Origin of the sequence: Candidatus Thiothrix phosphatis, from assembly GCF_035668035.1 — a bacterium.
GTDB classification, from domain to species: Bacteria; Pseudomonadota; Gammaproteobacteria; order Thiotrichales; family Thiotrichaceae; genus Thiothrix; species Thiothrix phosphatis.
On record NZ_JAYMYJ010000136.1, the window covers coordinates 1 to 50,705 of the forward strand.

General features: G+C 57.0%; 54 protein-coding genes. 25 read left to right on the forward strand and 29 right to left on the reverse strand.

Going from position 1 to position 50,705, the window contains the following annotated elements:
- Positions 1-186: 186 nt before the first annotated feature.
- Positions 187-819 (forward strand): response regulator, encoded by a 633-nt coding sequence (locus VSS37_RS15865; RefSeq protein WP_324696773.1) that lies wholly within the window; start codon positions 187-189, stop codon positions 817-819.
- A gap of 33 nt (positions 820-852) precedes the next feature.
- Here VSS37_RS15865 and VSS37_RS15870 read toward each other — a convergent pair whose 3' ends face one another.
- From VSS37_RS15870 to nirB, 3 genes are read right to left on the reverse strand one after another with little or no spacing between them, the layout of a single operon-like run.
- Positions 853-3,510 (reverse strand): molybdopterin-dependent oxidoreductase, encoded by a 2,658-nt coding sequence (locus VSS37_RS15870; RefSeq protein ID WP_324696774.1) that lies wholly within the window; start codon positions 3,508-3,510, stop codon positions 853-855.
- A gap of 4 nt (positions 3,511-3,514) precedes the next feature.
- Complete coding sequence (gene nirD, locus VSS37_RS15875; RefSeq protein ID WP_324696776.1) at positions 3,515-3,826, reverse strand: nitrite reductase small subunit NirD; 312 nt, start codon at positions 3,824-3,826, stop codon at positions 3,515-3,517.
- A gap of 30 nt (positions 3,827-3,856) precedes the next feature.
- A complete protein-coding gene (gene nirB / locus VSS37_RS15880) occupies positions 3,857-6,292 on the reverse strand; it encodes a nitrite reductase large subunit NirB (RefSeq protein WP_324696777.1) in 2,436 nt (811 codons plus the stop codon).
- A 422-nt stretch (positions 6,293-6,714) separates the two neighbouring features.
- On the opposite strand from nirB, the gene VSS37_RS15885 reads away from it, so the two are divergent.
- The 4 genes from VSS37_RS15885 to VSS37_RS15900 all read left to right on the forward strand — a co-directional run bounded on the left by VSS37_RS15885 (position 6,715) and on the right by VSS37_RS15900 (position 10,899).
- A complete protein-coding gene (locus tag VSS37_RS15885) occupies positions 6,715-7,002 on the forward strand; it encodes a BrnT family toxin (RefSeq protein WP_324696779.1) in 288 nt (95 codons plus the stop codon).
- On the forward strand, positions 6,999-7,226 hold the full coding sequence (locus VSS37_RS15890) for a CopG family antitoxin (RefSeq protein ID WP_324696781.1): 228 nt from the start codon (positions 6,999-7,001) through the stop codon (positions 7,224-7,226). Before VSS37_RS15885 ends, VSS37_RS15890 begins: the two co-directional genes overlap by 4 nt.
- A 464-nt stretch (positions 7,227-7,690) precedes the next feature.
- Positions 7,691-9,163 (forward strand): MFS transporter, encoded by a 1,473-nt coding sequence (locus VSS37_RS15895; RefSeq protein WP_324696782.1) that lies wholly within the window; start codon positions 7,691-7,693, stop codon positions 9,161-9,163.
- A gap of 14 nt (positions 9,164-9,177) precedes the next feature.
- Positions 9,178-10,899 carry a bifunctional protein-serine/threonine kinase/phosphatase gene (locus VSS37_RS15900; RefSeq protein WP_324696783.1) on the forward strand — a complete coding sequence of 574 codons (1,722 nt, stop codon included), beginning with the start codon at positions 9,178-9,180 and terminating at the stop codon, positions 10,897-10,899.
- Positions 10,900-10,911: 12 nt separating this feature from the next.
- Here the strand turns inward: VSS37_RS15900 and VSS37_RS15905 are convergent, their stop codons facing one another.
- The 10 genes from VSS37_RS15905 to VSS37_RS15950 form a co-directional block, all read right to left on the reverse strand.
- Complete coding sequence (locus VSS37_RS15905) at positions 10,912-12,090, reverse strand: CmpA/NrtA family ABC transporter substrate-binding protein (protein ID WP_324696858.1); 1,179 nt, start codon at positions 12,088-12,090, stop codon at positions 10,912-10,914.
- Positions 12,090-12,674, reverse strand: a complete 585-nt coding sequence (locus tag VSS37_RS15910; RefSeq protein WP_324696785.1) for an ANTAR domain-containing response regulator — start codon at positions 12,672-12,674, stop codon at positions 12,090-12,092. The genes VSS37_RS15905 and VSS37_RS15910 overlap by 1 nt, the downstream gene beginning before the upstream one ends.
- Positions 12,675-12,773: 99 nt before the next feature.
- Positions 12,774-14,033 (reverse strand): 6-phosphofructokinase, encoded by a 1,260-nt coding sequence (locus tag VSS37_RS15915; RefSeq protein ID WP_324696787.1) that lies wholly within the window; start codon positions 14,031-14,033, stop codon positions 12,774-12,776.
- Between the two features lie 44 nt (positions 14,034-14,077).
- Complete coding sequence (locus tag VSS37_RS15920; RefSeq protein WP_324696788.1) at positions 14,078-14,434, reverse strand: hypothetical protein; 357 nt, start codon at positions 14,432-14,434, stop codon at positions 14,078-14,080.
- Positions 14,435-14,455: 21 nt separating this feature from the next.
- Entirely contained in the window at positions 14,456-14,965 is a 510-nt protein-coding gene (locus VSS37_RS15925) for an FKBP-type peptidyl-prolyl cis-trans isomerase (protein WP_324696790.1), read from the reverse strand.
- A gap of 65 nt (positions 14,966-15,030) precedes the next feature.
- On the reverse strand, positions 15,031-15,684 hold the full coding sequence (gene adk / locus VSS37_RS15930) for an adenylate kinase (protein WP_324696792.1): 654 nt from the start codon (positions 15,682-15,684) through the stop codon (positions 15,031-15,033).
- Between the two features lie 114 nt (positions 15,685-15,798).
- Positions 15,799-17,832 carry an adenylyl-sulfate reductase subunit alpha gene (gene aprA, locus VSS37_RS15935; protein WP_324696793.1) on the reverse strand — a complete coding sequence of 678 codons (2,034 nt, stop codon included), beginning with the start codon at positions 17,830-17,832 and terminating at the stop codon, positions 15,799-15,801.
- Between the two features lie 55 nt (positions 17,833-17,887).
- Positions 17,888-18,358, reverse strand: coding sequence for an adenylyl-sulfate reductase subunit beta (gene aprB, locus VSS37_RS15940; RefSeq protein WP_324696795.1), 471 nt, complete (start codon positions 18,356-18,358; stop codon positions 17,888-17,890).
- A gap of 120 nt (positions 18,359-18,478) precedes the next feature.
- Positions 18,479-19,690 (reverse strand): sulfate adenylyltransferase, encoded by a 1,212-nt coding sequence (sat, locus tag VSS37_RS15945; protein ID WP_324696796.1) that lies wholly within the window; start codon positions 19,688-19,690, stop codon positions 18,479-18,481.
- A 293-nt stretch (positions 19,691-19,983) separates the two neighbouring features.
- Complete coding sequence (locus VSS37_RS15950; protein WP_324696798.1) at positions 19,984-20,943, reverse strand: MBL fold metallo-hydrolase; 960 nt, start codon at positions 20,941-20,943, stop codon at positions 19,984-19,986.
- Positions 20,944-21,078: 135 nt separating this feature from the next.
- Here VSS37_RS15950 and VSS37_RS15955 point away from each other — a divergent pair, with 135 nt between their 5' ends.
- From VSS37_RS15955 to VSS37_RS15965, 3 genes are read left to right on the forward strand one after another with little or no spacing between them, the layout of a single operon-like run.
- The gene (locus VSS37_RS15955) at positions 21,079-21,660 is read left to right on the forward strand and encodes a thioredoxin family protein (RefSeq protein ID WP_324696800.1); all 582 of its coding nucleotides are present in this window, start codon (positions 21,079-21,081) and stop codon (positions 21,658-21,660) included.
- Between the two features lie 5 nt (positions 21,661-21,665).
- A complete protein-coding gene (gene trhP, locus VSS37_RS15960; RefSeq protein WP_324696801.1) occupies positions 21,666-23,024 on the forward strand; it encodes a prephenate-dependent tRNA uridine(34) hydroxylase TrhP in 1,359 nt (452 codons plus the stop codon).
- Positions 23,024-23,251, forward strand: a complete 228-nt coding sequence (locus tag VSS37_RS15965; protein ID WP_324696802.1) for a hypothetical protein — start codon at positions 23,024-23,026, stop codon at positions 23,249-23,251. Before trhP ends, VSS37_RS15965 begins: the two co-directional genes overlap by 1 nt.
- Positions 23,252-23,260: 9 nt before the next feature.
- Here VSS37_RS15965 and VSS37_RS15970 read toward each other — a convergent pair whose 3' ends face one another.
- Complete coding sequence (locus tag VSS37_RS15970; RefSeq protein WP_324696803.1) at positions 23,261-23,587, reverse strand: DUF3301 domain-containing protein; 327 nt, start codon at positions 23,585-23,587, stop codon at positions 23,261-23,263.
- A 74-nt stretch (positions 23,588-23,661) separates the two neighbouring features.
- Here VSS37_RS15970 and proC point away from each other — a divergent pair, with 74 nt between their 5' ends.
- From proC to VSS37_RS15985, 3 genes are read left to right on the forward strand one after another with little or no spacing between them, the layout of a single operon-like run.
- A complete protein-coding gene (gene proC, locus VSS37_RS15975) occupies positions 23,662-24,504 on the forward strand; it encodes a pyrroline-5-carboxylate reductase (RefSeq protein WP_324696804.1) in 843 nt (280 codons plus the stop codon).
- A gap of 18 nt (positions 24,505-24,522) precedes the next feature.
- On the forward strand, positions 24,523-25,071 hold the full coding sequence (locus VSS37_RS15980; RefSeq protein WP_324696806.1) for a YggT family protein: 549 nt from the start codon (positions 24,523-24,525) through the stop codon (positions 25,069-25,071).
- Positions 25,072-25,112: 41 nt separating this feature from the next.
- Positions 25,113-25,373, forward strand: a complete 261-nt coding sequence (locus VSS37_RS15985) for a DUF167 family protein (RefSeq protein WP_324696809.1) — start codon at positions 25,113-25,115, stop codon at positions 25,371-25,373.
- Positions 25,374-25,401: 28 nt separating this feature from the next.
- Here VSS37_RS15985 and rbp read toward each other — a convergent pair whose 3' ends face one another.
- Both rbp and gshA read right to left on the reverse strand, forming a co-directional pair.
- Complete coding sequence (rbp, locus tag VSS37_RS15990; protein WP_324696811.1) at positions 25,402-25,779, reverse strand: RNA-binding regulator; 378 nt, start codon at positions 25,777-25,779, stop codon at positions 25,402-25,404.
- A gap of 238 nt (positions 25,780-26,017) precedes the next feature.
- Positions 26,018-27,616, reverse strand: a complete 1,599-nt coding sequence (gene gshA / locus VSS37_RS15995) for a glutamate--cysteine ligase (protein WP_324696813.1) — start codon at positions 27,614-27,616, stop codon at positions 26,018-26,020.
- Positions 27,617-27,786: 170 nt separating this feature from the next.
- On the opposite strand from gshA, the gene nhaD reads away from it, so the two are divergent.
- The gene (gene nhaD / locus VSS37_RS16000) at positions 27,787-29,205 is read left to right on the forward strand and encodes a sodium:proton antiporter NhaD (protein ID WP_324696815.1); all 1,419 of its coding nucleotides are present in this window, start codon (positions 27,787-27,789) and stop codon (positions 29,203-29,205) included.
- 42 nt (positions 29,206-29,247) lie between these two features.
- On the opposite strand, the gene purU is transcribed toward nhaD, so the two are convergent.
- Positions 29,248-30,111: a formyltetrahydrofolate deformylase gene (gene purU / locus VSS37_RS16005; protein WP_324696817.1), complete on the reverse strand. Its 864-nt coding sequence runs from the start codon at positions 30,109-30,111 to the stop codon at positions 29,248-29,250.
- A 157-nt stretch (positions 30,112-30,268) separates the two neighbouring features.
- On the opposite strand from purU, the gene VSS37_RS16010 reads away from it, so the two are divergent.
- From VSS37_RS16010 to VSS37_RS16030, 5 genes are all read left to right on the forward strand, one after another.
- Entirely contained in the window at positions 30,269-31,072 is an 804-nt protein-coding gene (locus VSS37_RS16010) for a TatD family hydrolase (RefSeq protein ID WP_324696819.1), read from the forward strand.
- An 85-nt stretch (positions 31,073-31,157) separates the two neighbouring features.
- The gene (locus VSS37_RS16015; protein ID WP_324696821.1) at positions 31,158-31,445 is read left to right on the forward strand and encodes a hypothetical protein; all 288 of its coding nucleotides are present in this window, start codon (positions 31,158-31,160) and stop codon (positions 31,443-31,445) included.
- A gap of 120 nt (positions 31,446-31,565) precedes the next feature.
- Positions 31,566-32,276 (forward strand): DUF6174 domain-containing protein, encoded by a 711-nt coding sequence (locus tag VSS37_RS16020; protein WP_324696822.1) that lies wholly within the window; start codon positions 31,566-31,568, stop codon positions 32,274-32,276.
- Between the two features lie 116 nt (positions 32,277-32,392).
- A complete protein-coding gene (locus VSS37_RS16025) occupies positions 32,393-33,133 on the forward strand; it encodes a helix-turn-helix domain-containing protein (protein ID WP_324696824.1) in 741 nt (246 codons plus the stop codon).
- Positions 33,130-33,978: a class I SAM-dependent methyltransferase gene (locus VSS37_RS16030; RefSeq protein ID WP_324696826.1), complete on the forward strand. Its 849-nt coding sequence runs from the start codon at positions 33,130-33,132 to the stop codon at positions 33,976-33,978. Before VSS37_RS16025 ends, VSS37_RS16030 begins: the two co-directional genes overlap by 4 nt.
- Here VSS37_RS16030 and rtcR read toward each other — a convergent pair.
- A complete protein-coding gene (gene rtcR / locus VSS37_RS16035; protein WP_324696828.1) occupies positions 33,975-35,573 on the reverse strand; it encodes an RNA repair transcriptional activator RtcR in 1,599 nt (532 codons plus the stop codon). The two genes, VSS37_RS16030 and rtcR, sit on opposite strands and share 4 nt — an antisense overlap.
- Positions 35,574-35,579: 6 nt before the next feature.
- Positions 35,580-36,317, reverse strand: coding sequence for a MipA/OmpV family protein (locus VSS37_RS16040; RefSeq protein WP_324696830.1), 738 nt, complete (start codon positions 36,315-36,317; stop codon positions 35,580-35,582).
- Positions 36,318-36,571: 254 nt separating this feature from the next.
- Between VSS37_RS16040 and VSS37_RS16045 the strand changes: the two genes are divergently transcribed.
- Both VSS37_RS16045 and VSS37_RS16050 read left to right on the forward strand, forming a co-directional pair.
- Positions 36,572-37,795, forward strand: a complete 1,224-nt coding sequence (locus VSS37_RS16045; RefSeq protein ID WP_324696832.1) for an RtcB family protein — start codon at positions 36,572-36,574, stop codon at positions 37,793-37,795.
- A gap of 81 nt (positions 37,796-37,876) precedes the next feature.
- Positions 37,877-38,374 carry a hypothetical protein gene (locus VSS37_RS16050; RefSeq protein ID WP_324696834.1) on the forward strand — a complete coding sequence of 166 codons (498 nt, stop codon included), beginning with the start codon at positions 37,877-37,879 and terminating at the stop codon, positions 38,372-38,374.
- Positions 38,375-38,389: 15 nt separating this feature from the next.
- Here VSS37_RS16050 and VSS37_RS16055 read toward each other — a convergent pair whose 3' ends face one another.
- Positions 38,390-38,515 (reverse strand): hypothetical protein, encoded by a 126-nt coding sequence (locus tag VSS37_RS16055; RefSeq protein WP_324696836.1) that lies wholly within the window; start codon positions 38,513-38,515, stop codon positions 38,390-38,392.
- A gap of 62 nt (positions 38,516-38,577) precedes the next feature.
- Between VSS37_RS16055 and VSS37_RS16060 the strand changes: the two genes are divergently transcribed.
- Entirely contained in the window at positions 38,578-38,844 is a 267-nt protein-coding gene (locus VSS37_RS16060; protein WP_324696838.1) for a type II toxin-antitoxin system RelB/DinJ family antitoxin, read from the forward strand.
- Positions 38,845-38,849: 5 nt separating this feature from the next.
- Positions 38,850-39,290, forward strand: coding sequence for a type II toxin-antitoxin system VapC family toxin (locus tag VSS37_RS16065; RefSeq protein ID WP_324696840.1), 441 nt, complete (start codon positions 38,850-38,852; stop codon positions 39,288-39,290).
- A gap of 41 nt (positions 39,291-39,331) precedes the next feature.
- Here VSS37_RS16065 and VSS37_RS16070 read toward each other — a convergent pair whose 3' ends face one another.
- From VSS37_RS16070 to VSS37_RS16085, 4 genes are all read right to left on the reverse strand, one after another.
- Positions 39,332-39,901, reverse strand: coding sequence for a protoglobin domain-containing protein (locus tag VSS37_RS16070; RefSeq protein WP_324696841.1), 570 nt, complete (start codon positions 39,899-39,901; stop codon positions 39,332-39,334).
- A gap of 11 nt (positions 39,902-39,912) precedes the next feature.
- Complete coding sequence (locus VSS37_RS16075) at positions 39,913-40,443, reverse strand: methylated-DNA--[protein]-cysteine S-methyltransferase (protein WP_324696842.1); 531 nt, start codon at positions 40,441-40,443, stop codon at positions 39,913-39,915.
- A gap of 15 nt (positions 40,444-40,458) precedes the next feature.
- Positions 40,459-41,010, reverse strand: coding sequence for a GTP cyclohydrolase I FolE (gene folE, locus VSS37_RS16080; protein WP_324696844.1), 552 nt, complete (start codon positions 41,008-41,010; stop codon positions 40,459-40,461).
- Between the two features lie 128 nt (positions 41,011-41,138).
- Positions 41,139-41,282 carry a hypothetical protein gene (locus VSS37_RS16085; protein WP_324696845.1) on the reverse strand — a complete coding sequence of 48 codons (144 nt, stop codon included), beginning with the start codon at positions 41,280-41,282 and terminating at the stop codon, positions 41,139-41,141.
- 62 nt (positions 41,283-41,344) lie between these two features.
- On the opposite strand from VSS37_RS16085, the gene VSS37_RS16090 reads away from it, so the two are divergent.
- Complete coding sequence (locus tag VSS37_RS16090) at positions 41,345-41,761, forward strand: MAPEG family protein (protein WP_324696846.1); 417 nt, start codon at positions 41,345-41,347, stop codon at positions 41,759-41,761.
- Between the two features lie 36 nt (positions 41,762-41,797).
- Here VSS37_RS16090 and lgt read toward each other — a convergent pair whose 3' ends face one another.
- Positions 41,798-42,598 carry a prolipoprotein diacylglyceryl transferase gene (gene lgt / locus VSS37_RS16095; RefSeq protein ID WP_324696848.1) on the reverse strand — a complete coding sequence of 267 codons (801 nt, stop codon included), beginning with the start codon at positions 42,596-42,598 and terminating at the stop codon, positions 41,798-41,800.
- Positions 42,599-42,693: 95 nt separating this feature from the next.
- Positions 42,694-43,458: a ComEA family DNA-binding protein gene (locus VSS37_RS16100; RefSeq protein WP_324696849.1), complete on the reverse strand. Its 765-nt coding sequence runs from the start codon at positions 43,456-43,458 to the stop codon at positions 42,694-42,696.
- A gap of 220 nt (positions 43,459-43,678) precedes the next feature.
- On the opposite strand from VSS37_RS16100, the gene VSS37_RS16105 reads away from it, so the two are divergent.
- The gene (locus tag VSS37_RS16105; RefSeq protein WP_324696851.1) at positions 43,679-44,779 is read left to right on the forward strand and encodes an AAA family ATPase; all 1,101 of its coding nucleotides are present in this window, start codon (positions 43,679-43,681) and stop codon (positions 44,777-44,779) included.
- Positions 44,779-45,456 (forward strand): DUF4276 family protein, encoded by a 678-nt coding sequence (locus VSS37_RS16110; protein WP_324696853.1) that lies wholly within the window; start codon positions 44,779-44,781, stop codon positions 45,454-45,456. Before VSS37_RS16105 ends, VSS37_RS16110 begins: the two co-directional genes overlap by 1 nt.
- 8 nt (positions 45,457-45,464) lie before the next feature.
- On the opposite strand, the gene VSS37_RS16115 is transcribed toward VSS37_RS16110, so the two are convergent.
- The 3 genes from VSS37_RS16115 to VSS37_RS16125 all read right to left on the reverse strand — a co-directional run bounded on the left by VSS37_RS16115 (position 45,465) and on the right by VSS37_RS16125 (position 48,333).
- The gene (locus tag VSS37_RS16115; protein WP_324696854.1) at positions 45,465-46,484 is read right to left on the reverse strand and encodes a YeeE/YedE thiosulfate transporter family protein; all 1,020 of its coding nucleotides are present in this window, start codon (positions 46,482-46,484) and stop codon (positions 45,465-45,467) included.
- Between the two features lie 86 nt (positions 46,485-46,570).
- Entirely contained in the window at positions 46,571-47,032 is a 462-nt protein-coding gene (locus tag VSS37_RS16120) for an Lrp/AsnC family transcriptional regulator (RefSeq protein WP_324696855.1), read from the reverse strand.
- A gap of 53 nt (positions 47,033-47,085) precedes the next feature.
- On the reverse strand, positions 47,086-48,333 hold the full coding sequence (locus VSS37_RS16125; protein ID WP_324696856.1) for an ATP-binding protein: 1,248 nt from the start codon (positions 48,331-48,333) through the stop codon (positions 47,086-47,088).
- 174 nt (positions 48,334-48,507) lie between these two features.
- On the opposite strand from VSS37_RS16125, the gene VSS37_RS16130 reads away from it, so the two are divergent.
- On the forward strand, positions 48,508-50,705 hold a 2,198-nt coding region (locus VSS37_RS16130; RefSeq protein ID WP_324696857.1), incomplete at its 3' end, for a tetratricopeptide repeat protein.

Here is a 50,705-nt window from a genome sequence, read left to right on the forward strand (position 1 = left end):
CCCCGGCTCAGGAAGGCATTAGGGCAATGAAGCCCCTTCATTTCGATCCCCACCAGACACAAACCACTTACCCATCTTCATCCACCACAACTGGTTGCGGGCAATTCCTGGATTCGCAGGCAAACATGGATGCAATTTCAGAAGTTTGCGGCATAATCCATTCTAGATGACACAAACTAAACGCCATTGACGTTTAGCGGTAAAATCCATAAAAAAACACCTTGGAGGCTGACGCGATATGACCCTTTTGAGGCGTTCGCCCAATCAGACCGATCGCTGGACCGCAGCCGTGGCGGGCTGGGGCTGGGGCTTTCGGTCGCCAAAGGCCTGCTTGAAATGCACGAAGGGACGATAGCAGCGGCCAGCGCAGGCAACGGGCAAGGCACCGAAATCACCTTCCAATTGCCGTGTGAAGCCGAGTTGCCCGCGCTGACGCAGGCCACAGCCCCCCAGCCAGCCGGAAAACAGGTGCGCATCCTCATTGTCGAGGACAACCTGGACGCCGCCGAGAGCTTGCGCACATTGCTCGAACTGAGCGGTTACGACGTGACCGTCGCCTTTACCGGGTTGAGCGGGGTGGAAGCGGCCAGGACTGTGCGCCCCGACATCGTGCTCTGCGACATCGGCTTGCCGGAAATGGACGGTTTCGCCGTCGCCCGCGCCCTGCGCCACACCCCGGAAACAGCCGCCGCCCGGCTCATCGCCGTCACCGGCTACGCCGCGAATGACGACCGGCAGCAAACCCGTGAGGCCGGTTTTGATGTCCATCTGGTCAAGCCGGTTGACCCCGAAGTGCTCCTGGGGCATCTGGCGGCCTAAGCGCGGAACAGACGGCAATGGCAAACCAGCGGCTTACGCGGGCAGGCAGGTCGCCAGCACCGCGCCCAGTTCCGGCAGGCAAGAACCGCAGTTGGTTCCGGCTTGCAGGCAACGCCCGATGTCCTCCACCGTTGTCAGCCCCTGCTCCGCAATGGCCTTGCGGATGGTCTTTTCCCCAACATTGAAGCAAGCGCAGACAGTGCGCCCCCGGTCTTCCCCCGCCACCGCCGGTTTGCCTGTCAGCAGGCTGGCGCGTTCGGCAGGCGGCAAGGCTTCCTGCACAAACAGGCCCGCCAGCCAGTCACGCGGCGGCAACCATGCGGCGGAAGGGCTGATGAACAGGCAGCTTTCCAGCCGGTCACCGACAAAACGGGCGGCGCGGTACGTGTTGCGTTTGGTGTCCTGGTACTCCGCCCAATTCACATCGCCACCCTGCTGGCAGAGCAACCCACGGGCGAATGTTGCCCAGTCCGCAACCGGGGCACTGCCTGCAAGCTCATAGCGCCAGGCCTGTTCCACCCGTGCGCAAGACCAAAACTCAGCCGCCACCGCCAGCTTGCGCCGTGAAAGCAGGAAGCCATGCCAGCGGGCCGCAAATGGCGCAATCGCCACCGTCGCATGCTTGGCTTCCGGCTGCCCGGAAAGCGGGTCAGTCACCGCCGGGACCAACATGCCGACCCTGGCCGCACTGCCGAACTGGTCGCTCCAGTGCATCGGCACAAACAGGCTGCCGCGCTGCTGGTCACGGCTGGTTTTCACCCGCACCAAAATTTCGCCCAATGCGTTATGGATGCGGGCAATATCGCCTGCCTGCAAGCCCTGGTCACGGGCATCGCATGGGTGGATTTCCACCGTCGGCTCGCTGCTATGCGCCGACAAACGTGCGGAAATGCCGGTGCGGGTCAAGGTATGCCAATGGTCGCGCACCCGCCCGGTGTTCAATACAAACGGGTGTTCAGGGGTGCGGATGGACTGTGGCGGACGCGGTTGCACACTGATGAATTGCGCCTTGCCGGAAGCTGTAAAAAAACGGCCATCGGCAAACAGGCGCGGGGTTCCCTGACCTGCTGCATCCAACGGCCATTGGGTTGGCTCCAGGGCATCGTATTCCGCTATGCCCAAGTTTTGCCATGCGCCGATGTCAAAACAGCGTGTGCCATTATTTTCAAAGGCGGAAAGCGCGGCATGTTCACAGAAGATTTCATGCGCGGACTGGTACGGGAAATATGCGCCGAAGCCCATCGCCCGCGCCACGGCGGTGATGATTTCCCAGTCCTGCCTTGCTTCGCCTGGAACCGGCAGGAAAGGCCGCTGACGGGAAATGGTGCGGTCGGTATTGGTGACCGCGCCATTGCGTTCGCCCCAGGTCAAGGCAGGCAGACGGATGTGCGCCCTATCGACCGTATCGGTATGGCGCACACAGTCTGACACGACCACACACTCACACATCTCTAATGCCTCACGCACCCGGCCCGAATCCGGCAGGCTGACAACCGGGTTGGTCGCCATGATCCAAACCGCTTTGACCTTGCCATCATGGATAGCCTCAAACAGATCCACCGCTTTCAGGCCGGGCTTGCCCGCCATGCGGGGCGCTTGCCAAAAACGTTGCACCAGCTCACGGTGTTGCGGGTTGCCGATTTCCATATGTGCGGCGAGCTGGTTGGCCAAGCCGCCGACTTCGCGCCCGCCCATGGCGTTGGGTTGCCCCGTGAAAGAAAACGGCCCCATGCCCGGCTTGCCGATACGCCCGGTCAGCAGGTGACAATTGATAAGCGCATTGCCTTTATCCACACCGCTGGAAGACTGGTTGACGCCTTGCGAAAAAACCGTCACCACCTTTTCGCAGGTGGCAAACAGGTGGAAAAAGCGCTGCACCGCTTCAATATCGAGATTGCACTGTTCTGCGACGGACTTTGCATCCGGCGCGCTGTTTCTTGCCGCTTCCAGTGCGGCTTTGAGACCCTCGGTGGACTGTGCAACGAATTCCGTCGCAATACGCCCGTCCGCCACCAACCATGCCAGCAAACCGTTGAACAGAATGGCATCCGTCCCCGGCGCAAGCCCCAAATGCAGGTCAGCAAGGTCTGCCGTCTGGGTGCGGCGCGGGTCAATGGTCACGACCTGCAAGGCCGGGTTGGCCTTTTTCGCCTTGACCATGCGCTGGTACAAAACGGGGTGGCACCAAGCGGTATTGCTGCCAACCAGCACAATCAGCTCGGCCTGTTCCAGGTCTTCGTAACTGCACGGCACCAAATCTTCCCCGAACGCCCGCTTGTGCGCCGCCACCGCCGAAGACATGCACAGCCGCGAATTGGTGTCGATATTGGCCGAGCCGATGCAGCCTTTCATCAGTTTGTTGGCAACGTAATAATCTTCGGTCAGCAACTGGCCGGAAACGTAGAAAGCCACCGCATCCGGCCCGTGTTCCGCAATAATGCCCTGGAAACGGCTGGCAACGGTTTGGATAGCGTCATCCCAACTGACGCGCTGCCCGTCGATTTCGGGAAAAAGCAAGCGCTCAGGGTGGTCGAGCGTTTCCGCCAGCGCCGTGCCTTTGGAACACAAACGGCCAAGATTGGCGGGGTGTTCCGGGTCAGGTTTGACGCTGAAACTACCGTTGGCGTCCTGTTGCACCAGTACGCCGCAGCCGACGCCACAGTAGGGGCAGGTGGTTCGGGTTGTTTTCATGAGCTTAATCCAGATTCAGGTAGACCTTTCCTGCTTCCACTTTCGTAGCAAATACATTGGTGCAGCCTTCATCCGGCCCCAGCGCATGGCCGCTGGCAAGGTCAATCTTCCAGTTGTGCAGCGGGCAGGTGACGGTGGAACCGTGCATGATGCCCTGCGACAACGGGCCATTCTTGTGCGGGCAGGCATCGCGGATGGCGTATACCTGATCATCCCGGCCACGGAACACGGCAATATCCATGTCACGGGTTTTAACCACGCGGGAACCCAGCAGCGGGATATTGCTCAACTCAACGACTTCAATCCACTTGGACATAATCTGTTTCTCCAACTCTCTGTGATGGGGTTACGCGATGGTGATCGGGGTGAACTCATTGGCTTCCGCGCCTTCGGCACGTTGCTTCCACGGGTCAACCTGGGCTGGTTGTTGCGAAATCAGGAAGCGTTCGTACAAGGCTTTGCGCTGTTCCGCGTCTTCCATCACCTTCTTGACCTTGTCCAGGCCGACACGCTCGACCCACGGGGCGGTGCGCTCCAGATAGTGCGCGTCTTCGCGGTAGAACTGGCAGAAAGCCGCGCTGTATTCCAGCACCTCTTCCTCGGTTTCCACCTTGCACAGCAAGTCGGTGACGCGCACCTTGATCCCGCCATTGCCGCCGATGTGCAGCTCATAGCCGGAATCCACACACACCACACCGAAATCCTTGATGGTCGCTTCCGCACAGTTACGCGGGCAGCCGGAAACCGCCATCTTGAACTTGTGCGGCATCCACGAGCCCCAGGTCAGCTCTTCCAGCTTCACGCCCAGGCCGGTGGAATCCTGCGTACCGAAACGGCACCAGGAACTGCCAACACAGGTTTTGACGGTACGCAGCGCCTTGCCGTAAGCATGGCCGGACACGAAACCAGCTTCGGTCAAATCCTTCCACATGGCGGGCAGTTGTTCCTTTTTCACGCCGAACATGTCGATACGTTGGCCGCCGGTGACTTTCATTTCCGGCACTTCGTACTTGTCGGCAACATCGGCAATCGCACGCAATTGCTGCGGCGTGCACATGCCGCCGAACATGCGCGGAACGACCGAATAGGTGCCGTCTTTCTGGATATTGCCGTGGGCACGTTCGTTGATGAAACGGGATTGTGCATCGTCCTGGTATTCATTTGGCCAGGCGCACAGCAGGTAGTAGTTGAGCGAGTTACGGCAGCTGGGGCAGCCATCCGGCGTCGTCCATTCGAAGTGGTCGCGCACCGCCTGCATGGTTTTCAGGCCATGCTGAAGGATACCGGCGCGCACCTGGTCGTGAGTGGCATCCGTACATTTGCACAAGGGTTTGCTGGTTGGCGTCTTGTTGTAATCGCCGCCGACAGTATGCGCCAACAGCGATTCGACCAGCCCAGTACAGGAGCCGCAGGAAGCGGAAGCCTTGGTATGGGCACGCACGTCATCCAGCGTGAAAAGCTTTTTTTCGGTGATCGCCTTGACGATGTCGCCCTTGCAGACGCCGTTACAACCGCAAATTTCAGCATCATCCGGCAAGGAAGCCACGCGGGTTTCCGGGTTGTGGCCGGAATCGCCCAGATGCGCCTGCCCGAACAGCAGCGTGTCGCGGAAGGCGGAAATGTCGGTGCCATCCTTCATCAACTGGAAGTACCAACTGCCATCCACAGTGTCGCCGTACAGCACTGCGCCTTTGATCTGGTTGTCCTGCAAGACGATTTTCTTGTAAGTCCCCGCCCCTGCATCCTTGAACACAATGTCTTCGGTCTTGTCATTGCCGATGAAGTCACCAGCGGAGAACAGCTCGATCCCGGTCACTTTCAGCTTGGTGGAAGTCACTGTGCCTTCGTAGCGGGCAATGCCGTATTTCGCCAGATGGTTGGCCGCGACCTTGGCCTGATCGAACAATGGCGCAACCAAGCCGTAAGCAATCCCGCGATGCTGCACGCATTCACCGATGGCGTAGACTTTCGGGTCGGTAATGGTCTGCATGGTGTCGCTGACCACGATGCCGCGCTCGCAGTGCAAACCAGCGGATTTGGCCAGCGCGATATTGGGCTTGATGCCCACGGCCATGACCACCAAATCGGCCTCGATTTCAGTGCCGTTTTTGAAACGCAGGCCGGTGACACGCTCTTCGCCAAGGATTTCGGCAGTGTTATGTTCCATCAGGAATTTCATGCCGCGCTCTTCCAGCGACTTTTGCAGCATTTGTGCGGCTGGCTTGTCGAGCTGGCGCTCCATCAGGATGTCAGGCAGGTGGATGACAGTTACATCCATGCCCTGCTTGATCAGGCCATTGGCAGCCTCCAGCCCCAACAAACCGCCGCCGATGACAGCGGCTTTCTTGTAACGGCGGGAAGCATCCAGCATGGCGTCCACGTCCTTGATGTCGCGGAAACCAGTCACCCCCTGCTTGTCTGCGCCCGGTAATGGCAGGATGAACGGCACGGAACCGGTCGCAATGATCAGGCGATCATACTTGGCAACGGTTCCATCAGCGGCAATCACTTCACGGCGCGCACGGTTGATTTGCTCGACCTTCTTGCCCTTGTGCAAGGTGATGTTGTTTTCCACGTACCAGTTTTCATCGTTGAGCATGATCTGCTCGATGGTCTTTTCGCTGGCGAGTACCGGCGACAGCATGATGCGGTTGTAGTTACCGTAAGGCTCTTCGCCAAACACCGTGATGTTGTAATGATCCGGGGCAAGCTTGAGCACTTCCTCAAGGGTACGTACACCCGCCATCCCGTTGCCGATCAGCACCAAATTTTCTTTCAGCATTTTTGCTTCTCCTGAAAACAAAAAAGCCCTGAATCTCCGGGCCGTTTTCAGGCTTGAGATTCAGGGCTTCGTTACCCGTTGGTTGTCATCACGCGACGGTGCGTGGGGTCGCTGCGGATGGTCGCCGTTGACCGGTGGGCAGCAAGTGAAATTTGCTCTGCAAAACTTGTGCCAATAGCAAATCCCAGCGAAATCGGGCTTTTTCAGGGGAAAACGGCTAAACCCACGCTCCACCTTGGGGAATAAATGCCAATCCTGCATCGCTATAGGGCAAAACGGGAGGAACAGGCAGGCTTCAGGCTCACGTTTGAGTTTTCCATATATGAAAATCATGGATGGGTACTTTTCAACAACCCAAGCTAGAGCGCGCCACACGAAGTTGACCAGCTTGACAAGCCACATCACGTACATACAATGTAACGATGATACGGTTTGAATGGGATACCAAAAAAGCAGCAGTTAACCTAAAAAAGCATGGCATCTCCTTTGAGGAGGCACGATCAGTTTTCTATGATGAATTTGCTGTCCAATTTTACGACGATGGTCATTCAGATAACGAAGATCGATTTTTGATGCTTGGTTTGAGCCGTGAATCCAACATATTGCTTGTTTGCCATTGTGAACGTGATGATGGTCAAACCATCAGAATCATCTCCGCCCGCAAAGCCACCAAGAATGAGCGCAAACTTTACAAAGGTAGCACGTCATGAAAGCAGAATATGATTTATCAAAAATGAAGTCCCGTAAGAATCCTTACGCCCAGAAATTAAAAAAGTCAGTGACTATACGTTTAGGTGAAGATGTCGTTGATTACTTCAAAAACATGGCTGAAGAATCGGGTGTCCCGTATCAGAGCCTGATCAACCTTTATCTACGTGATTGTGTCCGGCAACATCGAAAAATTGATATTTCGTGGATGCCAAACCAAGCTTGAAAAAATCAAAGACCAACTGGCTTACCCCGCAAATAGTGGATCACGCTAAAAAGCAAGGATTCCTTCCAACCGGTCTACCCCACGAATAATGCACTGCACCAAAATAGCGAACAATTACCTATCAAGGTGCATGCCAATTTTTTCGAAAAATCATAACTATCTGTTTTTATTGGATACAAGACATGGCACGATAATTGCCTGAATACCCACAGGCAGTCAACGGCGACTGCCCTTAAAGTGACTCCTCCTACCCTGTGCAGTGCTGCGCAGGATTTTGGGTAAAGATGCCCTGGTTTACTGTTGGTTCCTCTCCTCCCCAACAGTAGCCAGGGCTTTTTTTTTGGCCACAGAAAAGGTTTTTCACCATGTGAAATGTATTTCGGTCGAAACCATGACCAGTCCACAGACGCCAGGATTCCCCTTATTTTTTGTATTTGTTATGTTTTTTTATGAGGTGATGCACTATGAGCAGCAACCCTTCTGAAAAGTTCAACTTACTGGACTTTTCCAAAGCCAATATCCGCACCCTGCATCTGGGGTGGTTCGCGTTCTTCGTCAGCTTCATGGTGTGGTTTGCCCATGCCCCGCTGATGCCCTTTATCCGTGAGTCACTGCAACTGACTGACCTGCAAGCCAAGCTGTTGCTGACCCTGAACATTGCCCTCACCATTCCCGCGCGGATCGTGGTGGGGATGATGGTTGACCGCTTTGGGCCGCGCATCATGTTTGCCGGGATTCTGGTTTTAGGCGGGGTCATCAGCATTTTCTTTGCGATGGCACAGGACTACCAACAACTGGCGTTGACACGCTTGCTGGCGGGCATGGTTGGCGCGGGTTTCGTGGTCGGCATCCGCCTGATCGGGGAATGGTTCCCAGCACGCCAAACCGGCATTGCCCAAGGCATCTACGGCGGCTGGGGCAACTTCGGTTCTGCGGGTTCCGCTTGGTTATTGCCGATTATCGCCACCACCATCGGGGCAGAATTTGGCTGGCGGGCAGCAATTATCATCACCGGCATCATCTCCATTGTTTACGGTTTGATCTACTACTGGCGTGTACGTAATACCCCGAAAGGCTCCACCTACTTCAAACCGAAAAAGACCGGCGCACTGGAAGTCACCAGCGGTTTCGACCTCGTGCTGTACATGATCATGAATATCCCCATGTACGCAGCGTTGGCGATGCTGGCGGGCAAACTGGCCCCTGGCCTGATTTCCGTTGAAGCCGTCAACGTGATTGATGGCATCCTGGCCGCGACTTACCTGTTCCAAGCGTGGAAAATCTGGGAATTGAACAAGCACATCCTGAAAGAGCCCGTGCCAGAACTGCAACGTTATTCATTCGCCCAGGTGGCCATCCTGGACTTGGCGTACATGGTCACCTTCGGCACGGAACTGGCTGTCGTTTCCATGCTGCCCATGTTCTACGTCGACATGTTTGGCCTGGATAAAGTGACGGCGGGCTTGCTGGCGGGTTCTTACGCTTTCATCAATCTGGTGGCGCGCCCCATGGGTGGCCTGATCAGTGACAAGTTTGGGCGCAAGATCACCCTGTTGATCGTGTTCATCGGCATCGGCGCAAGCTTCATGCTGCTGGGGCAGGTCAGCAAGGAATGGTCAGTGCTGATGGTGATCGCGGCGGCCACGCTGGGCGGCATCTTCTCCAAAGCCGGTTCCGGCGCGGTTTACGCCATGGTGCCCTTGATCCAGCGCCGCCTGACCGGGCAGATCGCGGGGATGGCGGGCGCTTACGGCAATGTGGGCGGTGTCGTGTTCCTGACCGTCTTGGCCAGCACCAACCCGCAAATCTTCTTCATGACCATTGGCGGCACGGCATTATTGGTGCTGGCATTCGTTGCCGTATTCCTGCGTGAACCCAGTGGCACCATGACCGAGGTGTTGCCGGATGGCACGGTACAGATGATTGAGCTGAAATAAGCACGGGGATCGCCATGAGCCAGAATCTCGCCATTACCCTCGGACAGCATTCCATTGCCGGAACCAAACCCGACAATGACGACTTCTACGGGGCCATCACACCCCAAGGCAATGCCCTGGACAGCAAGGGCATCGCCGTGGTCATTGCTGACGGGGTAAGCGCGAGCGAAGGCGGCAAGGAAGCCAGCCAAGTGGCGGTCAAACAATTCCTCAGCGATTATTACAGCACACCGGATTCCTGGACGGTCAAGACGGCCATCAATAAGGTGGTGGGCGCGTTGAACCTCTGGCTATGCAGCCAGGGGCAACGCCAGTACGGCGGGACAGGCGGCATGTCAACCACCTTCAGTTGCCTGATCCTCAAGTCGCATACCGCGTATCTTGCGCACGTCGGCGACAGCCGCATCTATCGCTGGCAAGGCGGCAAGCTGGAATGCCTGAGCAAGGATCACCGGGTGCACTTCAGCGGGGAACGCTCCTACCTGACCCGCGCCCTGGGGCTGGACACCAGCCTGGAAATGGATTTCCGTGTGCTGGAATTACAGCAGGATGATGTCTTTATCCTGAGCACCGATGGTGTGCATGACGTATTGCCGGATGCTTATCTCGCTGAATTGCTGCGCCAGCATGGCCATGACCCACAACAGTGCGCCGAACACCTGGTGGAAACCGCCTTGCAGGCAGGCAGCCAGGACAATATCACCTGCCAGGTCGTGCGCATCGGGCAACTGCCTGAAGTCAACCGCGAGGAATTCTACCAACAGCTTGGCAGGCTACCCTTCCCGCCTGACCTGAAGGCCGGGCAAACGCTGGATGGCTACCGGATCCTGCGGGAGTTGAACGCCACTTCGCGCAGCCAGGTTTATCTGGCGGAAGACACCCTGGAAGCCGGAAACAAGGTCGTCATCAAGACCCCCTCGCAGAATTTCAACGATGACCCCGCGTATATTGACCTGTTTTTGCACGAGGAATGGGTTGCCCGCCGTTTGAACTCCCCCCACCTGATCAAATTGCACGACACTGGCCAACGGCAACAGACGTTTCTCTACAGCGTGGTGGAATACGTTGAAGGGCAAACCCTGCGCCAGTGGATGCGGGACAACCCTGACCCCAGCGTCACCCAGGTGCGGGCAACGGTTGACCAGATCGCCCGAGGCCTGCGCGCCATGCACCGGCTGGAAATGATCCACCAGGACTTGAAGCCGGACAATATCCTGATCGACCAGCACAACACCCTGAAAATCATTGATTTTGGCTCCACCCGCATTGCGGGCCTGCTGGAAATCCAGAGCGTGCTGCAACACAACCATATTGTCGGCACCGCCAGTTACTCCGCCCCGGAATATTTCAAGGGAGCACGCGGCACCAACCGTTCGGATATTTTTTCGCTGGGTGTGATCGCCTACGAAATGTTCACCGGCCAGTTGCCGTTTGGGGAAATCGAACCGGAGCGGGCGCACAAAAAGAAATTCCAATATACCTCGGCCTGCCTGCACAACCCCAAAGTGCCGGAATGGGTGGATGCAGCCCTGGAAAAGGCGGCGCACCCTAACCCAAACAAACGCTACGATTTGCTATCCGAATTTGTCGCCGATTTAACCAAGCCAAATGACAGCCTGCTGGCATCCAGGCAAAACCGCCCGTTGCTGGAGCGCAACCCGTTGCTGTTCTGGAAATGGCTGGCGGCGCTGGAAGCAGTGGGCATCCTGCTGTTGGCGTACCAATTGCTCCACTAGCGCGCCCTTTTGCTACCCGCCCCTGAGCTGGGGCAACGCAATATGGTTGCTGCCCATCGCAATCGGCTGGCTGGCTTCATGCAACACCCATGGCGTCGTGCAATCCAGCATGGGGATTTCATCGCCAGTAGGATAAGGGTAGCCCAGCGCATCCGCCGCCTGCCGGTAGAGTTCAGTCCGGTAAACGCTGGCCAGCAAGGCGTTTTCATCGGCGACTGGCTCGGCAAGCTGGCCCGCCGCCAGCATCTGGCGCAGGAAATAGCGCCCATGCGAACGCCAGGGGAAGTTGGCGGCATAACGGGCAAACACATTGAAATCGGGCAGGAAACGCTCCGGCTCATCGGCAGCGTAGCGGTAACGCCCCAGCAGCGGCGCACGGATCAGCTCCAGCGGGACATCCAGATACTGCGGACACGCCAGCATTTCCGCCAGCTTGGCCCGGTTGTGCCGGTCATCCGCCCAGACCGCCGCTTCCAACAGCGCCTTGACCAGCGCCAGATGCAGTTGGGGATTGGCTTCCGCCCAAGCCTGGGTGACGCCCACCACTTTTTCCGGGCCGTTATGCCATAGGCCATAGCTGCTGACGGCGACGCAACCCACACCGCGCTGCACGGCGGCCTGATTCCAGGGTTCGCCCGCACAATAACCGTCAATTTCCCCAGCCGTCAGCGCACTGACCATCTGCGACGGCGGGATCACCCGGACTTCGACATCTTGGCCGATTTCCAGCCCACCATCCTGCAACCAGGCGCGCAACAGATAGTAATGCTGGGAAAAGGGGTAAACGCAGCCCAACACCAGCTTGCGCTGCGGCCCGCGCCCCAGCAGCGCCTTGAGTCCGGTGGCGCGCAGCGGGCTGGTGTGCAGGTATTCGGGAAAGTGGGTGCGCACACCCTGCATCAATGCGCTGGAAAGGGTAATCGCGCTGCCGTTCAGGCCAATGCTGACAGCGGTCTGCATGGGGATGCCCAGGCCGTCGATGCCGAGGGTGGCCGCCAGCGGCATCGGGGCCAGCATGTGGGCGGCATCCAGTTCGCCAAACGCCACCCGGTCGCGGATATTCGCCCACGACACTTCCCGCTGGAGCGTGACGTTCAGGCCGTATTTCTCAAAAAAACCGCGTTCCTGTGCCGCCACCAAGACGGCGCAATCCGTCAGCGGCAGGAAACCGATGCGCAAATCCTGCTTCATCACGGTTTGCCCCCCAACAATGCCATGGCGGCGACGAAGTTGCGGGCAGCCTCGCCGATTTTCATATTGCGGTCCATCGCCATCTTGCGCAGGAGCTGGTACGCCTCCTCCTCCGTCAAATTGCGGTGCTGCATGAGGATGCCCTTGGCCTTGTCCACGTCTTTACGGTCTTGCAGGCGAGTTTTGTAATCTTCCAGCTCATCTTTAAGTTTCTGGTGTTCCTGGAAACGGGCGATGGCGACTTCCAGCACCGACTTCAGGCGTTTGCCAGGCAAGTCATCCACGATGTAGGCGCTGACCCCGGCGCTAATGGCGGCGCGGGTGGTGTCGAGGTCGCTTTGTTCGGCGAAAAACACGATGGGCTTGGGGATTTCCTTGCTGACGGTGCGCAACGACTCCAGGGTGTCGCGGTCAGGGCTCTGCATGTCGATCAGGATAATATCGGGCTGGTGCTGACGCACGGCGGCCAGCAGGTTTTCATCCTGGGCGATACGGACTGTATGGATATAACCCGCCTGATGCAGGGCAATTTCGAGGCTGTCGGAACGTTCCGGGTCGTTGTCGACCAACATGAGCTTGTGCATGGACACCATTCAAGCAAAACCAGATGGCAGTAATATGCAAATCTTGCGCCACAGGCAGGGAAAACTCCCCCTGCCTTGCACAGGGGGAGCGCAGCGGAATTACAGCTCGAACGCGGGCAGTTTTTTCCCAACCAGCTGATGTTTGAGCGTCACGTATTTCGGCATGCCGTTTTCGTATGGCGGATAGTCTTCGCCTTCGATCAACGGTTGCAGATAATCGCGGCAGGCTTCGGTAATGCCGTAGCCGTCTGCGCTGATGTATTCCATCGGCATCATCTTTTCGACATTGGCGATGTCTTTCAGCTCACCGGAACCAATGTGCCACTTGTAAGGCTTGTTGGAGTCGCGGATAACTGCTGGCATAACGGAGTTTTTGCCTTCCAGCGCCAGCTCAACCGCCGCTTTGCCCAAGGCGTAAGCCTGTTCCACGTCGGACTTGGAAGACAGGTGGCGCGCCGCACGTTGCAGGTAGTCAGCCACCGCCCAGTGGAATTTGTAACCCAGCGCATCCTTGATCATGTTGGCGACAACCGGGGCCGCGCCACCCAGTTGCGCATGGCCGAAGGAGTCACGGGTGCCCTGTTCCGCCAGGAATTTGCCGTCAGGATAATGGCAGCCTTCGGAAACGACGATGGAGCAATAGCCGTACTGTTTCACCTTGGCGTCGACTGCCGCCAGGAATTTTTCCTGATTGAACTCCACTTCAGGGAACAGGATCACGACCGGAATATCGTTGTCGGCATCAGCCGCCAGACCGCCTGCGGCGGCAATCCAGCCTGCATGACGGCCCATGACTTCGAGCACGAAAATCTTGGTGGAAGTGGCGCACATGGAAGCCACGTCATAGCTGGCTTCGCGGGTGGAAACCGCGATGTATTTGGCGACGGAACCGAAACCAGGGCAGTTGTCCGTCACCGGCAGGTCATTGTCGACGGTTTTCGGCACATGCACCGCCTGGATCGGGAAACCCATGGCGTCAGACAGTTGGGAAACTTTCAGGCAGGTATCGGCGGAATCGCCACCACCATTGTAGAAGAAGTAACCGATGTCATGCGCCTTGAAAACTTCGATCAGGCGTTCATATTCGCGCTTGTTCTTTTCCAGGCTTTTCATCTTGTAGCGGCAGGAACCAAACGCGCCGGAGGGGGTATGGCGCAGCGCCGCCACATCCGCATCGGAAATCTTGCTGGTGTCGATCAGGTTTTCCAGCAAGGCACCGATGATGCCGTTCTGGCCAGCGTAAACCGTGCCGATTTTGTCTTTGTGCTGGCGCGCGGTTTCGAGCACACCGCAGGCCGAAGCATTGATGACGGCGGTCACGCCGCCGGATTGTGCGTAAAAGGCATTCTTGACGGTCATATCACAAACTCCTCTATGCGATCTCTCATATCTAACGTGTGGATTTAAGCTGTCGGAAAATTCTTTTTGCGCTCGCTCTCATGGTCAGCCTGCAAACGCAGCAGGTAGAGCACGCAGTCACCCAAATCGGCATATTCGTCAATGCCCGTTCCAAAGCGGTCTTTGACGGAATAGAAAAACTGTGAGCGGTAGCGGCTTTCACCGCTCTTGGCGAGGACAAACTGACAATCTTCGTGCTCCCAGTACATTGCGGGGCAGGCAGTCAGCTCGCGGTCAGCAGGGGACAAACGGATTTCGACTTCGACTTCTTCGGCTGTCACTTTGCCCTTGCCCCAACGTTCATCGATGGTCTGCTGGATGATGTGCTTTTCGAGGTCGGTCAGGTCAGGGATTTTGGCCATAATACTTGCTGCTTCTGGTTGTCAGTGCATGGTTGCGCCCGGATCAGCACCCGGAGCCCCAGATGGGATGCCATAACGCATTTCTTCCGCTGTGGCGTCGCGCACCGCCAGCACCTTGACGTGGAACTTCATGGTTTGCCCCGCGAACGGGTGGTTGCCATCCAGCGTGACGGATTCACGGGTGACGCTGGTGATGCGGAATGTCTTGGTGTCGCCGCTTTCATTTTGGAACTGGACTTCCTCACCTACCCGGCGGAAGGGAGGCGGCACATTGTCAGTGGCTTCGGTAAAGATGAGGCTGGGGTCAGATTCACCCCAGGAACCAACGGTTGGCGGGACATCCGCCGCAACCTGATCACCGGCACCGCAACCGACCAACGCCTGTTCCACGCTGTCATACAAACGGTTGTGCATCATGAACACCATGTTGAGCGGAAGGTCCACCTGTTCAACCACCTGGCCACTTTCATCGGTGATGAAGTAGCTGAACTGGACAACCTTGCCTGCACTGATTTTGTTGGGGGAAGCCATTACAATTCCTGTCACTGAATGTGGATGTGGGGCATCGGAGTGAAACCCCGCACCCCACCAAAATCTTAACCCAATGCCGCGAAAATCTGGTCGCGGATTTCATCAACCTTGCCAATGCCCTCGATCCGGATGTAGCGCGGCGCTTTGGCGTCGCCGGAAGCCACCCAGTCAGAGTAGTACTTGATCAGCGGGGCAGTCTGGGAATGGTAAACCTCCAGACGCTTCAAAACGGTTTCTTCCTTGTCATCATCACGCTGGATCAGGTCTTCGCCAGTTTCGTCGTCCTTGCCTGCAACCTTTGGCGGGTTGAACACAACGTGATAAGTGCGGCCCGAAGCCACATGCACGCGACGGCCACTCATGCGGCGCACGATTTCCGCATCATCAACCGCAATTTCCACCACTGCATCAATGTCAACCCCTTGGGTTTTCAGCGCGTCGGCCTGCGCCAATGTGCGGGGGAAACCGTCAAACAGGAAGCCGTTCTTGCAATCGTCTTCCTGAATGCGCTCCTTGACCAAACCGAGAATGATGCCGTCAGAAACCAGCCCGCCCGCATCCATGACTTTTTTGGCCTCAACACCCAGCGGGGTGCCAGCCTTGACAGCCGCGCGGAGCATATCGCCCGTGGAAATTTGCGGAATGCTGTATTTTTCTTTGATGAAACCGGCTTGTGTCCCCTTGCCTGCACCAGGACCACCCAACAGGATGATTTTCATAAAATAACTCCTCCATAAAATTTTTAACTGTGGGCAAAAATCAGGGCATCCTAAGATGCCCTGATCTTGGCCTAGACCGATGTTACGGCCTAGTGCTGTTGTAAGGCAACCCGCTTAGTGGGCGGCAGGCTTAAACAGCTTGGATTTATCAACCAGATCCTTATGGGCGCGTTTGAACACCGTCCAGGTCTTGGTATTTTTGTCGTAAACGGAGTTAACGAAGCAGTGCCAATTTTCTTCATCAACGTAGTTGTGGTCAGTGCGGTAGTAGAAGCCAGGGTAACGTGACTCTTCACGGAACTGGATATGCTTCATGTGGGCTTCCGCCGTCAGGATACGGTGGTAGTTTTCCCACGCACGCAGCAGTTCGTGCAGGTCTTTCGCACGCATCTTCAGCGCATCTTCTTTCAGCATGCCCAGTTTTTCTTCCGCAATGCCCAGCATGATGCCATTGGTGTTGTAGTAAGTGGCAACACCTGCAACATACTCGTCCATGATTTTTTGCAGACGGAACTGCAACATGCGAGGCGTGATGTAGTGCGGGTTCACATCAATCGCGGTGGTGTAGTCCTTGTGCTCCATAAAGGTGCGGACTGGACGGTAGATTTCTTCCACCAGCGAGTCGACGGAAGTGTCCAGCTCAGGTTTCCAGTCCTTGTTGTCGATGACGAACTTGACCATTGACTGAGCCGCCAGACGGCCTTCAGTGTGGGAGCCGGAAGAGAACTTGTGGCCAGATGCGCCCACGCCGTCACCTGCGGTGAACAGGCCCTTGACGGTGGTCATGCCACGGTAACCCCAGTTCCAGCCTTGTGGCAGGTGAGCCGGGATTTTGTCCTTCTCAGGATGCTCTTCAGTGGTTGGCGCGCCAACGTCGTCAGGGCCTGAAGCCCAGATGCCACAGCAACCGGAGTGTGAACCCAGCAGGTAAGGTTCGGTTGGCATCAGCTCAGAGTTTTTCTTCTCTGGCTCAACGTTCTCACCCACCCAGATACCGCATTGGCCGACGCACATGTCGAGGAAGTCTTCCCACGCTTCTGCTTCCAGGTGTTTGACTTCACGAGGAGACAGGGTTTCACGCAGTTTGGCAAGGGCGGTGACGGTATCCATGTAGATAGGCCCGCGACCTTCCTTCATTTCCTTCAGCATCAGGTGGTTACGCAAGCAAGAAGCTGGAACCGCAGCTTGGCCGTATGGAGGGTAGTCATTCAGCAGCTCTTTGTTTTTCTGCATGTAGACTTCGCCGTAAGCATTGGTTGCCTGAGCTTTGAACAGCAGGAACCATGCGCCGACAGGGCCGTAACCGTCTTTGAAACGTGCCGGAACGAAGCGGTTTTCCATCATGGTCAGTTCGGCACCGGCTTCAGCAGCCATGGTGTAGGTGGAGCCTGCGTTCCATACCGGATACCATGCACGGCCTTGGCCTTCACCAACGGAACGTGGACGGAAGATGTTTACGCAACCACCGGCCACCAGCAGGCAAGCCTTGAATTTGTAAACATAAACTTTGTCTTCACGCACGGAGAAGCCAACCGCGCCAGCCACACGGTTTTTGTCATTGGCGTCGTTGACCAGCTTGACGATGAAAACACGTTCCTGGATGTTGTCGGAACCCAGCGCTTTCTTGGCGGCTTCAGCAACGATCCATTTGTAGGATTCGCCGTTGATCATGATCTGCCATTTACCGGAACGGACAGGTTTGCCGCCGTCTTTCAGCAGTTTGCCGCCTTCTTTTGGCCAAGTTGCGCCGTCAACGCGCTCGCCATTGTCCAGTGTTTTCCAAATGGGCAGACCCCATTCTTCGAACAGGTGGACGGAATCGTCAACGTTACGGCCCAGGTCATACGCCAGGTCGTCACGGGTGATGCCCATCAGGTCGTTGGAAACCATGCGGGCGTAGTCCGCTGGGTCTTGCTCGGAACCGATGTAGGTGTTGATCGCGGACAGACCTTGCGCAACCGCGCCAGAACGGTCCATCGCCGCCTTGTCCACCAGCTTGACTTTAATGTCAACGCCAGCTTCTTCTTTCGCCGCCTGAATCCACGGCATGATTTCGTATGCAGCACCGCAAGCCGCCATACCACCGCCGATGAGGAGGATGTCCACTTCTTCCTGGACAACCTCTGGATTACCAAATGTACCTGCCATTTGTCTTTCCTCAATAATCTAAATCGTTAAAAATGAAGCGTTTGTCAAGCAAGCATCACTTGCAGATCAGCTCGTCAGGGTTGCCAGAGCGGTAGCCGCCCATCACTTCGCGGGTCAGCAGCGCCTTGCCCAGATTGGCCAAGGTTGCTTTTGGCTTGCCGCCGTAGCAGTCGATGGAACCTTCCGGCGTGGTGCGGATCGGGAATTTGAAACGCTTCATGGTGCCGTTACGGAATTTGATGGACCACATGATGGAGTCTTGGCCGCGCAGAGGCTGCACAGAACCACCGAGAGGCACGACGTCAGCATAATGGCGCGCTTCGATAGCGTTCTGAGGGCAGATTTTGACGCAGGAATAGCATTCCCAGCACTGGTCTGGCTCCTGGTTGTAGGCGCGCATGGCGTGGCCAGTGGCGGAACCGTCCACATCCAGCTTCATCAGGTCGTGCGGGCAGATGTACATGCAAGCGGTGCGGTCACCACCTTTGCAGCCATCGCATTTGTCAGTACGTACAAACGTAGGCATTGTGTAACTCCTTCAAAACAAGTTGTATTGCTACATTACGGTTACAGAACTCAACCAGCGGCGGTGCGGCCCCTCCCCAGGAACTCACCCTGCCGCCAGAGATCACATTGCCGGACAGCCTTATTTCGCCGAATGCCCGGTCATTTTGATTTCGACCTTTTCGGTCAAGGTGGCGTAGTAAGCCTGCAACACTTTCGCCACCTCCGGACGGCTGAAGGTGGCTGGCAAATCCTCGCCGTCGGTCAGCATCTTGCGCACCTTGGTGCCAGACAACAGCACACGGTCAGCGGCTTCGTGCGGGCAGGTTTTCATGGAGGCCATGCCGCCGCATTTGTTGCACCAAAACGTCCAATCGATTTTCAGCGGCTGGGTTTCCAGCGCATCCGCCGGGATTTCGTCGAAAATATGGTGCGCGTCAAATGGGCCGTAGTAATCGCCGACACCCGCATGGTCACGCCCAACAATCAGGTGCGAACAGCCATAGTTTTGGCGGAACAGCGCATGCAGCAATGCCTCACGCGGCCCTGCATAACGCATGTCAAGCGGGTAACCGGCCTGGATGACCGTGTTTTTGACGAAATAGTTGTCGATCAGCACCTGAATGGCTTCGGAACGGACATCCGCCGGAATGTCGCCTGGTTTCAGCTTGCCCAGCAGGGAATGGACCAGCACGCCGTCGCAGATTTCCACCGCGATTTTGGCCAGATATTCGTGGGAACGGTGCATCGGGTTGCGGGTTTGGAATGCCGCGATGGTTTTCCAGCCGCGCTGATCGAACTCGGCGCGGGTTTCCGCTGGCGTCATGAATTGCTCGCCGTACTCATCCTTGAACGTGCCGGTGGAAAGCACCTTAATCGGGCCTGCCAGATTGACTTCGCCCTGATCCATCACCATCTTGACGCCTGGGTGCTCCAGATCGGTGGTCTTGTAAACCATCATGCACTCGTGCGCCTTGTCGATGGAGTACTTTTCCGTGATCCGCATGGTGGCGAGGACACCACCCTGCTCATCACTGACCAACGCGACACTGTCCCCTTCCTTCAACCCTTCAGCGGCGGCCAGATCAACAGACAACGTGATAGGAATAGGCCAGAACAAACCACTGGTCATTTTCATGCCATCACAAACGCCCGCCCAATCGGCTTTGCCCATAAAGCCCACTAGCGGCGTGAAGCCGCCGATCCCCATCATGATGATGTCGCCAGCTTCGCGGGATGATACTTGGATTTGGGGGAGAGTGGCTGCGCGAGCTTTTTCAGCTTCCAGTGCAGCGCCTTCGAGCAGCAGCGGCTTGAGTTCGCCACCGCCATGTGGTGCTACTAATTTTGACATGGGTGTGCGTGTTCCTGGTCAATAAATTATCATCTAAAGTGACCAAAGCATCACCTATTTAGTGATAGAAAATTTTCATTGGCCACTGACTTGAAATTTAGAACACGAGCACTTTATACACTTTCAGTGCATAAACCAATGCGTTTCTTTCTGTCGTATCATAAGTTAAATTTATTTTAATGAGAGATAAGCACTTATATTTCATGTATATAAGTAAATCTTGATATTCTTAATAGCAGCTCAAATACCAACCTACCCTATTGCTCGGGTATTTGCAATTCACTGAATCTAATTCATGTTTTGGCTTTTGCCCGACGTTGCAACCAGACATCCAAACCCTGTGCGTTCAATTCACCATCAACCGCCAGCAGATCCCGTATATCCCCTTCAGGCAGGGTGCTGCCATGCCCAGCTATCTCTTCAAGCCAGGTATGGAAAATTTGCTTTTTCAAGGTGCCGATGCGCCCTTCTGGTGCATTTTCTTGCTGTATTGCCAAGCGGCTGAGTGAATCGATGCTGGCACGCAATTTTGGCATCAACCCCGCCACATCCGTCACCCGCCCGTAATGCGTGAGCAACATGGCGGATGCCTGCAAGCCTTCCAGTTTGTCAAGGCTGGCATGCCACTGTTCCGGAGAAAACGCCACCGGCGTGGTCGGGGCGAAAATCCATGGCCCATTGGCGGTGTCAAACTCCCGGTAGGCAATGCCGAACGTGTCGCCGGTAAAGCAATGCCTGCTCTTGTGATCGAAAATGCAGCCATGGTGATTGGCGTGCCCAGGCGTGTCGTAAAAGCTGAGGGTGCGCCCATTGAGGTCAATGGCATAACCGTCCGCCGCCACAATCACCCGCTGCTCAGGAACCGGAACCAGTTTGCCATAATCCTGGCGGAACCCTTCCTCCCCGTACACAGCAATGGCCCCCGCCCGCAATCTGGAGGGGTCAATCATGTGTGGCGCACCTTTGGGATGGACAATCAAGGACGCATCCGGGCAACGCGCCATCAGCTCACCCGCGCCACCCGCATGATCCAAATGCACATGGGTAGGGATGACATAGCGCACATCACCGGCTGACAGGCCAAGCTCCGCCAGCACCTCCATCAGCAAGGGGATGGTGTGGAAGGTGCCGGTGTCAATAAAAGCAGCCGCATCCCCTTCCCGCACCAAATAACAGGCCGCCATCTGCGGGCGATACAAATCCGTGTCAATACAGTAAATGCCATTGCCCAAGTCCTGGTAGCGTGCCGCCATGGTTTCCCCTCCTGATAAGTCTGGATGCTGCATTGCAACAGTATACCCCGGAATGAGGATAATTGCCGCGCCTTGGGGCGATTGGCGTATAATCGTGATTCCACAGCAACACAGTCAGATTTCCAGGAGACGCCTATGGCCCGCACACCTTCTACCATGCTGGAACTGGGTACGGACGCCCCCGATTTCGCCCTGCCGGAACCTGCCACTGGCCACATCATTGCCCGCAAGGATTTCGTGGGAAAACCGTTGCTGGTCGCCTTCATCTGCAACCACTGCCCCTATGTGATCCATATTCGTGAAGCATTCGCCCATCTGGCGCAGGAATACCAGCAGCGCGGCGTCGCCGTGGTCGCCATCAACGCCAATGACGCCGCCAGTTACCCGGATGACAGCCCTGAAAACATGGCGGCGGCTGTGCAGGCGCATGGGTATGCCTTCCCTTACCTGTATGATGGGCCGCAAACGACGGCCAAGGCTTATAAAGCCGCCTGTACGCCCGATTTGTTCCTGTTTGACGAACAGCACAAGCTGTTTTACCGTGGCCAGTTTGATGACGCCCGCCCGGGAAACGCCGCGCCGGTGACCGGCCACGACTTGCGGGTGGCGCTTGACCGCCTGTTGGCGCACCAATACCCACCGGCTGACCAAAAAGCGTCGCTTGGCTGCAACATCAAATGGAAAGCTGGCAACGAACCTGATTATTACGGTGCCTGATCACAATGAAACGTCCTGAATTGCTTGCCCCAGCGGGCACCCTCAAAGCCATGCGCCACGCGTTCGCCTACGGTGCGGATGCGGTCTACGCCGGTCAGCCGCGCTATTCCCTGCGGGTGCGCAACAACGAGTTTGACCACGCCAACTTGGCGCTGGGAATCCGCGAAGCGCATGCGCAAGGCAAACAGTTTTACGTGGCGGTCAACATTTCCCCGCACAACAGCAAGCTGCGCACCTTTGTGAAAGACCTTGAGCCGGTGATCGCCATGCAGCCGGATGCGCTGATCATGGCCGACCCCGGCCTGATCATGCTGGTGCGGGAACATTGGCCGGAGATGCCGGTGCACCTTTCCGTGCAGGCCAACACCGTCAACTACGCAACGGTCAAATTCTGGCAAAATATTGGCCTGAGCCGCATCATCCTTTCCCGCGAGCTGTCGCTGGATGAAATCGCCGAAATCCGCCAGCAGTGCCCGGACATGGAGCTGGAAGTGTTTGTGCACGGCGCGCTGTGCATCGCCTATTCCGGGCGCTGCCTGCTCTCCGGCTACTTCAACCACCGCGACCCGAACCAGGGGACTTGCACCAACGCCTGCCGCTGGGAATACAAGACCACCGAGGCGGTGGAGGCAGCGGAAGGCAAATACGTGCCGAAAGAAGCTGTGTTGTCGATGGATGCTTTCAATCAGGCACAAAGCTTCGCCGCCTGCGGCAATCAGGAGCGCCACCCGCTGGCCGACAAGGTGTATTTCCTCGAAGAAACCAACCGCCCCGGCGAGCTGATGCCGGTGTTCGAAGATGAGCACGGCACCTACATCATGAACTCCAGGGATTTGCGCGCCATCGAGCATGTGCAGCGCCTGACCGAAATCGGCGTGGACTGCCTGAAGATCGAAGGCCGCACCAAGTCGCATTATTACGTCGCCCGCACGGCGCAGACCTACAAGCAGGCGATTGACGATGCGCTGGCCGGAAAGCCGTTCGACCCGCAATTGTTGGGCGTGCTGGAAAACCTTGCCAACCGGGGCTACACCGACGGTTTCTACGAACGCCATCACACCCACGAATACCAAAACTACATACAGGGAGCCTCGCAAGGCCACCAGCAACAGTTTGTGGCCGAAGCCATGCGGGTCGACCGCAGTGGTGGCTGGATCGAAGTGGACGTGAAAAACCGTTTCTGCGTAGGCGACCGGCTGGAGTTCGTCCTGCCTGGCGGCAATAACCGCGAACTCGTACTAGACTCGATGCAGACCCTGCAAGGCGACAGCATTGAGGTTGCGCCCGGCAGCGGCCACAAGGTGCGCATCCCACTGCCGCAAGGGGTGGATGCCGATATGATCCTGATCAGCCGGTTTTTGTAATGCTGCATGCTTTGGTGATCCTTGCCGCCATCCTGACCTGGATTGTGACGCAGAACATGATGTACGCCGCCATTGTGCTGGTGGTGGGTTGGGTTACGGCCTCCATCGTGGGGCGTGTTTTGCTGTGGGGATTTTACCTGCTGATTGCGGGCGGCATGATCTTGTATGGTTACGCCTATCTGACGGAACAATCCTTTATGAAACTGCTGTGGCGCATTTTGTTCTGAAACAAGCGCCTAATCATGCTGCTCAATGATGGAGCCGCTATCCGTATCCAGTTGCACCTGTTCCAACATCCGCCCGCGCAGGATCGCCCGGCCATGCCGCCGTTCCACCCCCTGTTGGCTGTATTCAAAACCGTAAATGCGCCGCAGCACCACCTGCCCGTAAGCATTGCGGGCTGGTTTCAGGCTTTCCAGCGCCACCGTTTGGTCCAGGAACTGCACATTGATTTCCCGGCAGGCGCGGATGGCGGCGGCGACCGCCCGTTCACGCGCATTCAGCGAGTCCAGCCAGAACCACACCCCCAGCGCGATTAACCCCAGTAACAGCAGATTTTCCATTCTTGCCCTTGAAAATAGTAGAATGCGCCTATTATTACGGAAACCCGCCAACAGACACAAAACCAAGAGCGTATATGGACACACCGAAAATTGCACAAAAGCCAACCACGATCGCCTTCATCGGGGCTGGCAACATGGCGCGCAGCCTGATCGCTGGCTTGTTGCAGGATCAGGCCAATGTCGCGCTGCGCGTGGCCGACCCTGACCAGTTGCAACTGGACGCCATCCGCCAATACTGGCCCAACGTGCTGGCCACGACTGACAACCTGGAAGCCATGCAAGGCGCAGATGTGGTGGTGCTGGCGGTCAAACCGCAGATCATGCGCGAAGTCGCCGAAAAACTGGCGGAAACCGCCCAGCGCAGCCGTCCGCTGATTGTTTCCATCGCCGCTGGCATCCGTGAACCGGCCCTCAACCGCTGGCTGGGCGGCAATTTGCCGATTGTGCGTTGCATGCCGAACACGCCCGCGCTGGTGCAGACTGGTGCCACCGGCCTGTACGCCAATGCACACACATCCGACCTGCAACGCAGCTTGGCGGAAAGCATCCTGCGCGCTGTCGGCGTCACTTTGTGGTTTGCAGATGAAGACAAACTGGACGCGGTGACCGCCGTTTCCGGCAGCGGCCCGGCCTATTTCTTCCTGATCATGGAAGCGATGCAGGCAGCAGCGGAACAACTGGGGCTGCGGGCCGAAGACGCCCACTTGCTGATCGTGCAAACCGCCTTGGGGGCAGCCCGGCTGGCGCTGGAAAGCAACGACCAACCGGCCGAACTGCGCCGCAAGGTGACATCCAAAGGCGGCACCACCGAAGCAGCGCTGCAAGTGCTGACCGACGGTGGCCTGCATGACTTGTTCGCCAAGGCATTGCAGGCTGCCGACAGCCGCTCGCGTGAACTGGCTGCGGCCAATAGCTAAACAAACAGGGGATATTTCATGCAGGCATTACAGAATGTAGGCGTCTTTTTGGTCGAAACTTTGTTTTCACTGTACATCGGGGCAGTCCTGATCCGGTTTCTGCTGGCTTGGTCACGGGCGAATTTCTATAATCCGCTGTCACAGTTCCTGGTCAAAATCACCAATCCGTTGCTCGCGCCATTGCGGCGGCTGATCCCGGCAATCGGCAAGCTGGACACGGCCGCGATCGTCCTGGCTTTGAGCCTGATGATTATCAAGGTCTTCCTGCTGCTTGGCTTGCAGGGAAGCGGTGCCAATCCCCCGGTAGTGTTGATCTATTCCGTGGTTGAATTGCTGAAGATGGTGATCAACATCTACATCTTCGCGCTGATCATTCAGGCGGTTCTGAGCTGGGTGGGCAATAGCTACGGCAACCCGATGGCGGACATACTCAACAGCCTGACTGACCCGATCCTGCGGCCGATCCGTAACATCGTGCCGACGATCGGCATGATCGACCTCTCGCCAATGGTTGCGATCCTGCTGCTGTATGTCGCACTGATCCTACTCCAGTCTTTTGGACTTTAGGAATCGGCGGAATGGTAGGTTTTTATCACTGGGAAGGGGAAATGCTGCACTTGTTTGTACGGGTGCAGCCTAAAGCCAGCAAGGATGAGCTTGCCGACATCCAAGAAGACCGTATTCGCATCCGTATTACAGCACCACCCGTTGATGGCAAGGCAAACCAGCACTTACTGAAGTTTCTGGCAAAAACCTTTGGGGTGGCGAAATCAAACGTGCAAATAAAGGCTGGAGAAACCGGGCGGAACAAACATCTTTGCATCAACGCCCCGGTCAATTTGCCGGTAGGAATTATAAGAAACGAGTAACGGATTTTCCGTTACTCGTTTGGCTGAATTAGAATTCGCGTCTGCGGAAACCACCACCATCACGATCACCGCCACGTCCACCGCGGTCGCTACGGAAACCGCCATCACGGTCACCACCACGCGGTTTGAACCCACCACGGTCGCCGCTGCCGCGTGGACGGTCTTCGCGTGGTTTAGCTTCGTTAACTTTGATGTTACGGCCCTGAACTGCTTGTTCATTCAGGCCATTAATAGCTGCTGTGGCTTCAGCGGCATTAGGCATATCAACAAAACCGAAGCCCTTGGATTGCCCCGTCATTTTGTCTTTGATCATGCTGACACTGGACACGTCGCCATAAGCGCCGAACAGTTCACGCAGTTCATTTTCGGTAATTTTATAGGGCAGGTTGCCAACGTAAATATTCACTGTTTGTCATCTCATAAAAATCGTGCGCTGTTTGGGAATTTACGTTGGCAGGTAACCAGTCACACGAATTACCTGATAACGACCGGCCAGGGTGGCCCGATTGGTTATGCACTTTGAAACCTGCAAGTCGAGCGTGGTAGCGGTAAGCAAGCGCACGAAACTCTCAAGTATCAGGCAAGTTCTTAGCAGTGTACCCGAGTTTTTTAACGCTGGTAACAAAAATCGGATAATTGTACTGTTAAATTTTTATGTCGCCTAACGTCCCTGCCAGATAGGCTTGCAGGAAGCTGTCAAAATCCATTTCCGGCCCACGTTCCAACGCTTCCTGGCGAGCCAGGGATTGCTCGGCAAGGCGCTGAAATTCAAGATTTAATTCTGGCGTCAACTGGCGGTGCAGGAAGTAGTCGCGGTGCTCCTGCGACTTGCGGCTTGCAAACGCGAAAAAGCTTTCCTGGCGGTCACGCATAATCTCCAGCATCCGTGCCGAAGGCGTAAGGTCGGGGTTCCAGGCAAGCTGGGCCTGACTGTCAAGGCAATCGGTATAGCAGTCCTCATCATGGACGGCATTCAGCATTTCCGCCACCGGACGCATGGCTTCCAGCAGCTCACGCGCCTTGTCGCGCAGCAACACGCTGTTGCCCAGACAGTCCAAACGTGTTTCCGGGCTGCGCCCATGATGCGCAGTCAGCATCTGATTATGGTTGATGGCGTAAAACTCATCCGCCGTCACCAACGGGCTTTCCTGCAACAGGCAGAAATGCATAAACACTTCCAGGAAAAACAGCTGCCTGCGGCTTATTCCCGCCGGATGGAACGCATTGACGTCAATCGAACGCAATTCCACATAGGCGATGCCACGGCTTTCCAGCGCATCGGTAGGCTTCTCGAAGCCCTCCAATGGCTGCTTGGGGCGCACCGTGCTGTAGTATTCGTTTTCGATTTGCAGGATATTGGCGTTCAACTGACGGTATTCGCCCTCCACCTTGACGCCGATTTCAGCGTATTTCGGGCAAGGCGTGGCGATGGCGTGACGCAGGCTGCGGACATAGGTTTCCAGCGTGTTGTAGCAGACTTTGACGCCAGTCTTGCTTTCCTTGCTGTTGGTGTAGCCGATATTGCCCATACGCAGGGAGGCACCAAACGGCTCGTATAACGTGTACTGGTTGAACTCCTCCATCCCCTCCGGCATCGCCCGGTCGCCCAGGAAACTTTTGCAGATGGCGGGTGAAGAGCCAAACAGATAAATGATCAGCCAACCGTAACGTTGCAGGTTGCGCACCAACGCCATGTATTGGGCGTCACGAAACTCACGCAGGCTGCCGCTGTCGCCTTGCATTTCTTGCCAAGGCCGCCAGAACGCCTCATCGATCGAATAGTTGAAGTGGATGCCAGCGATCACCTGCATGGTCTTGCCGTAACGCCATGCCAGCCCCTGCCGGTAGATGTGTTTCATGCGTCCGGCGTTGGAGTTGCCATACTCGGCGATGCGGATGCTGTCCTCGCCGTTGAGGGCGCAGGGCATGCTGGTTGTCCACAACAGTTCATCGCCCAATTGCTGATAGACGAAGGTTTCGACATTGAGCAGGAAATCCAGCGACTGCGCCGCCCGTTCCTGGGGAGGCGTAATCAGCTCCAGCAACGCCTCGGAATAGTCAGTGGTGATCCACGGGTGGGTCAGGGCGGAACCTAGCGCCTTGGGATGATCCCGCTGCGACAGCTGGCCATTGCTGGCGACCCGCAGGCTTTCTTTTTCCAAGCCGGTGCGGGCATTTTTCAGGTAGGGGTGAAGACGGTTGGTTGCAATAGCGCGCAGACGTTGTTCCAGCAAGCTGTACACGTAAAACTCCTGATTGTTTCGAGGGGGAATTACAGCACAGAAATCCAATAAAACAAATTTCCGGACTTTGTCTGCCTGAAAAGCCTTGCCGGATGTTGTTGTAATGCAACAAGACACGTTAAGATGGGGCCAGTCCATTTTGTTTACATTTTATTAATACGTTTTAAACCATGAAAAACCTCTCCATCCATCCGGCCTTATTGGCAAGGCTGCTATTGGGTTTGTCCGCCCTCCTGTTTCCTTGGCTGGCCCAGGCCAGTGAAACCGCTGCTGAAATCCCCCAACTGACTGGCACAGGGCTGGGCATCACCGCCTTGATCCTATTTGTTTTTGCCTACGCACTGGTGGTTGGCGAAGAACACTTGCACATGCGCAAATCCAAGCCAGTCATGGTGGCGGCAGGCATTATCTGGGTGCTGGTGGCGATCGCCTACGAATCCATCGGGCAGCTCGACCGCGTGGAGGAGATGCTCGACCACAACCTGTTGGAATACGGCAAGCTGCTGCTGTTCCTGCTGGCGGCGATGACCTACATCAACACCCTGGATGAACGCCGCATGTTCGCCGCCTTGCGCGCCTGGCTGGTGTCACGGGGATTTTCGCTGTACTGGATTTTCTGGATCACCGGCCTGCTGTCTTTTTTCATCTCGCCGGTGGCGGACAACCTGACAACTGCCCTGCTGATGGCTGCCGTGCTGGTGGCGGTGGCTTCCGACCGGCCGCAATACGTGGCGATGGGCTGCATCAATATCGTGGTGGCAGCGAATGCGGGCGGGGCGTGGAGCCCGTTCGGCGACATCACCACCCTGATGGTGTGGCAAGCCGGGCTGGTGAAATTCCAGGAATTTTTCGCCCTGTTTATCCCCTCCGTGCTCAACTGGCTGGTGCCCGCGCTGATCATGTCGTTTTTCATTGAAAAGGGCCAGCCGAAGCCATTGAGCCAAGCGGTCAAGATTCGGCAAGGCGGTTTCGTGATCCTGGGGTTGTTCATTGCCACCATTGCAACCGCCGTCATGTTCCACAATTTCCTGCACCTGCCGCCGGTGCTGGGCATGATGACTGGCCTGGGCGTGCTGAAACTGTACGGTTGGTATCTGAAAATTTCCGATGAAGACACCTCCAACAACCTGGATGATGGCCAAGTCGGGCGCTTCAATATTTTCACGCACCTGCAACGGGCGGAATGGGACACGCTGATGTTTTTCTACGGCGTCATCCTGTGCGTCGGCGGCCTCGGCGCATTCGGCTATCTGGCGCTGGCGGCGCAGGCGATGTACATCGACCTGGGCGCAACCTGGGCGAACGTGCTGGTGGGCGTCCTGTCCGCGATTGTCGACAACATTCCGGTCATGTTTGCGGTCATCACCATGCACCCGGACATGTCCCACGGCCAATGGCTGCTGGTCACCATGACCGCAGGGGTCGGCGGCTCGTTGCTGTCAATCGGCTCCGCTGCGGGCGTGGCGCTGATGGGCCAGGCGCGCGGCCTGTACACCTTTTTCTCCCACCTGAAATGGACTTGGGCGGTGGCGCTGGGCTATATCGTGAGCATCTGGGCGCACCTGCTGATCAACGGTTCCCTGATGTAAGCGGGAACCGGCAATAAAAAAGGGGCTTTCCAGCCCCTTTTTTCATTTGAACACCACCGTCTTGTTGCCGTCGACGAACACCCGCCGCTCGATGTGCAGCTTCACCGCCTTCGCCAGCGCGCTGTTCTCCAGGTCACGCCCCAGCGCCGCCAAGTTGTCGGGCAGGAAGGTATGGTCAACCCGTTCCACCGACTGCTCGATGATCGGGCCTTCATCCAGGTCGGAGGTCACGTAATGCGCGGTGGCACCGATCAGCTTCACCCCACGGTCATAAGCCTGATGGTAGGGGCGCGCACCCTTGAAGCCGGGCAGGAAGGAATGGTGGATATTGATGCACATGCCTTCCAGCTTGCGGCAGGTCTCATCCGACAGGATTTGCATGTAACGCGCCAGCACCACCAGCTCCGCCTGGGTTTCGGCCACGATGTCGAGCATGCGCGCCTCCTGCTCCGCCTTATTGCGCTTGTCGACCGGCAAACAGACGAAACGGACACCTTCGCGCTCAACGATGGAACGCAGGTCTGTGTGGTTGGAAATGACCGCCACCAAATCCATATTCAGGTCGCCCTTGTTCTTGCGGTACAGCAGGTCAAGCAGGCAATGGTCGGCCTTGGACACCATCATGATCACGCGGGTCGGGCGTTGCGCGCTGCTGATCCGCCAGCGCATATTGAAGCCGCCCGCGACCGTGGCGAACTGCTGGCGCAGCTCATCGATGGCGGGCGACAACGCCGCGTCCGCCCGGAACATGATGCGGCAGAAAAATTTCTGGGTGATTTCATCATCATACTGCGACATCTCGGCGATATAGCAGCTGGCCCCCGCCAGAAAGCCGGTGATGGCGGCGACAATCCCCGTCCGGGCCGGGCAGGTGACGGTAAGGATATGGTTTTCTTGTTCTTGCATGGAAAAATCTTCACTTCAATGGATAAAGCCTGCGCCATTCTAGTGGGATTTACCGTGCAAATGAAACGGAAAGCCGCCGCAGGCGCATGAAAATTGCTTTTACCAAGCTGGCGGCCGACAATTCGCCCTTTCCGGCATCCAACCACTGACGGCCACCATGAGCAAAAAGCGCGACATCCCGGTATTCGGGCACCCCCTGATCGAAACCCACTGCCACCTGGATTACCTGGAAGGCGCGGCGCTGGAACACGCCCTGCAAGCCGCCCAGGCCGCCAACATCGAACGCATCATCACCATCGCCGTTTCCCCCGACAATCAGGACAAAGTCATGCAACTGGCGCAGCAGCATGAACAGGTCTGGGGCACGCAAGGCGTCCACCCGCACGACGCCGACGCCTATACCGACGCGGTGGAGGTGCTGATCCGCGCCAACGCCCGCCATGAAAAAATCCGCGCCATCGGTGAAATCGGGCTGGATTATTACTACGACCATTCCGACCGGGCGCAACAGCGCGCGGCGTTCGAGCGCCAATTGCAGGTCGCCATCGACCTGGACATGCCGATCGTGGTGCATACCCGCGATGCGGATGCGGACACCCAAGCCATCCTGCGCAATTTCAGCGGGCGGATGCGGCGGCGCGGCGTCATCCACAGCTTCACCTCCGGGCGGGAACTGGCGGAATATTGCCTGGGGGAAGGCTTCCACCTTGGCTTCAACGGCATCAGCACCTTCAACAAGGCGGACAATGTGCGTGAGATCATCGCCCTGACCCCGCCGGAACAAATCCTGTTCGAAACCGACGCCCCCTACCTGACGCCAGTCCCGTACCGGGGGCAGAAAAACGAGCCGAAATACCTGCCCTTCATTGCCGAACAGGTGGCGCGCGTCAAGCAAGTGCCGGTGGAAGAATTGTTGCCGCAAGTCTGGAAAAACAGCATGGAACTGTTTTTCCAGCAATAAGCCGGATTTGCGCCATGCTTTTGCCAGCAAGCGCCGGACACCGTATAGTGGCCGCCAACCTCCCCCCTGCCAGAAGGAAACGGACATGAAAACCATCACCACCCTGACACTTTGCCTCGCCATGCTGGGCGGCTGCTCCTCATCCTCCGACGCCAACCCAAAACTGACCGCCGACAACACAACCACCGTCATCCGCGTCAAAGTCCTCGGCACCAAAATGCAGCCTGACCCGGTGGAAACCCGCATCCGGGAACTGGAAAAGGATGGCAAACTGAAAGTCTGGGGCGTGCGCGAATCCTGGCCGCTGCAATTCGACATTGAAGGCTCCGCCCCGACCATCGCCGAAGTGCAGGCTTTAAACAAAACCCCCTGATTTCCCCGCATTTCCCGAACTTGTCCACGGGCGCAAGGTCTACTGGGATGGACACACCGGCAGGAAAACAGGCATCGCTGGCGTGTCGAATGACTCATAAACATCCCAGGGGACACCATCATGAAACGATTGCTTACCACTGTATTGCTGGCCGCCAGCCTGAGCGCTTGCGCCCTGCCGCCCACCCCCGGCACAACCCCGACGCTGACATTGCAAGACACCCAACTGACCGCCCTGCGCACGCTAATGGGCCTGATGCCCAGCAGCCCGTTCACCGTCAAGGTGTTGGACCAAGACCGCAGCAACACCCTCAGCATCGGCGACATCGCCATCCTCTCCGGTGGCATCACGGCTGGGGAAATCAGCCGCCGCACCCTCAGCGCCAGCGACATCCAGACCATCAACGCCAACCTCAAGCCCGACTACGGCAGCCTCGCCCAGCAACTGCTGGCGGTCGAAACCCAATGGCGGCAAAAACGCCCGAGCCATTACGCCTACACCTTGCAACGCTCCTGCTTCTGCACCCCGGAAGCCCGCAAGCCGCTGGAAATCCGCGTGTTCCGGAACACCGTGCAACAGGCCACCATCCTACCGGACGGCAAGCCGCTGCCCAAAGCCCGCAAGGCCGAAGCGTTGACCATCGACGAGCTGTTTGAGGTCGTCCGCCGCGCCATCAACAACCAGGCCGCCTCCATTGACGTGACCTACGACCCGCTGTACGGCTTCCCCACCACCATTTTCATCGACCAGGACAAAATGATCGCGGATGAGGAAATCAACTACGCCGCCAGCAACTTCAAGATCGCCAGCGGCCTGAAACCCAAACAGTAAGGGCTGTTTCCCGCGCAGGGGCGCAATATCCCGCGTCCCTGCACGTCATTTTCCCCGTTTCCCGCCCGCCCGTATTACAATGCGCGCCTTCACAACAACAATGAAATGCCCGGATCATGCCGCAAACCACTGAATTGCTGACTACCCTGAAAAAGCTGCTCAAGCGCCACAACAAAACCTATGCGGACGTGGCCGCCCGCCTGGAACTGTCGGAAGCCAGCGTCAAGCGCCTGTTTTCCGAACAAAACCTGTCGCTGCAACGGCTGGACGCCATCTGCGGCCTGCTGGAGCTGGAAATCGCCGACCTGGTGCATGAGATGCAGGCGGAACACGCCAAACCGATCAGCGGACTCAGCCACGCACAGGAAAAGGAAATCGCCGACGACCTCAATCTGGTGATGATCACCGTGTGTGTGCTCAACCGCTGGTCATTGCAGGACATCACCCGCCATTACAACTTCAGCGAAACGCAGGTCATCCAGCGCCTTGCCCACCTCGACCGCCTGCACATCATCGAGCTGCAACCCGGCAACCGCATCAAGCTGCTGGTGGCGCCCAACTTCAAGTGGCGCGATGACGGGCCGATCATGCAACTGTTCCGCGCCAAAATCGAAAGCGAATATTTCCGCACCACCTTCACCCGTGACAGCGAGCAACTGATCGTGCTCAACGGCATGCTCAGTGACGCCAGCAACGCCTTGTTCCAACGCAAGATGGCGCAACTGGCCAAGGATTTCGACACCCTGAGCAAAGACGACGCCTGCCTGCCGATTGGCGAACGCAAAGGCTCCACCCTGTTGGTCGCCATCCGCGACTGGGATTATGAACGGCTGTTCGGCGGGCAACGCAAGCTATGAACCGGCGGATTTACAGCCAAGGCTGGGACGGCTACGAACTGATCGACGCAGGCGGTGGCCACAAGCTGGAGCGTTGGGGCGATGTCATCACCATCCGCCCCGACGTGCAGGCCTATTTCCAGCCCGGCCAGCCCGAAGCCGAATGGCTGGCGCGGGCGCACTGGCGTTTCCTCGCAACCGGCAACCAGAGCGGCCAATGGCAGTCCCTGCGGGAAGATGCGCCGGAAAAGTGGCAAATCCGCTGCCGCCACCTGCGCTTCCAGCTTGAACTGACCCGCTTCAAACACCTTGGCCTGTTCCCGGAACAGCGCGCCAACTGGGATTTCATCACCGCCAACCTGCCTGCTGACAGCCGTTTCCTCAACCTGTTCGCCTACACCGGCGCGGCTTCCTGCGCTGCCCGCAGCACCGGGGCGGAAACCCTGCACGTCGATTCGGTCAAGCAACTGATCACCTGGGCGCACGCCAATATGGAATTGAGCGGCCTCACCGACATTCAGTGGGTGCGCGAAGATGCCCTCAAATTCGCCGAGCGCGAACACAAACGCGGCAAGCGCTACGACGGCGTCATTATGGACCCGCCCGCCTGGGGGCTAGGCGCCAAAGGCGAAAAATGGAAGCTGGAAAACAAGCTGGAGGCATTGCTGGCGGCGGCACAGGGGCTGCTGGCGGAAAACGGTTTCCTGATCCTCAACACCTATTCCCCCGCCATCAGCCTGCCGGACATCACCCATTTGGCCCATCGGTATTTTCGCCCGGAACATTGCGAAATCAGCGAGCTATGGATGAAAACCACGACCGGCAAAGAGCTGTACTACGGCAACCTGTTGCGGGCGCGCCGTTAAGCCAATTCGCTGAAGCTCAGGCCGTATTTTTGCAGGTAAACCCGCAGGCGGTGCGAATCGTTGCTGCTGGCGCGCTGGGTGCGGCTGACATTGAACAGTACGCGCCCGGCTTCCGCCAGACTTTTGCTGGCGCGGCACACGCGCACCACCTCCGCCAGTTGCGCCTTGTCGAAATGGTCCATTCCGGCCAGCGTTTCTGCCGCCAGCACTGCCTGCAATAGCTTTTCGGCGCTGGCGGCGGGCGTTTCCTGCTGAAAACCACCCCAGTCGTAACGCAACCGCCCGATTTCCCCCGCGACAATGCCCTCCGTGATGCGCCCGCCGCTGGCCAGCGTCGCCATGCGGGTGATGCTGGAATTGAGGTCGCGGAAATTCGCCCGCCAACTGGCTTCCGCCGAGTACGCAAACGCGAGGTACTGTTCCCGCGCCGCCTTGTTGAAGCTGGCCTTGTGGCCAACCTTGCGGGCGATTTGCTGAAGTTCGTATTCGATATTCGGCTCCAGGTCTTCCAGGCGTCCGCGCAGGCCGGGCAGCTGGTAAGTCCACAGGTTGATGCGCGCCAGCAGGTCTTCGCGGAATTCGCCCACCCGCACCTGCTGGAACAGGTCGCGGTTGGTGCCTGCAATCAACTGGAAATCGCTGCTGGTTTCTTTGTCACTGCCGAAGGGGGTAAACACCTTGTCCTCAATGGCGCGCAACAGCATGGCCTGTTCATCCAGCCCCAGTTCGCCGATTTCATCCAGGAACAGCAAGCCCTTGTCGGCTTCGCGCAGCAGGCCGCTGCGGGCGGTGAGCGCGCCGGTGAACGCGCCTTTCACATGGCCAAACAGCGCCGACATCGCATTGTCGCCGCGCAAGGTGGCGCAGTTGGTCTCCACCAGTTTGCCACTGACCTGCCCGCGCTGTTTTTTCAGCTCGAAAATGCGCTTGGCCAGCCGCGACTTGCCCGCCCCAGTCGGCCCAGTCAGCAGGATAGGCGCGGCGGAGCGGATCGACACCTGTTCCAGTTGCGCAATCAGTGCATTGAACGCAGCGTTGCGAGTTTCGATGCCACCTTTGAGGTAGGCCACGCCTTCCTGCGCCTCACGTTCAAAGCGCGAGGCGATCTGGTCGTAACGCGACAGGTCGAGGTCGATGATCTGGTAGGTTCCCTGCACGCCCTCCCTGCTCGGCGAGGTTTGCAGCAGCTTGCCGGGGATGTAATTCGCCTCGGTGAGCAGGAACAGGCAGATTTGCGCCACATGGGTGCCAGTGGTGATGTGCACGTAGTAGTTGCATTGTTCCGGCTCGAAGCGGTATTGGCGGGTAAAATCCAGCAACTGGCTGTAAACCTCACCGAAATCCCACGGGTTGGCGTAATTGACCACATGCGGCGCCAGGCTCATCCCAGGGCGCAGGTCGCGCATGTCGCGCAGGGTAATGCCCGCCAGTTCCGCTTCATTTTCATGGTGGATCAGCACGAATTCGTCCACCGCAAATTCTGGGTGCATGAGGATGCCCACATTGGGCCGCCAGTGATTCCAGCGGCGTTTCCCCAGACCTTGCTGGTCCAGGCGGGCACCGAGGATGCCGATGACAACGTTACGCTGGCCCATCTGGCCTTAGCGCCACTTGTACGTCAGGCCGACCTGCCCGCCCCAGACCGTGCTGTTTTCCACAATCGGGCTGTCGGTGATCTCGGAGCCGTAGCCGGTGGCGTTCACATCGCCCACCAGCGTCCAACGGGCATCCAACGGCTGCTCCAGCCTGACCCCGGCTTTCAGCGCCAGCGCATCACCCGCCTGATAGGCAGGGCGGCCAGCTTTGGCCTCATCCGCGTCCACGCCGACGTAGTAATCCGTCATGTCAGACGACAGCCACTGCCCTTCCAGATAGGGGCGCGCCGACAAGCTGCCTTGGGCAGGCGCGATGGAATTCAGGGTATAACGCAAATGCGCCTGGGTGCCCTTGTGCGCCGCCACATCCTGGCCGACTTCGGCGTTCACCACCCCGGAAGGCAGCTTCCAAGCCCCACCCAACCGCAGGTTGATGGCGCGGTCAAGGTCGTGCATATCGCGCAGTTGCGGGCTGTCGCCACGTTTGTAATCCCAGTCGTCGACACCTGCGCCGACATAAAACTGCTGGGCGTCGGTTTTGCTGACAGCCAATGTGGCCCCGGCAAGGTCAAACCCGTCCTGGTCGCGCGACAGCACATCAGCGTTGATCCTGGTGTCGCCATCCACAAACGGGGACTGGCTGAAGTTGGCCCCCAGCCCCAGATCAGACGGCAGGAGCGCAGCAAGGTCAGCCAGCGCGGCGCAGGGCACCAATAACAGCAGGAATGGCAATTTGGTTTTCATGGCAGCACCTCATCAAGAGTCAATCATGCCCACAGTGTAGCACAGCCAGGGAACCACATAATTTTATGCCCTATCAATAAGGTTACAGGCATATCCAAATAAATAGCCAAAGGCCGGAACCAGAATCGCCACAACTTCGCCAACAAAAACATTTATTTTTATCTTTCAACATATTAAGTCGTAACAAACGGTATTGGCACAGGCGTTGCTCTAGGATTCCTATCCACAACGGACAATGCAATGAGGAATACACCATGACCATCACCGGCAACTACGAAGTTTTATACGAAGAAGGCCACGCCCCGGTCAAAGCCTGGACACGCGGCGTCACGTTCGACGACAACGCCAAACGTCAGGTGCTGAACATGGCGCAGATGCCCTTCATCCACAAATGGGTGGCGATCATGCCCGACGTGCATCTGGGGAAAGGCGCAACAATCGGCAGCGTGATCCCCACCCTTGGCGCGGTGATCCCGGCGGCGGTCGGGGTCGATCTTGGCTGCGGGATGATGGCGGCGAAAACCACCCTGACCGCTTCCGACCTGCCTGATTCGCTGGAGTTGATGCGTAGCGCGATTGAAAAGGCCGTACCACACGGGATTACCTTTGGTGGACGCGACAAGGGAAGCTGGGGTGAACCGCCCGCTGATGTGCTGGAAAAATGGCTGCACCTGAGCGAAGGCTTCCAGCGCCTGTGTGAAAAGCATCCGTTCCTGAAAAACAGCAACAACCTGACGCAGTTGGGGACGCTGGGAACCGGCAACCATTTCATCGAAGTCTGTCTGGACGAAGATCAAGCTGTGTGGGTGATGCTGCATAGCGGTTCGCGCGGGGTCGGCAACAAGATTGGTTCGCACTTCATCGCACAGGCGAAAAAGGAGATGGAACGCTGGTTCATCCACCTGCCGGACAAGGATCTGGCCTACATCCCGGAAGGCAGCGAGCATTTCCGCGATTATGTCGAAGCCGTGGCATGGGCGCAGGATTTCGCGCAAGCCAACCGCGAAGTGATGATGGCGCGCACCCTGCAAGCGATCCGCGAAGTGCTGCCAAAGCCGTTTTCCGCCGATGTGGAAGCGGTCAACTGCCATCACAACTACATCAGCAAGGAACACCACTACGGGCAGGATGTGTGGGTAACCCGCAAAGGGGCGGTGAGCGCGAAGGCAGGCGAAATGGGCATCATCCCCGGCAGCATGGGGGCGAAATCCTACATCGTGCGCGGGCTGGGCAATGCGGAAAGCTTTTGCAGTTGCAGCCACGGCGCAGGCCGTGTGATGTCACGCTCCGAAGCCAAACGCCGTGTTTCGATGGAAGAACATGCCCGCGCCGTCGCCGGGGTGGAATGCCGTACCGACGAAAGCGTGATCGACGAAACGCCGTCAGCCTACAAACCAATCGAAAAGGTGATGGAGGCGCAGAATGATCTGGTGGAGATTGTGCATACGCTGAAGCAGGTGTTGTGTGTGAAGGGGTAACCCTATTTCCTGAAATCAAGCGTACCTGTATCAAACGAGACAGACCAACAACGTTACTCCATACATACAAGGGAACTTTTTATGACGCTGCACCCAAAACTGAATGAACTGCTCGACGAAATGCTTCCTATCGTCCAGGATTTCCACCGCCAAGGTATGTTTGCACCTCATGCAGCCTTCATTGATGACGAAGGGAATTGCACAGGTAGTGCCTTGACAACTGATGGTTCATGCTCGCTATCTGTATCGCAGGCACTTGATTACTTTGAGAATCGTTTTTCGCAATTGGCAGCCGAAGGTAAAATCCAAGCCTCAGCAATCTTTTATCACTCATCTGGGGTTAAGGTAACAGAAGATTTCGAAGTATCCCATATTGCTGGCAGGTTGTTTGCTCCTGCTGACCACGAAGATGAGTGCCATATATTGGTTGTATTACTTGAACACGCAGCAGGCGATTCTGTGTATTTGCAATGCTCATATACTGGTCAACCGCCCTCAGTTGATTATCAAATGGACTTTTTAATAGAAAAGCCTGCAAAGGTATTTAACTGCTCACCCCCATCTGCCACTCCGGAATGAAGCGCGGCCAAGCTGTCAAGCCGCCCGCTGCTGTGGTAAATGCACATTCATCACAATTTCCGAGTAGGGCGTAAATACCTTGCCCTGCTCGTCGCGCTCAATCGCTAGCCCATCCATATGAACAATGTAGCCGTATGGCAATTGCCAAGTCCTAGCAAATGTATTACATATGAATACATTCATATATTCATAGGGGCAAGATCATGAGCAGAAGCGCCATCATCACCACTCGCGTAGATCCCGAACTGAAAGCCAATGCCGAACAGGTGCTAGCGCAACTCGGCATGACTACTGCCCAGGCAATCACCATGTTCCTGAAACAGATTGAATTGCAGCGTGGCCTACCCTTTACCCCACGTTTGCCCACACAAAATGTCCAAACACACAAACCATTTAAAGTTGAAACATTCAGCCTGGGCAGCGACACCACACCTGATCGGGATGAACTATATACAGAACGTGGTTTGTAAGCAGCATGTACGCACTGGATACCAACCTACTGGTGTACGCACATAATGTCGACGCACCATTCCACGAAGCCGCCAAAGCGTTTATTGAAAAAGTCATGAATGAACGGGATGACGAAGGCAAACTTGCTGTCTGTATTCCCGCGCAGGTTTTGATCGAATTTATAAACGTCATTACCTGGACAAAACTCGAATCGCCTTTGTCATTGCCCGAGGCTTTGCAAATCGTACAACAGTACCTGGATACAGGTGTAACGATCGTGCACCCTCTTCCCAGCCAACTGAATACCTTGCTGGAACTGTTTGCAAACGTACAAACCCGTAAAAAAGTCTTTGATACGGCATTGGCGGCGACATTACGTGACAATGGCATTTCCGGGCTATACACACTCAACGTCAAAGATTTTGTTTGTTTTGAATTTTTGGGTGTTGTGAATCCATTAGCGTAATCGACGAAACGCCGTCCGCCTACAAGCCGATCGAAGCGGTTTTAAGGCTTTTTGCGGTACGCATTGGCCAGATTATCGAACAGCGTCCGGCTCATGCCGGTGATCTTGAGGAAATTTTCCAGCTCCGCCGCCAGCGAGGAAGACTGGTAAGACTCCTGCATCACCAGCAGGGAAAACCCGGTGGCGGCGTTCAACGCCTGGGTGGCCGCAACCAGCTTCCCCTGATCTTCGGCGTACAGTTCGCCAAAGATACGAACCATCTCCGACTGTATAATGACCATTGCCCCTGCCATGAATTCGACCGGAAGCCTGACTTTGACGTGAAGGTCGCCAACATGGTACAGCTTCCGGGTGTATTCCACGCCAAAATCGCTGGTAAGCAACTCGTTGAGCCAAGTGAGATGGGTTTTCTTCAGATTTTCAACTTGGCCTGCCACAAAATCGGCGGTTTTGGGAATCCCTTGCAAGCGCTCATAAAAAATATCCGTCACTTCTTGTAAATGTGGACAGACATCAGGGTGAATGTGATGCAAAACTGTAATTTTGTCATCATCCAGCCCTGCGAACTGCCTTGCGTAAATACATAAGCTTTGAATATCAATATTTTGCATATTTCTTGTCGCTATAGTTTGCATGGTGTGGATAATTTATATTCACCAAAATTTAAGGCCTTTTCGCCAGATTCCAACGCCAACAGAAATTGCTTGCACGCCAAACCGCCCGCATACCCGGCCAGCTTGCCGGACTTGGCGATCACCCGGTGGCAGGGAACCACAATACTGAGCGGATTCAGGCCATTGGCGTGGCCGACCGCCCGCACCGCCTGCGGCTGGCCGAGCAAGGCGGCCTGTTCGGCATAACTGCGGGTTTCGCCGTAAGGAATATCCTGCAAAGCTTGCCACGCGCGGCGTTGGAAGGGGGTGCCATCCATTTGCAGCGGCAAATCAAACACACGGCGTCGCCCGGCAAAGTATTCCTGCAACTGGGCGACGGCTTGGTCGACCAAGGAATTGCCGTCCGCCTCCGCCGCACCCAGGGCCGCATTGATGCGCGCCCAATTGCTGGTGAAGGCGACCGCCCGCAGCGCATGCTCATCAGCTGCGATGTAAAGCTCCCCGCAGGGAAACGGGTGTTGTTGAAAACAGGTTCCCATGCTTGCTGCCTCGTGTCAGGTGGGCCGGATCAGGTGCAGGAATTCTTGCCGGGTGCGCGGATTGTCGCGGAACTCGCCCAACATCATGGAAGAGACCGTCCACGAATGCTGTTTCTGCACGCCACGCATCATCATGCAGAAATGCTGCGCCTCAATCACCACACCCACGCCCGCCGCCCCCGTCACCTGCTGGACAGCCTCGGCAATCTGCTTGGTCAGGTTTTCCTGGATTTGCAGGCGGCGGGCGTACATGTCGGTAATGCGCGCAATCTTCGACAAGCCGAGCACCTTGCCCTGCGGCAGGTAGGCGACGTGCGCCTTGCCGACGAACGGCAGCAGGTGATGCTCGCACAACGAATACAGCTCAATATCCTTGACGATCACCATTTCATCATTGTCGGAAGCAAAAATGGCATCGTTGACAATAGCTTCCAGTGATTGCTGATACCCTTGGGTCAAGAATTCAAACGCCTTGGCCGCCCTTTCCGGAGTCTTTTGCAGGCCGTCGCGGCTTACATCCTCACCGATGCTGGCAATAAGCGCCTGGTAAAGTTTGCTGGTATCCATGAAATCGTGGCTATCCTAGCTGGGTCTGTAGTTATCAGGGAGTGAAGATAAGCCGCCGCCGCCCAACTGGCAAATAGAATATGAAATCATGCGTTTATTGAAAACGTATGGCCTGCGTCCGGCAACCGTCAAACTAGGGTGGTCGGCAGCAACTCCACCGTGCGGCCATCCGGATCGGTCGCCAGCGTTCTTGCTGCGACCGTATCCGTTTGAAAACCCAGCCGGATATTGTCGGCAGCTTCCGGCGCATTCAGCGGATACAACTCGAACATTAGGCATATTTTGCAAACGGGTTTTGCCGCACAATCAACATCCAAAACCCGAGGAGAGAATCATGCGCCAGACACTCATACTATACCCCGCATTCGCCATGGCCCTGCTGACCTTCATTGCCGCCGCCTGGCTGCTGCGTTGCCGGATCAGGGCGGTGCGGGAAGGCCTGACGCCCACTTATTTCCGCCTGAACCACGGCGCAAAGCTGCCTGATTACGTGGTGCAGGCCACCCAGCATTATGACAACCTGTTTGAAATGCCACTGCTGTTTTATGTGGTGGTGACGCTCAGTTACGTGACGCAAGCGGCGGACTGGGCGCTGGTGGCGCTGGCCTGGGCGTATGTCGGCGCGAGAGGCGTGCACACCAGCATCCATCTCCGCTCCAACAAACTGCGCTGGCGGATGTGGACGTTCCTGTCCAGTTACGCCTTGCTGGTGCTGATGTGGGGGTGGCTGTTTATCCGGCTAATGAGGTAAGCGCTGTCAGTCAGATGATCCTGCATGCGAGTGCACTTATTTCCCCAGCGCCTGCCGGGGCGAACGCAGCGCATAGGCAACCAACCCCAGCCCCGCCACAAAAAACGGCACGCTTAACCACTGCCCCACGCTGATGCTGAAGCCCTCTTCATACGCCGCCTGCGGTGTCTTGAAATATTCCAGCACGAACCGGGCGGCGAACACGCTGGCGAAGAAAATCCCCGTCAGCAGGCCATGTGGGGTATTTTTCCCATAACGCCGGTACACCGCCAGCAGGCCGAGGAAAATCAGCAGGTAGGCCGCCGCCTCATACAACTGCACCGGGTGGCGCGGCAGGTCGTCCACCGCCTCGAACACCACGCCCCAGGAGCCATTGGTGGGGTTGCCGACGATTTCCGAATTGAGGAAGTTGGCGCAGCGCACCAGCATGCCGCCCAAGGCGGAAGGGATGGCAATCCGGTCAGTCAGCCACAGCAGCGATGGCAGGGGGTAACGCCGGGCATACAGCCACAACCCCAGCAACAGGCCGACTGCCCCGCCGTGGCTGGCCAGCCCGCCTTCCCAGATTTTCAGGATGTTCAACGGGTGCGTCAGGTAAAATTCCGGGTCGTAAATCAGGCAATGCGCCAGCCGCGCCCCCAAGATCGTGCCGCCCATGATGTAGAACAGCAGGTTGTCCAGATCCAACTGGGTTTGGCCTTCGTCACGGAAAATCCGCTGCACGATCCAATAACCCGCCATGAAGGCCGTGGCGAACAGGAGGCCATACCAGTGCACACTAACACCGCCAACGGATACCAGGATCGGGTCAAACTGCCAGTGAAAAATGGCGGACATGCTTGTTTCCTTGCGTTGAAACCAATAAGGCGGCTGTGCGGGGCAAGCAGCAGTGCCTGCCCCGGTTCCACGCCATCAACCGGCGGGCGGATTGTTTAAAGGGTGGTGCTGTCGCGCAGTTTTTCCAGCAGCTTCTGGCCGACGCCCTTGACCTTGAGCAAGGCGTCCAGGGAGCTGAACGGGCGCGCCGCCACAATGGCTTCCGCCACTTTTTGGGAAACGCCTTTCAACGCGGCGACCTGCTTGAGGCTGGCGGTGTTGAGGTTAAGGGCGGCAGGTTCCGTTTTGGCTTGCGCCGCTTTGCCGCTGCTGGTTTCCTTGGTGTCGGCCACGGCAACAGGGGTGGCTGGTTCCCGTACTTCCGTTGCGCCGTCAAGGCTTGGCACCGCCCCCGCTTCCGGCTCTGGCTGGTTGGCCACTTCGGGATTGCGGCCACCCTGCAACACAACTGGCGTCCACTGCATCACATACGGGTGGTCAAAATTCACGAAATCACGGGTCACGTAACCGGCACCGTCCCATTCCCGCAGCATCAGGCTCAAACGCCAGCTACCCGCAGGCGGCTCCTGGAAGTTCAGGTCGTAACGGCACTGGCTCAAGCTGTGCTGGTCATACAGTTCGCCGATTTGCACGCCCGCCAGCGCGAAGCCCTCAAAATAATCGCCCTGATAGGGCTGTTTGAGCGCCCACAATTCGATGGACAAGGTGCCGCTGACGCCGCCGCCATTGCGGGTGTTGGCAATGGATTCAATCTCGACCACGACGCGGCCTGCGGTTTCGATCCGGTAGCCGCAAGCGCCGTCCAGGTTCAGTTCCGGTTTGGCCGGGTAAATAACAGGTAATGGCTGAAAATTTTGCATGGGAGGTAACTCCTTGAATTTTGGTTGGGCGCTGATTCTAAACTATTTTACCCCTGTGGGGAAAACACCTGCACTGTGATTCGCCCCAGGCAGCCTGTCTGCCGCCTACATCCCCTGCATTTGGAATGCTTGAGTGGGTGGCCAATTGCCCCTTCGCAGGCTAACCGGTAGGTGAAAACGTTGGTGTATACTCAACACAATCCAATCTCAGTGAATCCGCATGAGTATCCAGAACCCGATTAAACAGTTGAGCATTCACGGCTTCAAGTCGATCCGCAGACTGGAAAGATTCCCGCTAACGGATTTGGATGTGCTGATTGGGGCAAATGGTTCCGGCAAAAGTAATTTTGTGTCGTATTTCAAAATGTTGGGTGAACTGGTGGAACAGCGTTTGCAGACTTGGGTACGCAAGCAAGGTGGGGCTGATCGTATCCTGAGCTTTGGCGTGAAAGAAACCGGCAAGTTGGAATCATTTATCGGATTTGGGCGCAATGCCTATCAGTTTGCGTTGGAGCCAACAGTGGATGGCAGCTTTGTTTTTACAGAAGAATCACTCTTTTATGACGGCTCATCCCACATCGACAACTGGAAACAACTTCAGCCAGGGCACAACGAGGCTCGACTCAAGAGTTATACGGGCTTTGGATACCGGGCTGATTATTGCTATAACGCCATTTCCAGTTGGAAAGTTTTCCACTTCCATGACACCAGCGACACTGCGGGCGTAAAGCGCCTATCGCCTGCGCATGACAATGAATACTTGCGGCAGGATGCCTCCAATCTGGCGGCCTTCCTTTATCGTCTACAAGCCGAACACCCGGATGTTTACCAACAAATCCGTAAGACCATCCGGCTGGCTGTTCCATTTTTCGACGACTTTGTGTTGAAGCCACAAAAGTTGCCGACAGAAGAAGAGCAAATCCGCCTGCTCTGGCAACAGCAGGATAGCGATTATGCGCTATGGCCCAGCCAGTTATCCGATGGTTCAATCCGCTTCATGTGCCTGGTGACCGCCTTGCTGCAACCCGAACCACCTTCCACCATCATCATTGATGAACCGGAACTTGGCTTACACCCTTACGCCATCACCTTACTGGGGTCGTTGCTGCGTTCGGCTTCCAAACGTATGCAGGTCATTGTCTCCACCCAATCCGTGCCGTTGGTGAACGAATTCACAATAGACAATCTGGTGATTGTGGAGCGGGAGCAAGGAGCCAGCGTGTTCAAACGGCTAAATGCCCAAGACCTGCAACTATGGCTGGAGGAATACTCAGTTGGCGAACTATGGGAGAAAAACATTCTCGGCGGGAGACCGCGCTAATGATCCGTGTACACGTCATTTGCGAAGGCCAAACCGAAGAAATGTTTGTCAATGAAGTGTTGGCAAAAAGCTTTGCGGCTCAAGAGATCTATCTTATTCCAGCGTTGATTGGCAAACCGGGGCATAAAGGCGGTAATTTTCGCTTTGAACGCTTGCTAACCGATATAAAAGGGCGGCTGCTGAATGATGCGACAGCATATTGCACAACTTTTTTTGATTTTTATGGCTTACCCGCAAATTTTCCTGGCAAGCAAGAAACCAGTCAGTATGCCAATCACACTGATAAAGCCCACTGCATTACCGAGGCGATGAACACACGTTTGCAGGATAACTTAGGGGGTGAAGCCATGCGCCGATTCATCCCTTATGTACAAATGTATGAATTTGAAGGCTTGTTGTTCAGTGACGTCAACCGGTTGGCGCAAGGGTTTAACCAACCAGCATTGGTTGAAGAATTACAGGCTATTCGGGCAGCATTCGGTTCTCCCGAAATGATCAACGACAGCCCGGAGACAGCACCCAGTAAACGTTTATTGTCAATATTTGATCAATACGATAAACCCTTGTATGGCTCACTGGCCGCACTGGAAATCGGCCTGGACAATATCCGGAGAGAATGCCCTCTGTTCAATGCATGGTTGGATAGCATCAGCCTGCTAGCCCCGATTGAAACGTAACAGCAGCCTTAAGAAGACGCTGACCCGGCACGCACCAAGTCGCCCTGGCAATCCACCACCGATACCTGTCTGGAAAAGCGTTTTTTCAGCAAGATGACAACCGCCATCCCCGCCATCATCGCCAGATAAGCGGGCAGCGCATGCGGCGACAACATCGGCATCCCTTCCAGCAGCAAACCCGCATTACCGCCCGGCGTCATGGCAATGCCCACTCCCATGCAGGTTCCCGCCGCCAGATGCAACAGCCATTGCCGGGGGACGCCCAAGCGCCATACCACGCCGCGCCGTTGCAGCGCAGAAAACAACATGCCGCCCAACAAAGCGGCGAACAACAACAACCGCACAAGCGCACCGCCATCCACTGCCGGATGTTCCACCAGTTGATGCAAAGTGCCGGTATACGCCCACCCGCCCCAGATGGAAATCAGCAGCGCATTGCTGACCCCGAACAGGAAAGCGGCGGTGGAGAGACGATACTGGTTTGCCAGCAAGCGCTGCCGCCAGCCAACGCCAGCAGGCCGGGTTGCCCACAAGCGCCACAGCTCATACGCCATCCACGACCAAATGGGCAGCAGCAATAACAAATAGGCATCCTTAAATTGGTAGAGCGCCAGCAACGGCGCGGCAGGTGGGCTGTGCCATTGCGGCAGCAGCAGCCCATGCAGTTCGAATCCGGCCAAAAATCCCAGCAGGGTAAACAGCAACTTGAGTTCCCCGCTAACCAGCCGTGTCAGGGTGGAAAAAGCACACCCATCATTGATCGCCGCCCCCATGCCGAACACCGCCCCACCCGCCAGCGCAGGCAGGGATAAGGCGAACACATGCGGCGCATGCGACGGCACCACCGCCAGCCACGCCAGCGGCACAGCGATCCCCAACGCCCACACCCCGGCTTTGATAAAGCTTTGCAGCATCAGCGAATGGCCGGTTGAAAGGATTTCCGCGACCGCACGCACCCCGCAAATCCCTGCCCGGTGCGCCGCAAACCCCAGCAAGGCCGCCAGCAAAACGGATAGCGCAAGCGTCATGATCCAAGCTCCGTGCAAGAAAAAACCATTGGCGGACACCCCATTGTTACGCAGACACCCTGACTTTGGATGCGCAGGCAAACACCTCACACCGGCAGCGCTGTCTTCTCCACCACCCGGCGCAGCACAAAGCTGGAATGCACCCCGCTTACCCCTTCAATCCGGGTGATCTTTTCCAGCAGCAACGCCTGAAACGCATCCATATCCCGCACCACCACCTTGAGCTGGTAATCGGCTTCCTGGCCGGTGATCAGCAGGCATTCCATCACTTGCGGCAGTTCTGCCACTGCGGCTTCGAACCGGGCGAAACGTTCCGGCGTGTGCCGATCCATGGAAATATGGATCAGCGCCATCAGCGACAAATCCAGCTTTTTCGCATCCAGCAAAGCCCGGTAGCCGCTGATGAAACCCGCTTCCTCCAGCGCCCGCACCCGGCGCAGGCAAGGCGACGGCGACAGGCCAATGCGTTCGGCCAGATCCTGGTTGCTGAGGCGGCCATCTTCTTGCAGTTCCTGCAAAATGCGGCGGTCGTAGCGGTCAAGTTCCATTGGGTTCTCCTGCCCAGGCAGATCATTTCAAAACATTCCGGCAGCAGGTTTGTTCAATGCCACAGCACTGCCAGCGGCATCGCCCACAGCCTTTCACCGAAGGGGACAATTTCGCTCCCCTGATACAACACCACACCACAGCGGAAATCATCCCCCACCTGTTGCTGCAATTCCCGCAAGCCTTTGAAATCGCTGCCCTGCACCTGGCCCGCAGCTTTGACCTCGACACCCGCCAACTGCCCGTTGGGGCGCTCCAGCACAAAATCGACTTCCTTGCCATCACTGGTGCGGAAATGAAACAGGCTGGCGCGGGTATCACTGAAGGACAACTGCTTGATGAGCTCGCTGGCGACAAAGTTTTCCAGCACATGCCCAAACAGGGTGGGGTTTTGCAATGGCAGGTCATGCAAGCGGTAGCCCAGGGTGTGGCACAGCAAATTGCTATCCAGCAGATAAGCCTTGGGGGCTTTGACCAGCCGCTTTTCAATATTGCGGAACCACGGCGGAATGTCGGTGGTGAGGTACATGAATTCCAGCAAGGTGCGGTAACGTTTGCCCGTGACAGCGTTCAGGCCCACGCTGCGGGCAATTTCACTGTCATTCACCAGTTGCCCGGCGCGCGAGGCCATCAGGCGCAACAGGCTGGGCAGCAAGGTGATTTTTTCTACTTCGGCAATCTGGCGCACATCACGTTGCAGCAAGGTGGTGATGTAACTGTCGAACCATAACTCGCGTTGCGCGGCATCCTTGCCCGGCAGTTCCGGGAAAGTCGCAGCGTGGATGGTGGCGAGGGTCGCCTCCACATCAGAGGCCAACGCATGACCAGGGAATTGGTTATTGAACAGGTTGGCAAGAAATACGCCTTCACGTCCATGCACTTCCAAAGCGGACAAGGGGTAGAGACGCAGCAAGGCCATACGCCCAACCAAGGCATCCGCCAGTTTCGGCAGCGCCATGATATTGGCCGAACCTGTCAGCAAGTAGCGCCCGTAGCTGCTGTCGTTGTCTGCGAGGCGCAAATCGTCAATCCGTTTTTTCAGGGCGCGGAAAATCCCCGGCACAAGCTGCACTTCATCAATAATCAGCGGGCGTTCGCGGCGCAGAAAAAAATCCGGGTTGCTGACCGCTGCCGCCATCGCTGTGGGGCTGTCGAAGGTGACGTAATCCGCCGGATAATCCTTTGCTGCCAAGATTTGCGCCAAGGTGCTTTTGCCTGCCTGGCGTGCACCACTGATGAATACGATTGGGCTGCCATTGAGGGCGGTCAGGAGCCTGGGCGTCAGGTGGCGTTCGGTAAACATGTTTGCAAATTTAAAGTCTGATTTTGGATATTCCAAAGTTTAGCATTTGATCGGCAAACCTGAGACCTCGCTATTGGCAGAAGCCCCATGCGGGAGGAACATTTTTCCACACAAAAATGTCTATCCGTTTATACTTTCAACAGGGCAAAAATCTTACCTGGATAAGGGCTTCTTATGTCAACTACACCAAACCCCATCGTGTTTATCAGTTACGCGCATGAAGGCTCCCTTCAGCAGCAGGTCAAGGCATTGGCAGACTGGCTCACCGCGCATCAGGTGCAGGCCATCACCGACCATCCGCACACCAACCGGCCACCGGAAAAGGGCTGGCGTGCCTGGATGCAGCACAATGTGGAAGACGCCGATCTGGTGCTGATCGTCTGTAGTGAGCGTTATAAAAACCTGTTTGAAAAGCGTGAGGTGCCGGATGACGGCGGGCGCGGCGTCAGTTGGGAAAGCGGCATCATTACCGATGACCTGTACAATGCGCGCCTGCGCAACCGGCGATTTTTCCCCATCCTGCCCGATGGCGGCGACCGCCAGCACATTCCAGTGGTGTTGCGCGACTGGGACAACAACCACCGCTTCCCTTCCGGCAATGAGCGCATCCTGTCGCTGATCCGGGATGAAATCCGCATCCCCACCCCCGACGGCCCTTTCCAGCAACGGCTGCCGGGTGAACTGGGCGGCGCTGACGACACCCGGCTGCAAGCCCGTGAAGGCGAAGTCATTGGCCGCGCCAGCGAAGTGGCGGATGTCCTGCATTTCCTGAATTCAACCGCCAGCAGCGCGGCGGTCTGCGGCCATGTCACCGGCAGCGGCGGCATTGGCAAAACCGAAGTCTGTAAAGCCGCGTTGAAAAGCTGGCTATCCCAACACCCCATGCTGCGGGCGTTTTATATTGCGGTGAGTGATACGGCGGATGCCCGTATGCTGTTGTTCCACCTGGGTGATGCGGTGGGGCTGTCGCCTGACACGCTGGCGCAGACCAACACGCTGCAACAGTTACGCCCCCACCTGCCGGGCGGTTTGTATTACCTCGACAACCTTGAACATGTGGCGGAATCCACCGGCGGCATGGCCTTGCTGCGGGAGCTGGCGAGCCTGCCGGGTGTGCGGCTGCTGGCGTCCTCGCGGGTCGCGCTGGATAGCGTGCTGGGGCGAAGCATTGCGGTTGACCGGCTGGACGCCACCAGCGCCAGCGCCTTGTTCGCCAAAACCTGGAATGGCAGGGAAACCCTTGACCCGGCTGAAGTCCGCACCTTTGTTGACAGGGAGCTGGGCGGGCACCCCTTGAGCATCACCCTGATGGCAAGGCTGGGGCGGGCGTATGCCTGGCCGAAGCTACAGGAGCGCTGGCGGCAGGAAGGCACCGCCTTTGTGAAAACCCGCAAAGCCAGCGAACGCCTCGACAGCCTGGAGATTTCCTTCGCCATCACCCGCCAACTGGTGGCGCAGGAAACAGGCGCGCTGGCGTTGTGGCAATTCATCGCGCTGTTCCCGGAAGGCTGCCGGGAAGCGACCCTGGAACAATGGGAAGCCATTAGCGGCTACCCCGACGCCAGACTGAGCTTGTTTGAGCATCACATCCTGCAACAGGACAATGGCTGGATCAGCATGCTACCGCCGGTGGCGCGTTACGCCCTGAGCCACGTTCAGGACAATCCCTCCGGCGATGATGCGACCGCATTTTGCTGGGCCGACACCCGTAAAACGGCCTATCAATATTTTATGCAGATTGCCCTGGATGGGGCGCAAACAGCCAGTTCGGAAAACGCCACCCGCTCCAGGGTGCGCTGCGCAGAAGAAATGTGGGCCATTGCGCGCCTGTTAACGGCTGACAGGCAAAGCGCCACTCCGGACAATGCCTTGCCAAAGCAATTGAATCGTCTGCTGGCCAACACCTACGCATTTAATGTGTTGGCGGGATTGCAAGCGTTAACAACCATGCAGGATTTGCTCCACGACGGCCTTTCAAGCAAAAAACTCGGCGACCTCGAGAGTCGGCTCGGCCAGATCGAGCAGGCGCGCCAACACTACGATCAGGCCATCGAACTCTACCAACAGGAACAGGCGAAGCTCGGGCTCGCCAATGCCCTGAAAGCACTCGGCGACCTCGAGAGTCGGCTCGGCCAGATCGAGCAGGCGCGCCAACACTACGATCAGGCCATCGAACTCTACCAACAGGAACAGGCGAAGCTCGGGCTCGCCAATGCCCTGAAAGCACTCGGCGACCTCGAGAGTCGGCTCGGCCAGATCGAGCAGGCGCGCCAACACTACGATCAGGCCATCGAACTCTACCAACAGGAACAGGCGAAGCTCGGGCTCGCCAATGCCCTGAAAGCACTCGGCGACCTCGAGAGTCGGCTCGG

What these genes read in the sequence shown, in the direction of transcription:
- VSS37_RS15870 (WP_324696774.1), bottom strand. Translation starts at nt 3,510, where the DNA reads ATGAAAACAACCCGAACCACCTGCCCCTACTGTGGCGTCGGCTGCGGC.
- nirD (WP_324696776.1), bottom strand. Translation starts at nt 3,826, where the DNA reads ATGTCCAAGTGGATTGAAGTCGTTGAGTTGAGCAATATCCCGCTGCTG.
- nirB (WP_324696777.1), bottom strand. Translation starts at nt 6,292, where the DNA reads ATGCTGAAAGAAAATTTGGTGCTGATCGGCAACGGGATGGCGGGTGTA.
- VSS37_RS15885 (WP_324696779.1), top strand. Translation starts at nt 6,715, where the DNA reads ATGATACGGTTTGAATGGGATACCAAAAAAGCAGCAGTTAACCTAAAA.
- VSS37_RS15890 (WP_324696781.1), top strand. Translation starts at nt 6,999, where the DNA reads ATGAAAGCAGAATATGATTTATCAAAAATGAAGTCCCGTAAGAATCCT.
- VSS37_RS15895 (WP_324696782.1), top strand. Translation starts at nt 7,691, where the DNA reads ATGAGCAGCAACCCTTCTGAAAAGTTCAACTTACTGGACTTTTCCAAA.
- VSS37_RS15900 (WP_324696783.1), top strand. Translation starts at nt 9,178, where the DNA reads ATGAGCCAGAATCTCGCCATTACCCTCGGACAGCATTCCATTGCCGGA.
- VSS37_RS15905 (WP_324696858.1), bottom strand. Translation starts at nt 12,090, where the DNA reads ATGAAGCAGGATTTGCGCATCGGTTTCCTGCCGCTGACGGATTGCGCC.
- VSS37_RS15910 (WP_324696785.1), bottom strand. Translation starts at nt 12,674, where the DNA reads ATGCACAAGCTCATGTTGGTCGACAACGACCCGGAACGTTCCGACAGC.
- VSS37_RS15915 (WP_324696787.1), bottom strand. Translation starts at nt 14,033, where the DNA reads ATGACCGTCAAGAATGCCTTTTACGCACAATCCGGCGGCGTGACCGCC.
- VSS37_RS15920 (WP_324696788.1), bottom strand. Translation starts at nt 14,434, where the DNA reads ATGGCCAAAATCCCTGACCTGACCGACCTCGAAAAGCACATCATCCAG.
- VSS37_RS15925 (WP_324696790.1), bottom strand. Translation starts at nt 14,965, where the DNA reads ATGGCTTCCCCCAACAAAATCAGTGCAGGCAAGGTTGTCCAGTTCAGC.
- adk (WP_324696792.1), bottom strand. Translation starts at nt 15,684, where the DNA reads ATGAAAATCATCCTGTTGGGTGGTCCTGGTGCAGGCAAGGGGACACAA.
- aprA (WP_324696793.1), bottom strand. Translation starts at nt 17,832, where the DNA reads ATGGCAGGTACATTTGGTAATCCAGAGGTTGTCCAGGAAGAAGTGGAC.
- aprB (WP_324696795.1), bottom strand. Translation starts at nt 18,358, where the DNA reads ATGCCTACGTTTGTACGTACTGACAAATGCGATGGCTGCAAAGGTGGT.
- sat (WP_324696796.1), bottom strand. Translation starts at nt 19,690, where the DNA reads ATGTCAAAATTAGTAGCACCACATGGCGGTGGCGAACTCAAGCCGCTG.
- VSS37_RS15950 (WP_324696798.1), bottom strand. Translation starts at nt 20,943, where the DNA reads ATGGCGGCACGCTACCAGGACTTGGGCAATGGCATTTACTGTATTGAC.
- VSS37_RS15955 (WP_324696800.1), top strand. Translation starts at nt 21,079, where the DNA reads ATGGCCCGCACACCTTCTACCATGCTGGAACTGGGTACGGACGCCCCC.
- trhP (WP_324696801.1), top strand. Translation starts at nt 21,666, where the DNA reads ATGAAACGTCCTGAATTGCTTGCCCCAGCGGGCACCCTCAAAGCCATG.
- VSS37_RS15965 (WP_324696802.1), top strand. Translation starts at nt 23,024, where the DNA reads ATGCTGCATGCTTTGGTGATCCTTGCCGCCATCCTGACCTGGATTGTG.
- VSS37_RS15970 (WP_324696803.1), bottom strand. Translation starts at nt 23,587, where the DNA reads ATGGAAAATCTGCTGTTACTGGGGTTAATCGCGCTGGGGGTGTGGTTC.
- proC (WP_324696804.1), top strand. Translation starts at nt 23,662, where the DNA reads ATGGACACACCGAAAATTGCACAAAAGCCAACCACGATCGCCTTCATC.
- VSS37_RS15980 (WP_324696806.1), top strand. Translation starts at nt 24,523, where the DNA reads ATGCAGGCATTACAGAATGTAGGCGTCTTTTTGGTCGAAACTTTGTTT.
- VSS37_RS15985 (WP_324696809.1), top strand. Translation starts at nt 25,113, where the DNA reads ATGCTGCACTTGTTTGTACGGGTGCAGCCTAAAGCCAGCAAGGATGAG.
- nhaD (WP_324696815.1), top strand. Translation starts at nt 27,787, where the DNA reads ATGAAAAACCTCTCCATCCATCCGGCCTTATTGGCAAGGCTGCTATTG.
- purU (WP_324696817.1), bottom strand. Translation starts at nt 30,111, where the DNA reads ATGCAAGAACAAGAAAACCATATCCTTACCGTCACCTGCCCGGCCCGG.
- VSS37_RS16010 (WP_324696819.1), top strand. Translation starts at nt 30,269, where the DNA reads ATGAGCAAAAAGCGCGACATCCCGGTATTCGGGCACCCCCTGATCGAA.
- VSS37_RS16015 (WP_324696821.1), top strand. Translation starts at nt 31,158, where the DNA reads ATGAAAACCATCACCACCCTGACACTTTGCCTCGCCATGCTGGGCGGC.
- VSS37_RS16020 (WP_324696822.1), top strand. Translation starts at nt 31,566, where the DNA reads ATGAAACGATTGCTTACCACTGTATTGCTGGCCGCCAGCCTGAGCGCT.
- VSS37_RS16025 (WP_324696824.1), top strand. Translation starts at nt 32,393, where the DNA reads ATGCCGCAAACCACTGAATTGCTGACTACCCTGAAAAAGCTGCTCAAG.
- VSS37_RS16030 (WP_324696826.1), top strand. Translation starts at nt 33,130, where the DNA reads ATGAACCGGCGGATTTACAGCCAAGGCTGGGACGGCTACGAACTGATC.
- rtcR (WP_324696828.1), bottom strand. Translation starts at nt 35,573, where the DNA reads ATGGGCCAGCGTAACGTTGTCATCGGCATCCTCGGTGCCCGCCTGGAC.
- VSS37_RS16040 (WP_324696830.1), bottom strand. Translation starts at nt 36,317, where the DNA reads ATGAAAACCAAATTGCCATTCCTGCTGTTATTGGTGCCCTGCGCCGCG.
- VSS37_RS16045 (WP_324696832.1), top strand. Translation starts at nt 36,572, where the DNA reads ATGACCATCACCGGCAACTACGAAGTTTTATACGAAGAAGGCCACGCC.
- VSS37_RS16050 (WP_324696834.1), top strand. Translation starts at nt 37,877, where the DNA reads ATGACGCTGCACCCAAAACTGAATGAACTGCTCGACGAAATGCTTCCT.
- VSS37_RS16060 (WP_324696838.1), top strand. Translation starts at nt 38,578, where the DNA reads ATGAGCAGAAGCGCCATCATCACCACTCGCGTAGATCCCGAACTGAAA.
- VSS37_RS16065 (WP_324696840.1), top strand. Translation starts at nt 38,850, where the DNA reads ATGTACGCACTGGATACCAACCTACTGGTGTACGCACATAATGTCGAC.
- VSS37_RS16070 (WP_324696841.1), bottom strand. Translation starts at nt 39,901, where the DNA reads ATGCAAAATATTGATATTCAAAGCTTATGTATTTACGCAAGGCAGTTC.
- VSS37_RS16075 (WP_324696842.1), bottom strand. Translation starts at nt 40,443, where the DNA reads ATGGGAACCTGTTTTCAACAACACCCGTTTCCCTGCGGGGAGCTTTAC.
- folE (WP_324696844.1), bottom strand. Translation starts at nt 41,010, where the DNA reads ATGGATACCAGCAAACTTTACCAGGCGCTTATTGCCAGCATCGGTGAG.
- VSS37_RS16085 (WP_324696845.1), bottom strand. Translation starts at nt 41,282, where the DNA reads ATGTTCGAGTTGTATCCGCTGAATGCGCCGGAAGCTGCCGACAATATC.
- VSS37_RS16090 (WP_324696846.1), top strand. Translation starts at nt 41,345, where the DNA reads ATGCGCCAGACACTCATACTATACCCCGCATTCGCCATGGCCCTGCTG.
- lgt (WP_324696848.1), bottom strand. Translation starts at nt 42,598, where the DNA reads ATGTCCGCCATTTTTCACTGGCAGTTTGACCCGATCCTGGTATCCGTT.
- VSS37_RS16100 (WP_324696849.1), bottom strand. Translation starts at nt 43,458, where the DNA reads ATGCAAAATTTTCAGCCATTACCTGTTATTTACCCGGCCAAACCGGAA.
- VSS37_RS16105 (WP_324696851.1), top strand. Translation starts at nt 43,679, where the DNA reads ATGAGTATCCAGAACCCGATTAAACAGTTGAGCATTCACGGCTTCAAG.
- VSS37_RS16110 (WP_324696853.1), top strand. Translation starts at nt 44,779, where the DNA reads ATGATCCGTGTACACGTCATTTGCGAAGGCCAAACCGAAGAAATGTTT.
- VSS37_RS16115 (WP_324696854.1), bottom strand. Translation starts at nt 46,484, where the DNA reads ATGACGCTTGCGCTATCCGTTTTGCTGGCGGCCTTGCTGGGGTTTGCG.
- VSS37_RS16120 (WP_324696855.1), bottom strand. Translation starts at nt 47,032, where the DNA reads ATGGAACTTGACCGCTACGACCGCCGCATTTTGCAGGAACTGCAAGAA.
- VSS37_RS16125 (WP_324696856.1), bottom strand. Translation starts at nt 48,333, where the DNA reads ATGTTTACCGAACGCCACCTGACGCCCAGGCTCCTGACCGCCCTCAAT.